General features: G+C 41.5%; 26 protein-coding genes. 20 read left to right on the forward strand and 6 right to left on the reverse strand.

What is annotated here, in order from left to right:
• Window positions 1-64 precede the first annotated feature (64 nt).
• Together lgt and I6E24_RS04170 are read right to left on the reverse strand one after the other, a co-directional pair.
• Window positions 65-889 (reverse strand): prolipoprotein diacylglyceryl transferase, encoded by an 825-nt coding sequence (lgt, locus tag I6E24_RS04165; protein ID WP_204402740.1) that lies wholly within the window; start codon window positions 887-889, stop codon window positions 65-67.
• A gap of 106 nt (window positions 890-995) precedes the next feature.
• Window positions 996-1,895, reverse strand: coding sequence for a diaminopimelate dehydrogenase (locus I6E24_RS04170; RefSeq protein WP_204402624.1), 900 nt, complete (start codon window positions 1,893-1,895; stop codon window positions 996-998).
• A gap of 204 nt (window positions 1,896-2,099) precedes the next feature.
• On the opposite strand from I6E24_RS04170, the gene ruvA reads away from it, so the two are divergent.
• Entirely contained in the window at window positions 2,100-2,699 is a 600-nt protein-coding gene (gene ruvA / locus I6E24_RS04175) for a Holliday junction branch migration protein RuvA (RefSeq protein ID WP_204394386.1), read from the forward strand.
• 7 nt (window positions 2,700-2,706) lie between these two features.
• On the opposite strand, the gene glmS is transcribed toward ruvA, so the two are convergent.
• Window positions 2,707-4,551: a glutamine--fructose-6-phosphate transaminase (isomerizing) gene (gene glmS / locus I6E24_RS04180; RefSeq protein WP_235326529.1), complete on the reverse strand. Its 1,845-nt coding sequence runs from the start codon at window positions 4,549-4,551 to the stop codon at window positions 2,707-2,709.
• 310 nt (window positions 4,552-4,861) lie between these two features.
• Between glmS and gltB the strand changes: the two genes are divergently transcribed.
• From gltB to I6E24_RS04275, 19 genes are all read left to right on the forward strand, one after another.
• Complete coding sequence (gene gltB, locus I6E24_RS04185; RefSeq protein ID WP_235326500.1) at window positions 4,862-9,376, forward strand: glutamate synthase large subunit; 4,515 nt, start codon at window positions 4,862-4,864, stop codon at window positions 9,374-9,376.
• Window positions 9,377-9,419: 43 nt separating this feature from the next.
• A complete protein-coding gene (locus tag I6E24_RS04190) occupies window positions 9,420-10,757 on the forward strand; it encodes a glutamate synthase subunit beta (RefSeq protein WP_235326502.1) in 1,338 nt (445 codons plus the stop codon).
• Between the two features lie 20 nt (window positions 10,758-10,777).
• Window positions 10,778-12,466 (forward strand): asparagine synthase B, encoded by a 1,689-nt coding sequence (gene asnB, locus I6E24_RS04195; RefSeq protein WP_204402619.1) that lies wholly within the window; start codon window positions 10,778-10,780, stop codon window positions 12,464-12,466.
• 72 nt (window positions 12,467-12,538) lie between these two features.
• The gene (dapF, locus tag I6E24_RS04200) at window positions 12,539-13,342 is read left to right on the forward strand and encodes a diaminopimelate epimerase (RefSeq protein WP_235326504.1); all 804 of its coding nucleotides are present in this window, start codon (window positions 12,539-12,541) and stop codon (window positions 13,340-13,342) included.
• 21 nt (window positions 13,343-13,363) lie between these two features.
• Window positions 13,364-14,593 (forward strand): LL-diaminopimelate aminotransferase, encoded by a 1,230-nt coding sequence (locus tag I6E24_RS04205; RefSeq protein WP_235326506.1) that lies wholly within the window; start codon window positions 13,364-13,366, stop codon window positions 14,591-14,593.
• A gap of 515 nt (window positions 14,594-15,108) precedes the next feature.
• Window positions 15,109-18,159: a SusC/RagA family TonB-linked outer membrane protein gene (locus tag I6E24_RS04210; protein ID WP_394800357.1), complete on the forward strand. Its 3,051-nt coding sequence runs from the start codon at window positions 15,109-15,111 to the stop codon at window positions 18,157-18,159.
• 49 nt (window positions 18,160-18,208) lie between these two features.
• A complete protein-coding gene (locus I6E24_RS04215) occupies window positions 18,209-19,942 on the forward strand; it encodes a RagB/SusD family nutrient uptake outer membrane protein (protein ID WP_154043379.1) in 1,734 nt (577 codons plus the stop codon).
• Window positions 19,943-19,967: 25 nt separating this feature from the next.
• On the forward strand, window positions 19,968-21,368 hold the full coding sequence (locus I6E24_RS04220) for a DUF4960 domain-containing protein (protein ID WP_154043378.1): 1,401 nt from the start codon (window positions 19,968-19,970) through the stop codon (window positions 21,366-21,368).
• Between the two features lie 16 nt (window positions 21,369-21,384).
• Window positions 21,385-22,962 carry a glycoside hydrolase family 32 protein gene (locus I6E24_RS04225; RefSeq protein WP_235326510.1) on the forward strand — a complete coding sequence of 526 codons (1,578 nt, stop codon included), beginning with the start codon at window positions 21,385-21,387 and terminating at the stop codon, window positions 22,960-22,962.
• Between the two features lie 133 nt (window positions 22,963-23,095).
• Window positions 23,096-25,027 (forward strand): glycoside hydrolase family 32 protein, encoded by a 1,932-nt coding sequence (locus I6E24_RS04230; protein ID WP_154043376.1) that lies wholly within the window; start codon window positions 23,096-23,098, stop codon window positions 25,025-25,027.
• A gap of 39 nt (window positions 25,028-25,066) precedes the next feature.
• Window positions 25,067-26,854, forward strand: coding sequence for a GH32 C-terminal domain-containing protein (locus I6E24_RS04235; protein WP_235326512.1), 1,788 nt, complete (start codon window positions 25,067-25,069; stop codon window positions 26,852-26,854).
• A 1-nt stretch (window position 26,855) separates the two neighbouring features.
• Complete coding sequence (locus tag I6E24_RS04240) at window positions 26,856-28,010, forward strand: MFS transporter (protein ID WP_204508633.1); 1,155 nt, start codon at window positions 26,856-26,858, stop codon at window positions 28,008-28,010.
• A 6-nt stretch (window positions 28,011-28,016) separates the two neighbouring features.
• A complete protein-coding gene (locus I6E24_RS04245) occupies window positions 28,017-28,895 on the forward strand; it encodes a carbohydrate kinase family protein (protein WP_235326514.1) in 879 nt (292 codons plus the stop codon).
• Window positions 28,896-29,097: 202 nt separating this feature from the next.
• Window positions 29,098-31,443: a TonB-dependent receptor gene (locus tag I6E24_RS04250; protein ID WP_235326516.1), complete on the forward strand. Its 2,346-nt coding sequence runs from the start codon at window positions 29,098-29,100 to the stop codon at window positions 31,441-31,443.
• Between the two features lie 36 nt (window positions 31,444-31,479).
• Window positions 31,480-33,348, forward strand: a complete 1,869-nt coding sequence (locus I6E24_RS04255) for a GH32 C-terminal domain-containing protein (RefSeq protein ID WP_235326518.1) — start codon at window positions 31,480-31,482, stop codon at window positions 33,346-33,348.
• A gap of 5 nt (window positions 33,349-33,353) precedes the next feature.
• Window positions 33,354-34,517, forward strand: coding sequence for an MFS transporter (locus I6E24_RS04260; RefSeq protein ID WP_235326520.1), 1,164 nt, complete (start codon window positions 33,354-33,356; stop codon window positions 34,515-34,517).
• 100 nt (window positions 34,518-34,617) lie between these two features.
• Window positions 34,618-35,496, forward strand: a complete 879-nt coding sequence (locus I6E24_RS04265) for a carbohydrate kinase family protein (RefSeq protein WP_235326522.1) — start codon at window positions 34,618-34,620, stop codon at window positions 35,494-35,496.
• Between the two features lie 141 nt (window positions 35,497-35,637).
• Window positions 35,638-35,952 carry a hypothetical protein gene (locus I6E24_RS04270; RefSeq protein WP_154043368.1) on the forward strand — a complete coding sequence of 105 codons (315 nt, stop codon included), beginning with the start codon at window positions 35,638-35,640 and terminating at the stop codon, window positions 35,950-35,952.
• Between the two features lie 2 nt (window positions 35,953-35,954).
• Window positions 35,955-36,230 (forward strand): Txe/YoeB family addiction module toxin, encoded by a 276-nt coding sequence (locus I6E24_RS04275; protein WP_204394670.1) that lies wholly within the window; start codon window positions 35,955-35,957, stop codon window positions 36,228-36,230.
• Between the two features lie 47 nt (window positions 36,231-36,277).
• Here the strand turns inward: I6E24_RS04275 and I6E24_RS04280 are convergent, their stop codons facing one another.
• The 3 genes from I6E24_RS04280 to I6E24_RS04290 form a co-directional block, all read right to left on the reverse strand.
• Window positions 36,278-39,034 (reverse strand): hybrid sensor histidine kinase/response regulator transcription factor, encoded by a 2,757-nt coding sequence (locus I6E24_RS04280; RefSeq protein WP_235326523.1) that lies wholly within the window; start codon window positions 39,032-39,034, stop codon window positions 36,278-36,280.
• 226 nt (window positions 39,035-39,260) lie between these two features.
• Complete coding sequence (locus I6E24_RS04285) at window positions 39,261-40,340, reverse strand: hypothetical protein (RefSeq protein WP_235326525.1); 1,080 nt, start codon at window positions 40,338-40,340, stop codon at window positions 39,261-39,263.
• A 182-nt stretch (window positions 40,341-40,522) separates the two neighbouring features.
• Window positions 40,523-42,088, reverse strand: coding sequence for an ATP-binding protein (locus I6E24_RS04290; RefSeq protein ID WP_235326527.1), 1,566 nt, complete (start codon window positions 42,086-42,088; stop codon window positions 40,523-40,525).
• Window positions 42,089-42,106: the final 18 nt, after the last annotated feature.

The following is a 42,106-nucleotide window of genomic DNA, read 5'->3' on the forward strand; positions in this document are numbered from 1 at the left end:
CAAAAATAGGAACCAATCCCCTTTATAAAGAAATAGGTTCCTGTTTTTTTTGTGTTCAAATTATTCAGAATGCTTCTTTACGCTTTCCGCTTGTAATAATCAGATATATACCGAGTAGAATGAGCGGTACACTGAGCCACTGACCGATATTTAGTGTCATGCCTACTTCTTCTGCCACTTGCGGATTCTTGATGAATTCAAGTCCGAGACGTGCTCCGAAGAATATCAGAAGCGAAACTCCTGTTATGAGTCCGATTCGTTTCTGAAGACCGAACTTGTGATATGCCAGCCATGAGAATATAAAGGCTACCGCACAATACAGCATTTCGTATATCTGTGTAGGATGGCATGCTTGTGCCACTCCGTTCTGGTTGTAGAGCTCTTGCCATTCGCGTGAACGTACAAATTCAAATCCCCATGGAAGGTCGGTTGGATAGCCGAATATTTCGGAGTTCATCAGATTGCCGAAACGGATACATGCACAGACCACTGCTACTGCTGGTATCAGGCGGTCGAACAACCACCATACGCTTTTGTGAGTGACTTTCTTTGAATACCATATAAGGGCAAGTATCAATGCGAATACTCCTCCATGACTTGCCAGACCGCCTTTCCATATTTTGAATATCTCGGCTGGATGGGCTCCATAGTAATCCCATTCGTAGAAAAGACAGTGACCTAATCGCGCTCCTATTACGGCACTTACTATACAATAGACAAACAGCTTGTCAGCCCAGTCGTCAGGATGACCTTCTTTCTTGAACAGGCGTGAGCCCATTTCGTATGCCAGGATAAATCCCAAGCCCCACATTAGTCCGTACCATCTCAGTTCTATGGAACCAAGACGTAGAAGTATGGGATCGACGTCCCAAACGATGCTTCCTAAAATCATGTTTCTGAGTTTTTTGATTTATATGTGCAAAGGAAATAAAAAAATCTCTCTCCCAAAACGAATAGGGAAAGAGATTTTATGGAAAGATTGATAAATAGTCTGATTATACCAGATGAGCGATAAGTTCTTCGCGGTCGCCTTCAAGAAGGTCGATTACCGGAACTTCAATCATTGTGTAGCATCCTGGCTGCTGGCGCATAGAAGCACGTGCTACGCAAACCAAAACCTGAGCTGTAAGAGCTGGGTTGTTGATTTTCATGTCGAATTCGAACAGCTGGTTGTGTGTCTTACCGGAAACACCTTTGCGTACAAGGTTTACACCGTGACCAACATCGTTAAGCGCGTCAACGCATGGAACCTGTATTACGTGTGTCTCGTCGTTTACGAAATATGCGTCCGACTTGATGGCTGCTTCTACTGTCTTGAAATCCGCACCTTCCTCAAGTTCTACATATACCATACGGCGGTGGATACCTGTACCTACAGGGATAGTCATTGACAGCGCGTCTTTAACACCTGCGATGGCGCGTACAGCTACAGAGTGTCCCATGCTGCGGCCCGGACCGAAGTTAGTGTATGTGATACCTTTTGGAGCGATAGCTTCAAGAAGTGTACGTACTACAGAGTCGCTTCCCGGGTCCCATCCTGCAGCGATGATTGAAACTGCGTTGTGTGCTTTTGCTGTTTCGCCCAATGTGCGGCGCAAAGATGTGATCTGTGTGTGTATGTCGAAACTGTCAACTGTATTGATACCCAATGCAAGGATTTCCTTTGCGTACTGCTCTACGCTGCGTGTAGGAGTTGCAAGAATTGCTACGTCAACGTCTTCAAGTTCTTTGATGTCTTTTACAACTTTATATGGTGCAAGTTCTGCTGGTTTGTTGGCATCACCGTTACGGCGAACTACACCTGCAATCTCAAAATCAGAAGCAGCTTCAAGTGCTTCGATTGTAAACTTTCCAATGTTTCCGTAACCTACTACGGCAGCTCTAATCTTTTTCATAATTTTATTGGTGTTTAATTGTTTATTCTTTTCTGTTTTGTTACAAGAAATATATCCTGTATTTTTGACGCTGCAAAAATAAAAAATTAGAATTGTTCTAAAGAGAAAAAGGAGGACGTTTTTTGAAATATTTCGAGAGTAACTTACAATTTATAACTTTGTTATGCTTATTTTTGCCGTTAAATTATAATTTATAATCAAAATATGATTGAATATATAAAAGGAAAACTTGATGATGTTACACCTACCATGGCGGTAGTGGACTGTAACGGAGTGGGATACGGTGTGAATATTTCGCTGAATACATTTTCTGCCATACAGGGAAAGGGAGATGTAAAACTTTATATATACGAAGCTATAAGGGAAGATGCTTATGTGCTTTACGGTTTTGCAACCAAACAGGAAAGGGAACTTTTCCTTATGCTGATAACTGTGTCGGGAATTGGCGGTAATACGGCAAGAATGATTTTATCGGCTTTAAGTCCTTCCGAGTTATGCAATGTGATAAGCTCTGGAAATGAAAAGCTGCTGAAGATGGTAAAGGGTATCGGTCTGAAGACTGCACAGCGTATAATAGTGGAACTGAAGGACAAGATACAAAATATAGGTGTAGAAAGCACCGGAAATGTTTCTACACCTATATCTGCTGCCAATAATGAAATATATGAAGAGGCAGTTGCTGCTTTGACTATGTTGGGATTTGCACAGGCACCGTCGCAGAAGGTTGTCGGACAGATTCTTCATGAAGAACCGGATGCTCCTGTACAGAAAGTCATCAAGATTGCCCTTACAAGACTAAGGTGACGGTGGATTATTCCACAGTCACTGATTTTGCAAGATTTCGTGGACGGTCGACATCCAGTCCTCTGCATACTGCTATATGGTATGCCATGAGTTGTAGCGGAATGGATGTTACCAGAGCGTCCAGACACTCAGGTACCGCAGGCACAGGGATACTGAAATCGGCAAGCGAGCTGATTACCGTGTCGCCTTCTGTAACAATGGCAACTACTCTTCCGCCACGTGCCTTTATTTCCTGAATGTTGCTCAGAACCTTGTCGTAGAGAGGTGAGTTGGTCGCGATGACCACTACCGGCATTTCTGCATCAATCAGCGCAATAGGTCCATGCTTCATTTCTGCTGCCGGATATCCTTCGGCATGGATATATGAGATTTCCTTAAGCTTCAGTGCGCCTTCCAGTGCTATCGGGAACGAATAACCGCGTCCTAAATAAATGAAATTGCGTGCGTATGTAAACATTCTTGACAGACTGGCTATATAGTCATTCTGTTTTAGTACCTGACGCATCTTATCCGGTATATCATTTAGTGAAGATACTATTTCTTTGTATTCATCCGGTGAAATAGTTCCCATTTCCTGTGCCAGAGACAGTGCAAACATCAGAAGTACGGTAACCTGACCGGTGAAAGCTTTTGTCGATGCCACACCGATTTCTGGCCCTACGTGTATATAAGAACCGGAGTCGGTTGCACGTGCAATGGATGAACCAACCACGTTGCATATTCCATAAACAAATGCTCCGCTGTTATGGGCAAGTTCAATTGCGGCAAGTGTGTCTGCTGTTTCGCCGCTTTGCGAAATAGCCATTACTACGTCGTCCGGCAAAATGACAGGATTACGGTAACGGAATTCCGAAGCGTATTCCACTTCTACTGGTATGCGGCACATTGTTTCAATGAGTTGTTTTCCTATCAGTCCTGCATGCCATGATGTTCCGCATGCCACGATTATGAAGCGTCGTGCTTTTATGAACTTTTCCCTATGTTCTTTTACGGCCGAAAGCAATATTGACATTGTTTCCGGGTTAAGACGGCCACGCATACAGTCGGCTATACATTCAGGCTGGTCGAATATTTCCTTTATCATGAAATGAGGATAGCCGCCTTTTTGCAGCTGTCCGATGTTCAATGCGATAGTCTGTGCCTCATGCGAACATTCCACATTGTCAAGGTCGACAATTTTGACAGGTTCGCCATTTTTGAGAACAGCAATTTCGCCATCAGACAGATATATCACCTTATTAGTATATTCCACTATAGGGGTGGCATCCGATGCAAGGAAGTATTCATCTTCGCCAATACCAACCACCAAAGGACTGCTCTTTCTGGCTGCAATGATTGTTTCAGGGTGATTCCTGTCTATTACGGCTATGGCGTATGCTCCTATTACCTCTTTTAGTGCCAACTGAACAGATGTCAGAAGGTCCAGATTTCCTTCTGTCTGGATATAATCGATAAGCTGTACCAATACTTCCGTGTCAGTACTGCTTTTGAAAACATATCCTTTATCTATAAGCTTCTGTTTGAGGAGGGCATAATTTTCGATAATGCCGTTGTGTACTAAAGCCAGACGACCGCTCATTGAAGTATGAGGGTGAGAATTTACCGTACTTGGTTCTCCATGAGTAGCCCAACGTGTATGTGCAATACCGGTTGAAGCTGACGTGTCTTTTCCTGCTACGCTCTGTTCCAGATCTGCTACTTTTCCCACTGATTTATAAACTTTCAGGTCTCCAGGAGTATTTATGAGTGCCACTCCGGCACTGTCGTATCCCCTATACTCCAATTTTCGGAGACCTTCTACAAGCACAGGCCATGCCTGACGCTTGCCAATGTATCCTACGATTCCACACATATTTATATACTTGTTTCCATTCATTACAAAAATAAGTATTTCCTGCTAAAAGAATATGTTTTATAATATATATAATTTGTTTTGTTTATACCCTTACTTATAAATTGAAATGTAAATTTTGTATTTACGTTATAATCTGATATTAATTATGCTTAAATTATAACTGTTTTGTAACCGATTTGAGACGCCTATTATCTTTTTTTAAAGAAACTGAGGCTGAAAGTAATCACAAAAAACATAAATATATATTTTTGCGGTACAAAATAATACATACAAACGAGATTTTAGTACATAAAGAAACCAAAACACAATGAAAGAGAATCATTTTATCAGAGAAAACGCTCCTCAGGGATTGTATAGTCCGGCAAATGAGCATGACGCTTGTGGTGTAGGAATGATAGTCAACCTACACGGCGCAAAGTCGCATGAACTGATAGACTCTGCCTTGAAGGTGTTGGAGAACATGAAGCACCGTGGAGCAGAAGGAGCCGACAGCAAGACGGGTGATGGTGCAGGTATCATGATTCAGATACCGCATGAATTTATTCTTCTACAGGGTATTCCGGTTCCGGAAAAAGGTAAATATGGCACGGGTCTTGTGTTTATGCCTAAGGACAAAGATGTCCAGCAAGACATAATGAGTGTGATGATAGAGGAAATTGAAAGGGAAGGCATGACACTGATGCATGTTCGTACAGTCCCTGTAAATTCAGATATTTTAGGTAAGGACGCGCAAGCTACAGAACCTGACGTGAAGCAGATTTTCGTAACAGCCGGAGCAGATGAACCGGAATTGGAGAAGAAGCTGTATATCATCAGGAAAAAGATAGAGAATAGAATACAACACAAAGACTTCTATATAGTGTCACTTTCCAGTAAGAATATGGTGTATAAGGGTATGCTTACTTCTACACAACTTCGTGAATATTATGCAGACCTTACACAGCCATACTTTACCAGTGCGCTGGCTTTGGTACATTCACGCTTCAGTACGAATACGTTTCCTACATGGAGTCTGGCACAGCCTTTCCGTATGATGGCTCATAACGGTGAGATTAACACAATACGTGGTAATCGTGCTTGGATGGAAGCCAGAGAAAGTGTTCTTTCGTCTGAAAAATTGGGTGATATATCAAAGATACGTCCGATAATTCAGCCTGGAATGAGCGACAGTGCTTCAATGGACAATGTCCTTGAATTTTTCGTTATGTCCGGACTTAGTCTGCCTCATGCGCTGGCGATGATGGTGCCTGAGTCTATAAATGAGAAGAACCCTATCAGCCAGAAGCTTAAAGACTTCTATGAATATCATTCCATACTTATGGAACCGTGGGACGGTCCTGCCGCACTGCTTTTCAGCGATGGAAGATATGCCGGAGGAATGCTTGACAGAAACGGATTGCGTCCTGCCAGATGGCTGGTTACGAAGAACGGAACAATGGTAGTTGCCAGCGAGACAGGTACTATTGGTTTCAATCCTGATGAAATAGAGGCTAAAGGAAGATTGCAGCCTGGAAAGATATTATTGATAGATACACAGGAAGGTAAAATATATTACGATAAAGAAGTAAAAGAAGATTTGGCATCGGCTTTGCCTTATACAGAATGGTTGGCAGCCAACAGAATAGAACTTGATACTTTGCGTAGTGGACGTAAGGTGGAAAACTCTGTGAAAGATGCAGGAAGAAAACTCCGTATCTTCGGATATACCCGCGAAGACATTGAGCGTACTCTTACTCCGATGTGTGCGGCCGGAGCAGAACCTACAGCATCTATGGGTAATGACACTCCTTTGGCGGTATTGAGTGAAAAGCCTCAGTCGGTGTTCAATTATTTCCGTCAGCAGTTCGCACAGGTAACCAATCCGGCTATCGACCCTATTCGCGAAGAGTTGGTTATGTCGCTCACAGAATATATCGGTGCCGTTGGAAATAACATTCTCAGTCCTAGTGCGGGACACTGCAAGATGGTGCGTCTGCCGCATCCTGTTCTTACAAATACACAGCTTGATATTCTTTGCAATATCAGATACAAGGGGTTCAGCACTGTCAAGCTGAAAATGGTATTCAAGGCTTCGGATGGTGAGGACGGACTTCGCCGGGCGATAGAAAGTCTGTGCAAGAGTGCGGAAGAAGCAGTTGATGCCGGTGCAAACTATATTGTGCTTTCGGACAGGGATGTAGATGCCGAATATGCTCCTGTGCCGTCGCTTGTAGCTGTAAGCGCGGTTCATCATCATTTGATTTCGGTACAGAAACGTGTACAGACAGCGTTGATAGTGGAAAGTGGCGAAGCGCGCGAGGTGATGCATGCAGCATTGCTCCTGGGATATGGAGCGAGTGCCATCTGTCCGTATATGGCCTTTGCAGTGATAGACGGACTGGTGAAGAAAGGTGACGTGCAGCTTGATTACGCTACTGCCGAGAAGAATTATATAAAGGCTCTCTGCAAAGGATTATATAAGGTGATGAGTAAGATGGGTATCAGTACTATACGTTCATACCGTGGAGCTAAGCTGTTTGAGGCTGTAGGTTTGAATTCCGAGGTTATGAGAAGATATTTCGGTACTGACGTGTCTACAATAGGTGGAGCAAGTATCGGCGATATAGCTCATGACTACCTCAGATTCCATCGTTCGGGTGTCGCTATATCTGAAGATGAGGCAGGAGGATTGCTTGATCATATCGGTCTGTTCTCATTCAGAAAAGACGGTGAGCAGCACGCATGGAATCCTGATACAATAAGTCTGTTGCAGCTTGCTACACGCACGGGCAGTTATAAAAAGTTCAAGGAATTTACTGCCAAGTCCGATAAAAAGGAAAATCCTATTTTTCTTCGCGACTTTTTCGGTTTCCGCAGAAATCCTATCAGCATAGATCAGGTAGAGCCTGTAGAAGAAATTGTTAAACATTTTGTTACCGGTGCGATGTCGTTCGGTGCAATCAGCAAGGAAGCTCATGAGGCTCTTGCATTGGCAATGAACAGTCTTGGAACGAGAAGTAATACTGGTGAAGGTGGTGAGGACAGCAGCCGATTCTCTGATATCTATCATGCTGAAGACGGGGATATCAGTCTGTGCAGCAAGACCAAGCAGATTGCTTCGGGACGTTTCGGTGTGACAACTGAATATCTGGTGAATGCCGAGGAAATTCAGATTAAGGTGGCACAGGGAGCTAAGCCTGGTGAAGGTGGACAGCTGCCAGGATTCAAGGTAGATGAAGTGATTGCGCGTACACGTCATTCAATTCCGGGTATATCTCTTATCTCGCCTCCACCTCATCACGATATATATTCTATAGAAGACCTTGCACAGTTGATTTACGACCTTAAGAACGTCAATCCGCGTGCGGCAATAAGCGTTAAGCTGGTGGCTGAAAGTGGTGTTGGTACCATCGCTGCCGGTGTGGCAAAGGCTAAGGCCGATTTGATTGTGATTTCGGGAGCTGAAGGTGGTACAGGTGCTTCTCCTGCTTCATCTATGAGATATGCGGGTATTTCGCCGGAAATTGGTCTTAGTGAGACTCAGCAGACTCTGGTTCTTAACGGACTGAGAGGACAGGTACGTTTGCAGACCGACGGACAGCTGAAAACCGGACGCGACATTATCAGCATGGCGCTGCTGGGAGCAGAGGAATTTGCTTTTGGTACTGCGGTTCTGATAGTATTGGGATGTGTGATGATGAGAAAATGTCATACCAACCTGTGCCCTGTGGGTGTGGCTACTCAGGATGAAAAGTTGCGTGAACATTTCCGCGGACACTATAAATATGTTGTCAACTATTGCCGCTTCCTGGCCGAGGAAGTAAGAGAATATCTGGCTGAAATGGGATTCACCAGACTGGAGGATATAGTGGGACGTACAGACCTTATCGAAATTGAAGCTTCTGACAAGAAAGGAAAGATGGCAGGACTGGATTTCAGCAGAATCCTGTATATGGTGGACGGCAGTGCGGATATACATCACACTGCAGACAAGCCTCTGGATCTGCTTGGCATAAAGGACAGAGCCATGATAGCCGCAGCAAAAGACGCGTTGGAAGGTGGCAAGCCTGTGGAATTGGAATATACTATTTCGAATACAGACCGCTCGGCAGGCGCAATGCTTTCGGGCGAAGTGGCAAGAAGATACGGTCATGCCGGATTGCCGGACGGCACTATCAACGTGAAGTTCAAAGGTTCGGCAGGACAGAGCTTCGGAGCGTTCCTTACTTCTGGTGTGACTTTCCGTCTGGAAGGTGAGGCCAACGACTATGTGGGAAAAGGTCTGAGCGGCGGACGTATCTGCCTGTTGCCTCCGTCAGGTTCGCTGTTCGATGCTTCGAAGAATACTATTGCGGGTAATACCCTGATGTATGGTGCCACTAAAGGTGAGGTTTATATCAACGGACGTGTGGGCGAGAGATTTGCGGTGAGAAACTCGGGTGCTATAGCCGTAGTGGAAGGAGTTGGCGACCACTGCTGTGAATATATGACAGGTGGACGTGTGGTTGTACTTGGCGATACAGGAAGAAACTTTGCTGCCGGTATGAGTGGTGGTATAGCGTATGTGTGGGATCCTGAGCATAATTTCGACTATTTCTGCAATATGGAGATGGTGGAACTTAATCTTCTTGATGACTCTGCATCACGCAAGGAGTTGAAGGAGCTTATCGAACGTCACTGGAGATTTACCGGTTCGAAACTGGCCCGCACTCTGCTTGACGAATGGCCGAGTCATATAGATGAATTCATTCAGGTGACACCGATAGAATACAAACGCGTTCTGGCTGAGGAACAGATGAAGAAACTGCAGCAGAAGATTGCGGAGGTACAGAGAGACTATTAATCCTCAGCTCTTAATTTTTAATTATTAATTATTAATTGCCATCATGGGAAATCCAAAAGCATTTCTAAATATACCTCGACAAGAGGCCGGCTACCGTCCAGTTCACGAACGAGTTGCCGATTATAGTGAAGTGGAACAGACACTCAACACTAGCGAACGTAAATTGCAGGCCAGCCGTTGCATGGACTGTGGAGTACCATTCTGCCATTGGGCATGCCCACTGGGCAATCGTCCTCCTGAGTTTCAGGATGCACTGTGCAAGGGCGACTGGCGCAAGGCATACGAGATATTGAGCGCTACAAACGACTTTCCTGAATTTACAGGCCGTATTTGTCCTGCTCTGTGTGAGAAATCGTGTGTACTGAAGCTCAGTATCGATTCACCTGTAACTATCCGCGAGGACGAGGCTGCCGTTATTGAGGCGGCATTCCGCGAAGGATATATCGCGCCGAAGAAATATGAAAGAAACGGAAAAAAAGTGGCTGTAATTGGTTCGGGACCTGCCGGACTGGCGGCTGCAAACCAATTGAACAAACGTGGATATGAAGTTACGGTGTTCGAACGTGACGAAATGGCGGGCGGTCTGCTCCGATATGGAATACCGAACTTTAAGCTTGGAAAGAACATCATAGACCGCCGTATCCGGATAATGGAGGCGGAAGGTATCGTCTTCAAGACAAATTCAGAGATTGACCTTACAAAATTGCCTGAAGGTTTCGATGCATACGCCGTATGTACAGGAACTCCACAGGCCAGAGATCTGGCAATACCCGGACGCGAACTCTCCGGTATTCATTTTGCCATGGAGATGCTGGCTCAGCAGAACAGAGTGCTTGCCGGACAGGAAATTGCGGAGAAGGAGAGAATCTCTGCCCGCGGAAAGCATGTACTGGTTATCGGTGGTGGTGATACTGGTAGCGACTGTATCGGTACTTCACACCGTCAGGGGGCTCTAAGTGTGACTCAGATTGAAATCATGCCTAAACCTCCTGTAGGACATAATCCTGCTACTCCTTGGCCACAGTGGCCCGTTGTGCTGAAAACAAGTTCAAGCCACGAGGAAGGCTGTACACGCCGCTGGTGTCTGAACTCGAATAAGTTTGTAGGCAAAAACGGAAAGGTGACAGCTGTGGAAGTGGAAGAAGTGGAATGGATTCCGGCAGCAGATGGCGGACGTCCTACAATGAAACCTACCGGCAAGAAAGATACTATCAAAGCAGATTTGGTTCTGTTGGCAATGGGATTCTTGAAACCACAGATGCCGGAACTTCCTAAGAATGCGGTTGTAGCCGGTGATGCCGCTACAGGTCCGTCGCTCGTAGTGAAGTGTATTGCTGCCGGACGAAAGGCGGCTGCAGAGATAGATAAGATGTTTGTCTAACAACTAACAACTTAAGAATTATGTGTGGTATAGCATGTATCTTCAATATAAAACAGCAATCGCCTGAGCTGAGACAGAAAGCTCTCGCTATGGCGAAACGCATACGCCACCGCGGACCGGACTGGAGCGGAATATATTGCGGTGGTTCGGCCATTCTGGCACACGAACGTCTGTCGATAGTCGATCCTCAGAGTGGAGGACAGCCATTGTTCTCGCCGGACAGAAAACAGATTCTGGCTGTGAATGGTGAAATCTACAATCATCGCGACATACGTGCCGATTTTGCCGGAAAGTATGAGTTCCAGACCGGAAGTGACTGCGAGGTTATCCTTGCACTGTATCGCGAGTATGGAGTGGATTTTATAGAGAAACTGAGCGGTATCTTCGCCTTCGCGCTTTATGACGAAGAACGTGATGAGTTTCTTATAGCGCGCGACCCTATAGGCGTGATACCTCTCTATATAGGACGTGATGCAGACGGTAAAGTGTATTGCGCAAGTGAATTGAAAGCTCTGGAAGGAATGTGCGACGAATATGAGCCATTCCTGCCGGGACATTATTACTGGAGCCGTGAAGGCAAGATGCAGAAATGGTATAAACGCGACTGGACAGAATATGAGGCCGTTAAGGACAGATATTGCGAATCTGAAAATTCTTATCAGTCACAGGTGGACGATGTCCGCACTGCCCTTGAGGACGCGGTGAAAAGACAGCTGATGAGTGACGTCCCATACGGTGTATTGCTTTCGGGCGGACTTGACTCGTCTGTTATCTCTGCCGTAGCGAAACAGTTTGCCGACAAACGTGTGGAAACTGACGGAAAACAGGACGCATGGTGGCCACAGCTTCATTCATTTGCTGTAGGACTTAAGGGAGCACCCGACCTGGAGAAGGCCCGTCTTGTGGCAGAACATATCGGAACAGTGCATCACGAAATAAACTATACCATTCAGGAAGGTCTAGACGCTATCCGCGATGTGATTTATTATATCGAGACTTACGATGTCACAACAGTGCGTGCGTCCACTCCAATGTATCTTCTGGCAAGAGTCATCAAGTCGATGGGTATAAAGATGGTGTTGAGCGGCGAAGGTGCCGACGAGGTGTTCGGAGGATATCTGTATTTCCACAAAGCGCCGGATGCGCGTGCGTTCCATGAAGAGACAGTCCGCAAACTTTCAAAACTACACCTTTATGACTGTCTGCGTGCCAACAAGTCACTTTCTGCATGGGGAGTGGAAGGAAGAGTTCCTTTCCTAGACAAAGAGTTCCTTGATGTGGCAATGCGTCTGAATCCGGCTGTCAAGATGTGTCCGGGTAAAGAGATAGAAAAGAAGGTAGTACGCGACGCGTTCTCATCACTTCTCCCTCAGGAAGTAGCATGGCGACAGAAGGAACAGTTCTCCGACGGTGTGGGCTATTCATGGATTGATACTCTGAAGGCAATAACTTCCGAAGCAGTATCAGACGAACAGATGGCACACGCGGCAGAGCGTTTCCCTATCAATCCGCCTCAGAATAAAGAAGAATATTATTATCGCAGCATATTCGAGGAACATTTCCCAAGCGAGTCTGCAGCAAAATCAGTTCCGAGTGTTCCTAGTGTAGCCTGCTCTACAGCCGAAGCTTTGGCATGGGACGCATCATTCAAGGGAATGAACGACCCTAGCGGACGCGCTGTGGCTGGAGTACACGAAGCAGCGTATTGATTTTTAGTTTTTAATTAACTACGTAAACCATTGGTTTTTAATTATTAACTATTAATTATTAATTATCAAAAGATGAACATCAGATTTACAAAAATGCATGGTGCCGGCAATGATTATATCTATGTCAACACCATTCAATATCCGATAGATAATCCGGAAGAAGTGGCTGTGGAGTGGAGCAGATATCACACCGGAATTGGTAGCGACGGACTTGTGCTGATTGGGGCATCGCAGATAGCGGATTTCAGCATGCGCATATTCAATGCGGACGGTTCGGAAGCCATGATGTGCGGTAATGCAAGCCGCTGCATAGGCAAATATCTGTACGAGGAAGGACTGACTGCAAAGACAGAAGTGACGCTGGAAACCCTTTCAGGAATCAAGATTCTGAGACTCCATCTCTCGAAAGATAATCATGTGGATGCCGTAACAGTCGATATGAATGTTCCTGAAGTTAAAGGAAAAGTTCAGTTAGGCGACGGCTATGGCTATAAGGAAGGAATCTCCGTATCAATGGGAAACCCACATCTTGTGATATTTGTTGATAAAATATCTGAGGTAGATATCAACACTGTAGGGCCGGCTCTGGAGAAGCATCCTTTGTTTCCTGATCGCGTGAATGTGGAATTTGCACAAATCCTTTCAAATGGCGATATACGCATGAGAGTATGGGAACGCGGTTCCGGAATTACAATGGCATGCGGCACAGGAGCATGTGCTACGGCTGTGGCTGCGGCATATACCGGCAGGTGTGGCAGAGAATCATCAGTTATAATGGATGGTGGAACACTTAAGATTAAATGGGACGAAACAGACGGACATGTATATATGACCGGACCGGCTGTAAAAGTCTTTGATGGAGAGATAGTTCTCTAACAACTAACAACTACAAAAAAAATGGCACAAATAAACGATAATTTTTTAAAACTGCCAGGCAGTTATCTTTTTTCGGACATAGCACGAAAGGTCAGCAGTTTCAAGGTTGCAAACCCGGATATCGATCTTATCCGACTTGGGATAGGCGATGTCACACGTCCGCTTCCCGAAGCATGTATCAAGGCTATGCACCGTGCCGCTGATGAACTGGCTTCATCGGCAACATTCCACGGATATGGTCCGGAGCAGGGTTATGACTTCCTGATAGAAGCTATAATCAAAAACGATTTCGAACCACTCGGAATAAAACTTTCCAATCATGAAGTGTTCGTCAACGACGGAGCAAAGAGTGATACCGGAAATATAGGCGACATTTTCAGTCGTGAGAATAGTATTGCCGTTACCGACCCTATATATCCTGTCTATATCGACAGTAATGTTATGGCCGGCAGGGCAGGAGTACTGGGCAGTGACGGATGCTGGAGTGACATTACATATATGCCTTGTAACGAGGAAAACAATTTTGTTCCGTCTCTTCCGGGAAAACGTACAGATATCATATATCTGTGCTATCCGAATAATCCTACCGGTACAACACTTACCAGAGACGAGTTAAAGCAATGGGTTGACTATGCCCTTGCAAATGATTCGATAATATTTTTCGATGCGGCATACGAGGCGTTCATTCGCGAGGAGAATGTTCCGCATTCAATATATGAGATAGAAGGAGCCAGACAGTGTGCTATAGAATTCAGAAGCTTTTCTAAGACTGCCGGGTTTACAGGAGTACGTTGCGGATATACCGTAATTCCTGACGAGGTTACAGCCACTGCTGCCGACGGAACGAAAGTCCAGCTCAACAAATTGTGGCTGAGACGTCAGTGTACAAAGTTCAATGGCACCAGCTATATCACACAGCGTGCTGCCGAAGCGATTTATTCGCCTGAGGGCAAGGAACAGGTAAAAGCCAATATAGACTATTATCTGGAAAACGCACGTATAATGCGCGAAGGCCTGAAGAAATCCGGAATGACAGTTTTTGGAGGAATAAATTCTCCGTATTTATGGCTCAAGACTCCTGAAGGAACCGGATCGTGGAAATTCTTTGATACTTTGCTTGAGAAAGCCCATGTAGTAGGAACACCGGGTGTAGGCTTCGGTCCGTCTGGTGAAGGTTTCCTTCGTCTCACAGCATTCGGAAAACGTGAGGACTGTATAGAGGCTATGCAACGTATTGAGAAATATATATAAACATTCCACTTAATGTTCTTCTCTTGATGGGAGAACGTCAATTACAATCTGTTTTGGTTTTATATGTATTTAGTAGGAGGCGGGACTGCAGCGATGTAGTTCCGCTTTTTTCATATACGGATTGCTCCTGTTTCATACTTTTATATATTTTCCTGTTTCATCCTTATTCGTACCGATAAAAAAACGTGGGCAAATTTAAAATAAAACGTGGGCAAGTTTTAACTCGAATGTGGGCAAGTTTTAGTTCGAATGTGGGTACGTTCTCGGATTGAATGTCCCCGTGTCATCTGACGCATTGATTTGCGTTGCAAAAAATGTTTCATCTTGATGCAAAAATGTTGCATGAAACATTTATTATTGCGTATGAAACATTTGTTGCAAGCTTCTTTGTTATACCATTATATATTTGCAACAGAATTTTAAGAACAATTATTAATAATCTAATTAATTTAATGCGTATGGAAAGCATAAAGAGAAAATTTCTTATTGCGCTCTTCTTGTTTATATGCATAGTCATGCATGCGCAAGATTTGGTAGTTCAGGGAACGGTCATTTCTGCCGTTGATAATTTCCCTGTAATTGGAGCAACTGTAGTGGAGAATGGTAATAATACCAATGGTACTATTACTGATTTTGACGGTAAATTTACGTTGAATGTTGCTTCCGGAAGTTCAATCACTGTTTCTTTTGTCGGTTTCAAGACAGTTACTCTTAAAGCTGAAAGCATGATGAGCATTGTGCTTAATGAAGATTCAGAGGTACTTGAAGAAGTTGTGGTAACGGGTTATACCACTCAACGTAAGGCAGACCTTACCGGTGCTGTTTCTGTTGTCAGTATGGACGAAATCTCAAAACAGAACGAAAACAATCCCATGAAAGCTCTTCAGGGAAGAGTTCCTGGTATGAATATTACAGCTGACGGTAACCCAAGTGGTTCAACAACAATCCGTATCCGTGGTATCGGAACTTTGAACAACAATGACCCTTTATACATTATTGATGGTGTGCCTACAAAGGGTGGTATGCATGAGTTGAATGGTAACGATATTGAGTCTATTCAGGTGTTGAAAGATGCCGCTTCTGCTTCAATCTATGGTTCGCGTGCAGCAAACGGTGTTATCATCGTAACAACAAAGAAAGGTAAGGAAGGTCAGATTAAAGTTAATTTCGACGCTTCGGTATCTGCTTCTATGTACACAAACAAGATGGAAGTCCTCAATGCCAGAGAATATGGTCAGGCCATGTGGCAAGCTTATGTAAACGATGGTCAGGATCCGAATACAAATGCTTTGGGATATTCTTATAATTGGGGATACGACCAGAATGGTATTCCTGTATTGCATGGAATCACCATGTCACGTTTCTTGGATTCTGCCAATACTGTTCCTTCTGCTGATACAGATTGGTTTGACGAAATCAGCCGTACCGGTGTAATACAGCAATACAATCTTTCTGTAAGCAATGGTTCTGAGAAAGGCTCGTCTTATTTCTCTTTAGGATACTATAAGAACAATGGTATTATAAAGACTTCTGATTTCGAACGCTTTTCAGCTCGTATGAATTCAGATTATAACTTGATTGAAAACATCCTTACTATAGGAGAGCATTTTACTGTCAACAGAACTTCTGAAGTAGTAGCACCTGGTGGTTTCTTGCAGAATGTGTTGCAGGCCAATCCGTCTTTGCCTGTATATACTACCGAAGGAGAATATGCAGGTCCGGTAGGTGGTTATCCCGACCGTGAAAATCCGGTAGCTCGCCTTGAGAGAAATTCTGATACAAAATATTATTATTGGAGAATGTTTGGTGATGCATACATCAACCTTAATCTATTCAAAGGATTTAATGTTCGTTCTACTTTTGGTATCGATTATTCTCAGAAACAGCAGAGAATATTCACATATCCTATCACTGAAGGTAACGTGGCCAATGACAAGAATGCTGTTGAGGCAAAACAGGAACACTGGATGAGATGGATGTGGAATGCCGTTGCTACTTATAACTTCGAAAAAGGCAAGCACAGAGGTGATGCTATGATTGGTGTTGAGTTGAATAACGAAGACAATACATGGTTCTCTGGTTATAAAGAAGATTTCTCAATTCTGAATCCTGATTTCATGTGGCCTGATGCCGGAGTAGGTACAGCACAGGCTTACGGTTCTGGTGATGGTTATTCATTGGTATCATTCTTTGGTAAATTCAACTATACATACGATGACAAATATCTGGCTTCATTGACAGTGCGTAGGGATGGTTCTTCAAGATTCGGTAAGAATAATCGTTTTGCAACTTTCCCTTCTGTATCTTTGGGATGGCGTATGAGTCAGGAAGAATTCATGAAAGATATTGAATGGCTTGATGACCTTAAAGTGAGAGCATCTTGGGGACAGACTGGTAACCAGGAAATTTCTAATACTGCACGTTATACTCTTTATGTTCCTAACTATGGTGTTACAGAATCTGGAGGACAGAGCTACGGTACTTCTTATGATATTGAAGGTACAAACGGCGGAAAGACTCTTCAGTCAGGATTCAAACGTAATCAGTTGGGTAATGATGATATAAAATGGGAAACTACTACTCAGACTAATATCGGTATTGACTTCTCATTATTCAATCAGCAGGTATATGGATCTTTGGACTGGTTCTATAAGAAAACTACTGATATCCTTGTTCAGATGGCGGGTATCGCTTCTATGGGAGAAGGTACTACTCAGTGGATTAATGCCGGAGAAATGGAAAATAAAGGTTTCGAATTCAATATAGGTCATAGAAAAACATTCGACAACGGATTCAAATATGATTTCAATGCTAATATCTCTACTTATAGAAACAAAATTACTGCTTTGCCTATCACTGTAGCAGCTAACGGTACATTCGGTGGTAACGGTGTAGAAAGTGTCATCGGTCATGCAAATGGTTCGCAAGTGGGTTATGTGGCAGACGGAATATTCAAATCACAGGAAGAAGTTGATAATCATGCAGTACAGGAAGGCGCCGGAGTAGGACGTATCCGCTGGCGTGACTTGGACGGTAACGGTGTAATCAATGAAAAAGACCAGCAGTGGATCTATGATCCGACACCTGCATTCAGCTACGGTTTGAATATGTACTTCGAATATAAGGATTTTGATTTCACAATGTTCTGGCAGGGTGTACAGGGTGTTGATATCATCAGTGACCTGAAGAAGGAAACAGACTTGTGGAGCGGTTTGAATATCGGTTTCCTGAATAAGGGTAAACGTCTTCTTGATGCATGGACTCCATATAATTCTTCATCAGATATTCCTGCATTGACAAGAAGTGACGTTAATAATGAAAAGAGAGTATCAACATACTTCGTTGAAAACGGTTCTTTCCTTAAATTAAGAAATATACAATTAGGTTATAACTTGCCAAAATCAATATCTCAGAAGTTTAAGGTAGACAGATTGAGATTGTACCTTAGTGCACAGAATGTGCTTACTATCACAAGCAAGGAATTTACAGGTGTAGATCCGGAAAACCCTAACTACGGTTACCCTATCCCTATGAACTTGACATTCGGTATCAACGTTGGTTTCTGATTCTGAGGAATAATTTTTATAAAACATAATAATTTACAAACATACACTTATGAAAACATATATAAATATATTCATTATAAGTTTAATGTTACTATCATCAGGTTGCTCTGATTTCCTTGACCGTCACACCCCTCAAGGTACGATAGATAATGAACAGCTTAATAACCCAGAATATGTAGACAATCTGGTGATTTCTGCATACGCTATATGGATTTCAGCCGAGGATATAAATTCATCATTCTCAATGTGGAACTATGATGTTCGTTCAGACGACGCTTATAAAGGCGGAAACGGTACAGAGGATGGTGACGTGTTCCATAACCTTGAAGTTTCACAGGGTATTATGACTACTGCATGGAACATCAGCGATATGTGGCAAAGACTTTATAACTGTATCTCTCGTTCAAATGCCGCATTGCAGTTGCTCGATCAGATGGATGAAAACACTTATCCTCTCAAACAGCAGAGAATAGCGGAAATGAGGTTCTTGCGCGGACACGGACATTTCCTCTTGAAACAGCTTTTCAAGAAGATTGTAATTGCTAACGATGAAAATCTTTCTCCTGAGGAATATAATAATCTGTCTAATACTGTTTATACTAATGATGAAGGCTGGCAGCAGATAGCTAACGATTTCCAGTTTGCATACGAAAATCTTCCTGATACTCAAGCAGATAAAGGAAGACCTACAAGAGGTGCAGCAGCTGCTTATCTTGCAAAGACTTATCTGTATAAGGCATACAGACAGGATAATCCGGAAACAAATGAAGTTACAAGCATTAATGCTGAGGACCTGAAAAAGGTCGTGGAATATACTGAGGCTTCAATCATGAATGCAGGTGGTTATGACTTGGAAAGTGATTTCCATAATAATTTCCGTCCAGAACCTCAGTATGAGAACGGCAAGGAATCTTTGTGGGCAATGCAGTATTCTATCAATGATGGTACTACAAACGGTAACTGTAACTGGTCTACAGGTCTTATTGTACCTAATATTCCTGGCGTAACTGATGGAGGTTGTGATTTTTACAAACCAAGTCAGAATTTGGTAAATGCTTTCAAGACAGACAATAACGGTCATCCGCTGTTTGATAATTTCAACGATGATGATTATGACATGAGTGTAGACAATGCGGACCCTCGTCTGTTCCTTACTGTAGGTATACCAGGACTTCCTTATGAGTTTAATCCTGAATTTATGATGGATAAATCATCAACATGGAGCAGAAGTAATGGACTTTACGGTTACTATGTAACACTTAAACAGAATGTTGATCCAGAAAGTGAATATCTGGTAAAAGGTTCTTGGTGGGGAACTCCTATGAACCACATAGTATTGAGATATGCAGATGTATTGCTTATGAGAGCCGAGGCTTTAATCCAGCTTAATGACGGAAGAATTCAGGAAGCTATTGATCTGATTAATCGTGTAAGAAATAGAGCTAAGGCTTCCACTGCGATGATAGCTAATTATCCTTCTGAGTACGGAGTGAAGTATGATGTAGAACCATATTATGGTACATTCACACAGGAAGAGGCTTTGGAGAGACTTAAATTTGAGCGTCGTGTTGAATTGGCCATGGAGTCTGATAGATTTTTCGACCTGGTTCGTTGGGGTGAAGCTGAAAGAGTTCTTAACGCATATTATGCAGCGGAAGCAGAGGTTTGTACAATATATTCAAATGCTCATTTTACTAAAAACAAGAATGAGTATCTTCCTATACCTTTTGCTCAGATAAGTGCCAGCAACGGTATTTATGATCAGAATTGCGGAGGTTGGTAATAAATATTTTAAAAAGAGAATGATTATGAAAACATATATAAATAAACTGTATCTATTGTCCTTGGCATTGTTCATGATTGTTGTGTCTGGGTGCGATAATAATGAGAATAAAAGTCTTTCATTGGATGGAGACACATTTATCAATAAAATTGTTCTTGACGACCAGTATGAAGGGGTTATAGACAATAAGAACGCCAGTATAACCATAGGTGTTCCTTATGCATACGATACAGAAGCTATGACTGTCAGTCAGTTGGAATTGTCGGAAGGAGCAGAAGCTACAATAAAGACTGGTGATATAGTGAATTTCTCTTTTTCACAAAGCGTACGTGTTGTTAATGGGGATGCTTTTTTTGATTATACAATAAATGTAAAGCATGATGAGGCAAAAATATTATCATTTAAGCTGAATGGATATATTGGAGTTATAAATCATGAAACAAATGTTATAACAGTAAGAATTCCTACTTCCGAAAATATTTCTTCCCTTACTGCAAATATTGAGATGAATGAAGGAACTGTAATTGTTTCCCCGGAAAACTACAGCAATTTGGACTATTCCTCTCCTGTGGAATTTGTGGTTGAGAACAACACAGCTAGAACTACTTATACGGTTTCTGTAATACAATCAGATGCTGCAGAAGTCCTTTATGTAGGTTTGGCAGAGAATGTTGAATCTTTAAATTCTGAAGAAAAAGAGGCTGCAAACTGGATGCTTTTAAATGTTCCTTCCTCACAGTATGTTTCGTTTGATGATATTGCTAAAGGAGTTGTAGATTTAAGTTCATGTAAAGTTATGTGGTGGCATCTTCATATTGACGGCGGAATAGACAATATGGATAAATTTGATCAGAATGCAGCTTCTTCACTGACTGCCATACAGAAAATAAAGGATTTCTACGAAGCTGGCGGTAGTTTGTTGCTGACTAGGTTTGCTTCCTATTATGCCGTAAAATTAGGTGCTACATTAGATGGAAATAATCCTAATAATTGCTGGGGACAGGTTGAAGAAAGTGGTGAAATAACTTCCGGACCTTGGAGTTTCTTCATTCAAGGTAATACGGAACATGCTCTTTATCAGAATCTTGTAATGAATTCTGGAGAAAGTGATAAAGTGTATACTTGTGATGCAGGATATAGAATAACTAACAGTACCGCACAATGGCACATTGGTTCCGATTGGGGTGGTTATCCTACAGAAGCTGATTGGGAAATTCTACACGGAGCAAAAGCTATTGGAAATGGAGGTGACGGTGCTGTTGTTGCTTGGGAATATCTTCCAAATAATGGTAGAGGCGGTATCGTATGTATAGGCTCAGGATGTTATGACTGGTATTCTTATGGAGTTGATGCTTCGGGCGATAGATATCACGGTAATGTGGCTAAATTAACAGAAAATGCAATCAATTATTTAAAGGGTGAATAATCAAATCTAAAAGGTTATGAAAAATATGATATATGCTTTACTATTGGCTTCTATGGCAATGTCATTTGCAAGCTGTGACGATGAATCTCCAGTCCTTACACAAAAGGACTGGAATGGTACAACAAATTACTTCTCTTCAACCGATGAGAAAACTTTCGGAACGTACTATCAGCCTTATGTAGGTTATGTAGGTGACCCGATGCCTTTCTACGATCCGGTTGCGGGAGACTTCAAAATTCTGTATCTTCAGGATTTTCGTCCTAATCCTGAATATACTTATCATCCAATATGGGCTGTTTCGACATCTGATATGTCTTCTTATACATCAATGGGTGAATTAATACCATACGGCTCAAGAACAGATGCTGATGCAGCAATAGGTACTGGTTCAACTATTTATAATGAAGGAAATAAGCAGTATTATACTTTTTATACAGGTCATACATCTGCACAAGAAGTTATAATGCTTGCTACATCATCTGATTTTAAGACATGGATCAAAGATAAGACTTTTTATCTTCAGGGGGGACAATATGGATATGATGTAAAAAACTTCCGTGATCCTTTTGTGTTTAAAGGTGATGACGGAAAGTATCACATGATAGTATCAACAATGAAAAACGGTAAAGGGTCTTTAGTTGAGTTTTTGTCTGAAGATTTGATAAATTGGCAGGATAACGGAGTTTTCATGACTATGATGTGGGACAGATTCTATGAATGTCCGGATATCTTCAAAATGGGTGATTGGTGGTACATGATATATTCTGAGAAACACTCTGCTATAAGAAGAGTACAATATTTCAAAGGACGTACTCTTGATGAATTAAAGAATTCTACACTTAATGACAATGCTGTTTGGCCTGATGCTCATGAAGGCTTTCTTGATTCAAGAGGGTTTTATGCAGGGAAAACAGCTTCTAATGGTACTGAAAGGTATATTTGGGGATGGTGTCCCACTAGAGAGGGTAATAATAACACAGCTGTAGGTGCTGCACCTGCGGAACCGCAGTGGGCAGGGGCTTTGGTTGCTCATAAACTGATCCAACATGAGGATGGAACCATTACACTTGGTGCTATTGACGGTATATCTGATAAATATGCTAAAACATCAGAAATTAAAGTTATGGCTCAATCAGAAGAAGGTGTTCAGATTAATAATGAAACATATTCATTATCCTCTGGCGGTTATGTATTGTTTAACAGACTTAATGTACACAACAAGATAACATTTAAGGTTTCGGTCTCTGATGCCTCAGACAAGTTCGGATTTTCTTTATGCCGTGGTACTGATTCAGACAAATTCTACAGCATGGTTATAAATCCGGAAGGAGAAAGTAAGAAAAAACTGAATTTTGAGGAAGAAGGAAATTTGGGAATGGGATTTATAGCTGGTGCAGACAGCTATACGTTCGAATCACCTGCCGACAATACATATAATGTTACAGTCTTTACGGATAATTCAGTGTGTGTAGTATATATCAATGATGTTCTGGCATATACTAACAGAGTATATGGCATACAGAAAAATTGTTGGTCTATCAACTGTTATGATGGAAATATTTCTGTCAGTGATTTGAAAGTAATGTATTATTAAATAGACTATAATTAATTATTGCTGTTCGTTCCGTGCTGTTTATCTTTATTATGTTTAGGTTTTTTTTAGATAAACAGCCGCAGACGGCAGTTGTAGCTTGTTTCAAAGTCTAAAACTTATTAATCTAAAGGACATGAGAATAATATTTGCACTATTGGCTTTTTCGCTTTTTTCTTCAGTCTCATATTCTCAGTATAATGAAAGTTACAGGTCTGTTTATCATTTTGCTCCCAAGAAAGGTGGAATTGGTGACCCGTGCGGATTGATTTATAATAAAGGAAAGTTTAATTTGTTTTGGTGGGGTAGAGCTTACACTGAAGATTTTACGACTTATAATGAAACTGCTTCCAGAGCAGTAGTAGGCGATGACAACAGTTTTATGTATTACACCGGCTCCTGTGTAGTCGACAAGAACAATACAGCGTCGTTTGGCAAAGACAAGGTGATTGCTGTCTATACCATGGCAAATAAGAAAAATAAAATCCAGTCGCAGGGACTTTCAGTAGAAGGTGATGACGGATTGATGCATTATTATGAAGGCAATCCTGTGCTTGATATAAATTATGAGGATTTTCGCGATCCTACGGTCTTCTGGTATGAGCCGGAGCAGAAATGGGTAATGGTGATAGCTTTGCCTATAGAGAGAAAAATCAGATTCTATTCTTCAGCAGATTTGAAGCAGTGGGATTGGATGAGTGATTTCGGACAGTTGGGGTCGTGCGAGAATATATGGGAATGTCCTGATATCTATGAGTTGCCTTTGGATGGAGATTCCAGCAATAGGAAATGGGTACTGATGACATCTGTTGGTCCTAATAAAGGACAGTATTTTATTGGTACTTTCAACGGTAAATCTTTCGAGTTGGACGAAGATTGCAGAGAATTTCTGCTTGAAGGTAAAGGACTCAAAGGTGATGTCTTTGCAGATTTCGATGCGAATGACTATGGAGATTGGAAATACAAAGGTGAGGCATTCTGGATGTCGCCCCGCAGAAATAACACTTCTGCTCATCTTGGCTCGGGTATGGCTTCGTCATACGGTGGAGGTGATAGAATGAAAGGAACATTGCTTTCTCCGGAGTTTGTAATATCATCGACGGCAATTAACTTTCTTATTGCCGGCGGAAATCATCCCGGAAAGACATGTATTGATTTGCTTGTCAATGATTCTGTAGTAAGAACAGCTACCGGCGGCAATTCTTCATATCTGAAATGGAATGGATGGAATGTTTCAGACTATATTGGAAGTAAGGCCAGAATAAGGATAAATGACGATTATGACGGCGAGGATTTCGGTTTTATCAGTGTTGACCATATAATGTTCTCTGACGAGCTGATGACTAACAATATGGAGCATGCCTTATGGGTGGACGAAGGAAGTGACTTCTATGCTGCCAGAGCTTTTAAAGATTATGACGGTACACTTGATGAAACTGTATGGATGGGGTGGATGAATAATTGGGATTATGCCAGGGGCGAAATACCTGCCTCCAGAGGCTTTGGATTTTGGTCTATTCCGCGCACTATATCTTTAAAGACATATCCTGATGGAGTACGCATGGTTCAGAAACCGTTTGACAAACTGAAGAAACTGCGTACAAATAAAAAAGAATACAGTGGAGTAGTCCGAAAAGGCAGTATGGCAATACCGTCTTTCGTTCCTGAACAGAATGTATACGAGATGGATGTGACATTTACTCTCACTGAGCCCGATGTGATAGGTCTGAATCTTTGTACAGGCGACGGTCGCAGCCTTCCTGTAAGATATGACTCAAGGGTTTCATTATTGACTGTCGACAGAACCAGCTGTACTTCGGAGGATATCCCGAGATTCAGTCGTAAGATGAACGGACATATTCCGCTTGCCGACGGCAAACTCAGACTGCATATTTTTGTAGATAAGTCTAGTGTAGAGATTTTTGCCGGTGACGGAAAATTGGTTTTCTCTTTACTGACTTTCCCCGGTGATAATCAGACAGGAGTAGAATTATACTCCGAGAATGGAAATACTGCTAAAGTCAGTCTTAAGGCCTGGAATATAAAAAGTGTATGGAATAAACAGTAAATTTGTGAATTAACTATTATTAGAATAAATATGAATAGCATGAAAATCACAGCCCTTTGCGTGTCGCTTGCATTCTCTTTGGGGATACAGGACGCGAATTCAGCAATCAGGGTTAAAAATCTTGGTAACGAAAATAATTTCGTTTACATCAGTCCGGAGAAAAAGTTTCTGCTGATTCCGGTGGAAGACTCTGCACCGGAAGGAGAGATAGATTTTGTATATCAGAACAGCAGCCTGACAGAATACGTTCAGAAGGTGCGTCTATCTCGTGGCAAGACTGATTATTATGTACCGGTTGACTTGTCACAATTCGACAAGGACAGTCTTATTATGATAGTCAGGGGTGTTCCTTCGAACTCTGTTTGTTGGAATGATATAAAAGAGTCAGACGATATGTCGATTAGTGTAGAGAAATTCCGCCCTTCATATCATCATACCCCAGCATACGGATGGATGAATGACCCTAACGGAATGTTCTACAAGGATGGAGTCTATCATCTGTATTTCCAGTACAACCCTTACGGATCAATGTGGGGAAACATGCATTGGGGACATTCTACTTCTACTGACCTGGTGAACTGGAAAAATGAAGGTGTTGCAATTGCTCCCGATGCCATAGGAACAATTTTCAGCGGCTCGTGTGTGGTTGACCATAACAATACATCTGGCTTCGGCGAAGGCGCTGTGGTGGCATTCTATACTTCAGCAAAACAAACTCCATGGGGTGACTGCCAGACACAGAGTATGGCTTATAGTCTTGACAATGGTAAGACATTTATTAAATATGAGAATAATCCTATTTTGACATCTTCAGAAAAAGATTTCCGCGATCCGAAAGTGTTCTGGTATGCACCAAAAGAACATTGGGTTATGATGCTTGCTGTAGGTCAGCACATGGAAATTTATTCGTCAAAGAATCTGAAGGACTGGACTAAGGAAAGTGAGTTTGGTGAAGGTTATGGATGTCATGGAGGAGTATGGGAATGTCCGGATCTGGTGGAACTCCCGGTAGAAGGTACTAAGGAAAAGAAATGGGTGCTTATATGCAATATCAATCCCGGAGGTCCTTTCGGCGGCTCGGCTACACAGTATTTTGTAGGCGATTTTGACGGCAGCACTTTTACAAACAATTATCCTGAAGAAACCAAATGGATGGATTACGGTAAGGACCATTATGCTACAGTGACATGGAACAATGCTCCTGACGGAAGATGTATAGCCATTGGTTGGATGAGTAACTGGCAGTATGCAAATAATGTTCCGACACTCCAGTACCGCAGCGCAAATACCATAGCCCGCGATTTGTCTCTTTTCAAACAGAATGGAAGCATATTCCTGAAATCGGAGCCTTGTAAGGAAATGGTTGAAGCAAGAAAAGATGGCAGACAGATAAAGGCAGTAAATGTAGCCAAAGCTGAAACAATATCACTGTCACCACAGAGTGGTAACGGAGCTTACGAAGTAGAACTCTCAATCAATCCGGGCAAATCAAAAGAAGTATCATTCACTCTTTCAAACGGAAAAGGAGAGAAAGTCCTGATAACATATGATACGGTGAAAAAAACTTTAGCAATGGACCGTTCGAAGAGTGGTGAAGTATCTTTCAGTAAAGATTTCCCTGCAGTGACAGAAATGCCTGTAAGCAAATCCAAGGAATTGAAGCTTCGTCTGTTTGTCGACAAGTCCAGTGTAGAGGCTTTTGTCAATAATGGAGAATTCGTTATGACAAACTGTGTGTTCCCGTCAGCACCATACGATATGATTACATTTGAAAGTGACGGCAATAGGTATAAGGTTAAAAATATAAATATATATCAGATAAAGTAATATGGCTACAGTAAAACTAAATAAATTAATTCCCGTGATGCTTTGTTTCTTCGCCATGGGTTTTGTCGACCTGGTGGGAATAGCATCCAATTATGTGAAGGCAGATCTTGGCTTGAGTGATTCTCAGGCCAACATCTTCCCTTCCTTGGTATTCTTCTGGTTTCTTATATTCTCGGTGCCGACCGGAATTCTGATGAACCGTATAGGCCGTAAGAAAACAGTACTGTTAAGCCTTGTTGTAACATTTGCTTCATTACTTCTGCCAATATTCGGCGACAGTTACATGCTGATGCTCTGTTCATTCTCCTTGTTGGGTATAGGAAATGCCCTTATGCAGACATCATTGAATCCGCTGTTAAGCAACATTATAAGTGGAGATAAACTTGCCAGTTCCTTGACATTCGGACAGTTCGTAAAAGCCATAGCTTCATTCCTGGCCCCTTACATAGCCATGTGGGGAGCCACTCAGGCAATGCCAAGTTTCGGCTTGGGATGGCGTGTGCTTTTCCCCATCTATATGATAATAGCCGTAATAGCTGTTCTCTGGCTTTCTGCTACACCAATAGAAGAAGAACGTCCTGACAAGGCATCCGGTTTTGCCGATTGTCTTAAACTTCTTGGTTCACCTTTTATTCTGCTTTGTTTTGTCGGCATAATGTGTCATGTCGGAATCGATGTAGGAACTAATACCACTGCTCCTAAGATATTGATGGAACGCCTGGGTATGAGTCTTGATGAGGCATCTTTTGCCACCAGCCTTTATTTCATCTTCCGTACCATCGGTTGTTTTTCGGGTTCAATAATCCTTCAGAAGGTTTCTGCACGTTCTTTTTTCCTGATAAGTGTCCTCTGTATGCTTGCTGCCATGGTTGGACTGCTGACTTCTGATGCCGATTCAGTGATATATACTTCCATAGCATTGATAGGTTTCGGCAATTCAAATGTCTTCTCAATAATCTTCTCCCAGGCTTTGCTATCAATGCCTGAAAAGAAGAACGAGATATCAGGTCTGATGATAATGGGTCTTTTCGGTGGAACAGTATTCCCTTTGTTTATGGGATTTGCCTCTGATGCAGCCGGTCAGGACGGAGCGGTAGCTGTAATGGCAGTAGGAGTGATTTATTTATTGATTTATACCATGAAACTTAAAAAATAACACATTATGAATGATTTAGTAGTAGGAATGGGTGAAGCACTATGGGATGTGCTTCCTGAAGGAAAGAAATTGGGTGGTGCCCCTGCAAACTTTGCATACCATATATCACAGTTCGGTCTTAACAGCCGTGTAGTAAGTGCCGTAGGCGATGACAAACTTGGCACCGAAATACTTGAAAACTTCCGTGAAAAGAAACTTTTCGGAATAGTAGAGACAGTACCTTATCCTACAGGAACCGTTCAGGTGGAACTCGATGCCGAAGGTGTTCCCTGTTATGACATAAAGGAAGGCGTTGCATGGGATAATATACCGTTTACTCCGGGACTTGAAGATCTTGCCCGTCATACGCGTGCGGTATGTTTCGGTTCTTTGGCGCAGCGTAGCGTCGTGTCTCGTGAGACTATCAACCGTTTCCTTGACGCTATGCCCGAAGGAGATGAAATATTGAAGATATTCGATATCAATCTTCGTCAGGGCTTTTATACCAAGGAAATCCTTTGCCATTCATTCAGTAAGTGTAATATACTTAAGATAAATGATGAAGAGCTCGTTACAGTGAGCCGTATGTTCGGATATCCCGGTATTGACCTTCAGGACAAATGCTGGATCCTCCTTGCAAAATATAACTTGAAGATGCTGATACTGACTTGCGGAGTGAACGGCAGTTATGTATTTACTCCGGGCAGTGTTTCATTTGTAGAGACACCGAAAGTAGTCGTAGCCGACACAGTAGGTGCCGGGGACTCGTTTACCGCTACATTTGTAGCTTCCATTCTTAAAGGAAAGTCAGTACGTGAGGCTCATGAGCTTGCTGTAAAAGTGTCAGCATACGTATGTACACAGAATGGTGCAATGCCTGTACTGCCAGATGTATATCTGGACTAAGAAGTTAAGAGCATTTTATTGTTTAATAGGGTTTTATGTCTTAAAATTAGAAAGATTAGTATCTTCCTAAAAATGTTTCATGTACATATACAAATGTTGCATGAAACATTTTTTATTTTGTATGAAACATTTGTTATAAATCTTTGTTTTACTTCTTCATACATTTGCAAAAAACATAAACTACTAGAACAATGTGAATGCTATGAAGGCAGAACAGAAACAACTATTGATGAGAATGAATTCGGCAGTACTATTACTTGCCATTGCATGTGCAACTTCTTATGCACAGGAGAAAAATGAAAACAGTGACAGCAAAAAGGAAGAAGCTAACAGAAACGTTATGCTTAATGCCGCAAGTGCTAACGGTCCTCGTGAAATCCAGATTGGTCTTCCTTCGGCTGATGTGAACGTTCTTGAAAACGGTATTCCCGTTACTTATGCTACAAACCCTCACAGTGTGAACTCTCTTTGGCGTGCTGATGCCAGTCTTAGCCATGTGGGATTGCTTAAAATCTCAGAAACAGCTGTGACTACAGGTAACATCGGTTATGCCGTAAACTCTTTTACTCAGCTTGGTCAGGATAAATTCAACGGTACTTTAAATTATAAGACCAATCACTTCGGAATGCAGGAAGTTTCGCTTAACCTTAACGGCGGACTTGGTAAAGGTTGGTTATACAGCGCCAGCATGTATCAGGACTTCGATCCGGGAACATTCGATATTAAGGCAACTCCGTTCCAGGACCGTACACAGATATATAAATTTGCAATCACAAAGAAATATAATAATAACAGAGGTGCTTTCACTGCACTTTATAATTTCTCAAAGAGCCATCCGGTATATACATTTGCCACTCAGTCTGCTCCATTCGTATATGTAGGCGACGGTAGTGTACGTGAATTCGGCGATTTTACTCTCGGTACTACATCATATCTTCCTATGGATAATGAAATGGTGTATCGTGACATGCGTACAGGAGAAGTGAAAAAGACTAACTTATACGATGCTACAGAAAATATCGGTCATGTAGTGACATTGATGAACGACTATTCATGGGATAACGGCTTGAACTGGAAGACAGTGATGAAGTATGACCATTCTACCGGTTCGCTGGTATATCAGTCACCGATGTCACTTGACAAAAACGAAGCAGGTATCAATTATCAGTACGAAGCAGCCGACGGAAGCATGCAGCCTTATACAGGCGAATATGTACAGAGCCGAATGTCATGTCTGAACCGTGGATTTATCGATTCATTCATGTTTACTACAGAGCTTTCCAAAAAGTTGAACAATGGTACATGGAGATTAGGTCTTAACGAATGGTATTACGATGTAGATTATAGCTCAAGTACAACAATGTACGATCAGTCTGTCCCTTCAGACGGCAGCTATCCTGTAAGACTGTACAATACAGATTATGCTTCATATGCTAGCCGCACATACGCAGGCAATGGTTATTATTACGACCTGAACAAGAATGCTTCGGAGTATTACAACGGATATGAAAACAAACTTGCACTTTACTTTACTCATGACTGGGATATCACAGATTTCCTGAATGTTTACTACGGTGCACGTCTTGAATATCAGGCATTGCGTGGTGAGAATGCAGCTGTAAAAGATGCAAATGGTAATTATGTAGGACGCTTCGCAAATTATAATCTTGGTGCAACAGCTCCTGACGGTGTTACAAAAATTGCTGCAACTCCTATGAGCTATGACTGGTTGAACTATGCTCTTACTGCAGCTGCAACATATAAGTTGACAAAACAGTTCGGTTTCACAGGTGACTTCACTTACATCACACAGCATCCGAAGATTGAGAATTTCGCTCCGGCTACATTGCCTAACGTTGACAAAATTTCTGTACCTCTGGGACGTGCCGGAATATATTACAACAATGAATGGTTGAGTTTGACATCACTCTTCTCATATATTTCAAAGACAAACAATAACTCAACTTTGAATCTTCAGCACAAAACAGATGCAGGACAGACTGAAATCATGGCTGCTCCTCTGACATACGATATCAAGACTTTGGGATGGACAACTGACGTTGTAGCACGTCCGTTCAAGGGATTTGATCTTCACTTCCTGTTCACATATCAGAAGCCGACTTACAAGAAGTATGAAACTTCAGTTACATTCTCAGATAATTATGTAGGAAGTATCAATGCAACAGGAAATATCGTTGCTGAAATTCCACAGGTGATTGTTGAAATTGACCCAAGTTATATGATTACAAAAGACTTGAAAATCTGGACAAGCTTCCGTTATTTCAGCAAGACATATGCAAATATCAATGATGCATATTATTTCAACGGTCGTTGGGAAACATTCGGTGGTTTGAACTGGCAGGTTAACAAAAAATTGGCTCTTGGATGTACTGTCGTCAACTTCCTTAACCAGACAGGAGCAAAAGGTAGTATAGCAGGTGCTGAACTTATCGAAAAAGAAGATGCAGGACAGTATGCAGGACATGTAATGGCAGGTAGCTATATCCGTCCGTTCACTGTAGAATTTACTGCAAGCTTGAAATTCTGAGAAAAGAAAAAATAAACTAACAAAAAATATTCAACCATGAAAAAGATTATCAATCATCTGGCAGTGGCTATGGCAGCTGTTTCCTTTACTGCATGTCAGCCACAGAAGAGTGGTCTTACCTTTGAACATCAGGGTGATACTCTAACAATAGTACATATTACAAATCCTTCAAAATATCTTATCCTTCCTATTCAGGAATCTTGTAATGAGGGTAAAGTGAAACTTGATACAGGTAGTCCTGCAGATATGGCAATGGACGTTCGTCTGGCTGTTGACAGCGTAGAATATTACGTACCTTTCGCATTACCACAGGGAGTAAAGGAAGCAGTTGTTACTATCGGATGTGTAGCTGCCAATGCGGTATGCTGGGATAATATCTCTCTTGCTGATACATTCGATATATCGAATACTGATTATTACCGTCCTGAATATCATCACACTCCGCTTTATGGATGGATGAACGATGCTAACGGACTTGTTTACAAGGATGGCGAATATCATCTTTATTTCCAGTACAACCCTTACGGTTCAAAGTGGGGAAATATGCACTGGGGACACTCTGTAAGTAAAGATCTCGTACACTGGCAACATCTAGACCCGGCTATCGCACGCGATACATTGGGACATATCTTCTCAGGAAGTACAGTTATAGACAAGAATAACAGCGCAGGCTACGGCAAAGATGCCATGATAGCATTCTATACATCTGCCAGTGACGAACACGGACAGATACAGTGCATGGCATATAGCAACGACAACGGACGTACATATACAAAATACGAGAATAATCCTATCCTTACACCGTTTGACGGACTGAAGGATTTCCGTGATCCTAAAGTGTTCTGGTACGAACCGGCACAGAAATGGTATATGATAGTTTCTGCAGACAAGAACATGCGTTTCTATTCTTCTACAGATCTTAAGCAGTGGGAATACCTCAGCCAGTTTGGCGAAGGTTACGGTGTACAGCCTAACCAGTTTGAATGTCCAGACTTTATCCAGCTTCCTGTTGACGGCAACAAGGACAACATGAAATGGGTTATGATAGTAAACATCAATCCGGGATGTCCTTTCGGTGGTAGCGCTACTGAATATTTCATCGGTGATTTCGACGGAAAAGAATTCAAATGCGATACAGACAAGAGCGTAACTAAATGGCTTGATTTCGGAAAAGACCATTATGCTACAGTTTGTTTCTCAAATACAGGCGACCGTATAATTGCAGTTCCATGGATGAGCAACTGGCAGTACGCCAACGTAACTCCTATACGCCAATATCGTGGAGCTAATGCATTGCCAAGAGAACTTTCTCTTTATACCAAGAACGGCGAAATATATATGGCTGCAAATGTAGTGAAAGAAACTGAAGCTCTTCGCAAGTCAACACGCAATATAGAAAGTCTTTCTGTAGAAGGTGAAACTGTAATAGACAGTATAACTGACGGATTGAACAGCGGTGTTGAATTGGAAATGGATATCGTTCCGGGTAAGGCTCAGACAGTAGGTTTCGACATAATGAATGCCAAAGGTGAGAAGACAAAAATCTATCTTGATCTGAAATCCAGTCGTGCTGTGATGGATCGTACTGAAAGCGGTTTGATCGCTTTTGGTGAGAAAGCCGAACCACACTTCAAGGAAAATCATGACCGCCGCAAGACAGAATCTATAAACTATATCAATGATTTCGCTTTGGGAACATGGGCACCACTTTCATTGTGTGAAGGTAAGTCATATCATCTTAACGTTTTCGTTGACAAATGTTCTGTAGAACTTTTCGTTGACGGAGGACGTATAGCAATGACAAATCTTGTATTCCCGACAGAAGTATATAATTCTCTTCGTTTCTATACAGAGGGTGGTAAGGCAGAGGTTAAGAACTTGAGTATTCATAAATTAGGATTATAATAGTTATGAATACCACTTCACAAAATAACCTTTCCCGACTAATCCCTGTGATGCTCTGCTTTTTCGCCATGGGCTTTGTTGACCTGGTGGGAATAGCATCCAATTATGTGAAGGCAGACCTTGGCTTGAGTGATTCTCAAGCCAATATCTTCCCTTCCTTGGTATTCTTCTGGTTTCTGATATTTTCAGTGCCAACGGGAATTTTGATGAACCGTATAGGCCGCAAGAAAACAGTACTGTTGAGTCTTGTAGTGACATTCGCTTCATTGCTCCTGCCTATATTCGGTGACAGCTATATGCTAATGCTCTGTTCATTCTCTTTGTTAGGCATAGGAAATGCCCTTATGCAGACATCATTGAATCCGCTGTTAAGTAATATCATAAGCGGTGACAAGTTGGCCAGTTCTTTGACTTTCGGACAGTTTGTCAAGGCAATAGCTTCATTCCTGGCACCATACATCGCCATGTGGGGAGCTACTCAGGCCATGCCTACATTTGGTCTTGGCTGGAGAATTCTCTTCCCAATATACATGATAATAGCTGTTATAGCCGTACTTTGGCTAGGTGCTACTCCTATAGAAGAAGAACGTCCCGACAAGGCATCCGGTTTTGCCGATTGTTTTAAACTTCTAGGTTCTCCTTTCATCCTGCTTTGTTTTGTCGGTATAATGTGTCATGTAGGTATAGATGTCGGAACCAATACCACAGCTCCAAAGATATTGATGGAACGTCTTGGCATGAGCCTTGATGAGGCTTCTTTTGCGACCAGCCTTTATTTCATCTTCAGGACCATCGGCTGTTTCTCCGGTTCTATTATTCTTCAGAAAGTTTCAGCCCGTTCGTTTTTCCTTATAAGTGTACTCTGTATGCTTGCTGCAATGGTAGGACTGTTGACTTCAGATGCAGATTCAGTGATATACACATCCATCGCATTGATAGGTTTCGGTAATTCAAATGTATTCTCGATAATATTCTCTCAGGCTCTTCTTTCAATGCCAGAAAAGAAAAACGAGATATCAGGTTTGATGATAATGGGCCTTTTCGGTGGAACAGTATTCCCATTGCTTATGGGATTTGCTTCCGATGCAGCCGGTCAGGACGGAGCAGTAGCAGTAATGGCAGTAGGAGTTATCTACTTGCTATTCTACACCATGAAATTGAAAAAATGAGTAGTGCTCATTAATTAGCTTTGTCGCCCGTCGGTTCTTGATTAACTACGTTGACCGTCGGTTCTTAATTTTTAATTCTTAATTGACTTAATTGAATATCATGAACGATATAGTAGTAGGAATGGGTGAAGCGCTATGGGATGTGCTTCCGGAAGGAAAGAAATTGGGTGGTGCCCCTGCAAATTTTGCATACCATATTTCACAATTCGGCCTTAACAGCCGAGTAGTAAGTGCCGTAGGTGATGACAAACTTGGTGCAGAAATACTTGAAAGCTTCCGTGAAAAGAAGCTTTACGGAATAGTAGGGACAGTTCCTTATCCTACAGGAACCGTACAGGTAGAACTTGATGCCGAAGGTGTTCCTTGTTATGACATAAAGGAAGGTGTTGCATGGGACAATATCCCGTTTACTCCTGCCCTTGAAGATTTGGCCCGTCATACCCGTGCCGTATGTTTCGGCTCTTTGGCACAGCGCAGTGTCGTGTCTCGTGAGACAATCAACCGTTTTATAGACGCTATGCCTGATGGTGATGATATATTGAAGATATTTGATATCAATCTTCGTCAGGGTTTTTATACAAAGGAAATACTTTGCAATTCATTCCGTAAGTGCAATATACTGAAGATAAATGATGAGGAACTGGTGACTGTTAGCCGTATGTTCGGTTATCCTGGTATCGACCTTCAGGACAAATGCTGGATTCTCCTGGCCAAGTATAACTTGAAGATGCTTATATTGACTTGTGGGGTGAACGGCAGTTATGTATTTACTCCAGGCAGTATTTCTTTCGTGGAGACTCCAAAGGTTGTCGTTGCCGATACTGTTGGAGCAGGTGATTCTTTTACCGCTACATTCGTAGCTTCCATTCTTAAAGGAAAGTCAGTACGTGAGGCTCACGAGCTTGCAGTAAAAGTCTCTGCATACGTATGTACACAGAATGGTGCAATGCCAGTGTTGCCGGATGTGTATCTGGACTAATATGTAACAAATATATAAGTTGGCAAGTTGACGAGGTTCTGGTCTCGTCAACTTGCTTTTTTTATATATTTAGGATTAAATAATATAATGTATATGATGTATATCATGTATATTATATATATTTGCAGAAAATATATGATTATGGTAACAGTTGCTTTACAAAAGAAAAGAAAGAATATAGACTTACCTGTAGAAACATTACAGAAACTTTCCATAATGGCTGCATCACAAGGAAAAAGCCTAAAGGCATATATTGAGAATATTCTTGTAGCAAAAGCCGATACATTACAATTAGAGGTACAGAATCCCAGCCCGAGTGATGATGAATTTTTCTCCTATCCTGAAAATCTGAATGAAACGGTTGAAAGAGTAAATGAGTATAAGAGGGGAAAAACAAAATCAAAGGTGGTACTGAAATCTGTTGATGATATAAATAATTTCATAAATAACCTTTGATAATGTATATCGTTGAAATCAGTGATAGGGCTGCAGATGATATAGCCTTATTAAAGAAAAGTGGAAATACTTCAGCTATAACTAAAATCCGAAAACTTCTTGTTGAGCTGCAAGAACATCCTACATCAGGCACAGGTCAGATTGAGGCCTTGAAAGGAAATCTTTCCGGTTTTTGGAGCAGAAGAATTGATAAATACAATCGTTTGATTTATACCATTGAAGAAGAAATTGTTACTGTTGTGGTAGTTTCCGCAAAAGGTCATTATGGTATGAAATAGAATTTAATTGACGAACTGATTAGTCAGCTCGTCAATAAAAAATATTATTATTTTTTCTTTAATACATCCGTAGGATTCTCCCCAAAGAACTCTTTATAGCATTTTGTGAAGTATGATGGCGATGAAAATCCCACTTCGTATGCTATTTCCGATATACTTTTTTCGCTTGAAGTCTTTATTATAGCATTTGCCTTGTTAAGCCTTGCTATCCTTAACAACTCGTTAGGTGTATATCCTGTCAATGCTTTAGCCTTTCTGTACAGCTGAACGCGGCTGAATCCTATCTGTTCTCCCATTTCCTCTACACTGAAATCAGTATTACCGATATTTTCTTCAATCAAGTGGCGCAGCTTTTCCACAAAACCTTTGTCTGCATCTGCCAGAGGAGTAGCATTGGTCAATGTCTTGTCTCCGAAGAAATCCTTAAGCCTTTTGCGGTTATCTATAAGATTATGTAGTCTGGCCATCAGAAGTTCAGAACTGAATGGCTTGGAGATGTATGAGTCCGCACCACATTCATATCCTTTTATCTTCTGTTCGTCCATTGAGTATGCCGTGAGCATCATTACAGGAATGTGTGATGTGCGTGGCTCAGCCTTCAGACGGCGACAACATTCCATACCGTCCATTACCGGCATCATCACATCGCAGATTATTATGTCTGGCACTCCGGCAATAGCAAGTTTCAATCCTTCTTCGCCATTACCAGCTTCCATTACAGAATATTCACCCTCCAGTAACGATTTCACGTAGTCCCTGACATCCTGATTGTCGTCAATAACAAGCACTATTCCTTTCGATACATCTTTCTTGCCTGCATTATTATTTTCTGCCTTAAGACTTTCCTGATCTGCCATGACTACGGCACCTTCTTTAAGGTTGTTAAGCAGAGCTTTACGATCAACACTTCCCGTTACGGTTCCATCCTGTTTTACAGGAATACAGATAGTGAATACAGTACCACTACCTTCAGTGCTTTCCACATTAATCTCGCCATGATGCATTTCGACAAATGCTTTAACAAGTGCAAGACCTATTCCAGAACCGGCATGATGTACGTCTATCTGGTAGAAACTCTCGAAAATGTGTTTTACGTGTTCTGCAGGCATACCTGCGCCTGTGTCAGTAAATCTCATTGTAATCTTATCATCAGTTCCCCTGCGTAAGCAGATGCTTATATAGCCATTTTCCGGTGTAAATTTGAAAGCATTCGACAACAGGTTATAAGTTATTCTTTCCATCATCTCCGCGTCAGCTATAATGTTATAATCGCCTTCTTCAGCTTTGAATCTGAACGTGATGTGTTTTCTGTAGCTTAATGTGCGAAATGCCTCAGCCCATTCTTTCATATAATCCACTATGTTGAATTCTGAAAGATGCATTTCCAGTTTTCCGTTTTCAAATTTGCGGAAGTCCATTATTTGGTTTATAAGTCTGAGAAGAACGGTAACGTTCTTGTTTATGATGTTGAGCAGGAATTTTTCATCTTCTTTTATATTCTTGCTTTCCATAAGTCGCTTCACGGGATCGGCTATCAGTGTGAGAGGCGTGCGGAAATCGTGCGACACATTCGTAAAGAAAGACAGCTTGGCTTTGGTAGCCTCTTCCAGCTTTTTTGAAAGGTCAATAAGCTTATCCCTTTGTTCCTCCAATTGCTGTTTCTGCCCGGCCAGTTCGGCATTAAGCCTTATTTTGGTCCAATATGCCCTGACTACAAAGAATAGCAATACTGTAAGCAGAATGGCTATTACTATACATGCATACAGAAACATCTTTTGTGATGAATATCTTATAAGGTAAGTATCAAGTTTTTCATTTAGTATTTTAATCTTGCCGTCCAAAGTCTTTATATGCGCCGTCTGCATCTGCATAATCCTGGCGTTTCCGGCGTTTACAAGTGCTGACGACAACAGATTTTCCCTTTCAAATTGTTTTTTCTCCAAAATGTTCATAGCCACCTGAATAGCTTTGTCCCCACCTGTAGGATATATAAATGTAGCGTCAAGAATTTTGTCTGTCACCAGCTCAACCCCAAGTTTTTCGCCAGCCAGAGCGTCCACTCCAACAAACAACATTTCTTTTTCACGTCCTTTCTTTCTGGCTGCTTCGTAGGCACCGGCAGCCATCGGGTCATTTTGTGCAAATACCAGATCGATATCTTTGTATATTGAAAGAATTGAATCAAACTTGTTTTCTGCATTTGTTTTCAGCCATGCGGCGTCAGCCGTAGCAATTATCTCGATAGAAGGAAAATTCTTCAGAACATCGTTCATCCCTTTGTGCCTTTCCAGGGCTGGAGTGGAGCCTTTTAGTCCGGTCAGTTCAACTATTCTGCCTTTTCCGTTAAGTCTGTTAGCTATGTATGTTCCTACCTGTTCTCCCATCAGATAATTATCACCTCCCACAAATGCCGTATATTTGTCGGAAGCTATTTTCCTATCCACCAATACTACAGGAATACCACCTTTGTAAGCCTTTTCCACTACAGGGGTAATGGCTTTTGCTTCGTTGGGTGATACAATAAGCAGATCAACTCCTTCTGAAATGAATTCTTCTATATCTTCTATCTGTTCTTTGCTATTGTCTTTTACAGTCTTTATTTCAATTTTCAGATTAGGGTAGAAGAGTGCTTCACGCTTTAACTCATCGTTCATTCTGTTTCTCCATTCATCATCGCTACATTGCGATACACCGATAATGAAATCATGTTCGGATTTAGAACATGATGAAATAAATAATAACAGAAAAAACGAAAGGGTTATACAGACATTGCCTGCGATATGTTTGATTCTGCTGTGTTTCATCTTATTGGGTTAGGTATATTGGTATTTATTCTACTGTCTATTATGCAAAAGTAATCAATAAATACAATATTTACAAATGTCGTATAGGGGGCTGTATCTCTTCTATAGGTGAGTAAAAATAACGCTTAGTGAACATGTATGATTTTCAAAACTACATTCAAGCAGTATGCATACAATGTTTGCTAAGCGTAAATACAATGTGAGATACAATATCTATTTCACTTTTTTATACATATTCCGAGAGTTTATTAATTCCGATATTCAGTTCTTTAGCAATATCTTCATCGGATAGCCCTTGTTTCCTTAAGAGGCTTATCATATTTCCTAGCATTTTATTTTTAGAAATTAGTTCTTGGCTCTTGCTCTCAAGTTCTTGGCTCTTGCTCTCAAGTTCTTGGCTCTTGCTCTCAAGTTCTTGGCTCTTGCTTTCAAGTTCTTGGCTCTTGCTTTCAAGTTCTTGGCTCTTGCTTTCAAGTTCTTGGCTCTTGCTTTCAAGTTCCTGGCTTTTGCTCTCAAGTTCCTTGTTCTTAAGCTCCAGCTCCTTATTCTTCATCATTATCGTAGTATCACGTGATTCTATTTCCGAAAGAATTTCATCCTCTACATCCATATCCCTTCTTACATCCGGTTCGACAGCTGCCTTTATCAGCCTGTCAACCACAAGCTGTTCCTCTATTTCCAGTCCTCTTTCATCTATTTCCATGATATGTTCATTATCCTTAAGACGATAAGTTTGGTCGAAAACCTGAAGTAATCTTTCAAGCCTGTTCCTAACCTTCCCCTTCAAATACGGTATTTGAATTATTATACTGTCGTGTGTAAGGCTCTCTATAAACGGGTCAGGAACACCGTTCTCTATCGGGTTTGAATTATAGTCCAGATACTTTCTGCGTACATACACCACAGGCTCCTGCAGATCTCCCAACTTATGCCCCAGAATATAAATCGACACTATAGGAAGACCATAACCTTTAGGGTTTACATCCTTGTCCGGTACATTCTTTTTATCAATGTACTGGCTTCCCAAATACTGCCTGAAACGCAATGTCTCAGTCACCAGCCACGTCTTTTGCAATTCTATCAGAATAAGCTGCTGCGTGCCGTCTTCATTCTTTATTGTGGCGGCAAAGTCAATTCTCATCATCGAGATTTTCCTTTGTGTCACACCCGTATATTCATGAGGACGCATTTCAAGATGTATGATTTCCTTCTGAAGCAAAGCGGAAAGCATAATCTTTGCCACCCTGTCATCCTCCATCATATATTTGAACACCGAATCATATATAGGATTTGCTATCAGTACCATAAGTAACTCCTTTCTTTATATTTGAGACTGCGTAAAGATACACTTTTTTCGTGAAAACACAAAACCGTAAAAATACCAATGTCAAAAAGAAACTTCTATTGTTACAAACCGGTTTTGACAATAAATTAGGAGCCGTGGAGGATAAGTGAATTGATAAAAGGAACGCGAAACTTTACTATGCATTACTCAAACTTCCAGTCAGAAATTGTACCTGTCTCTGAAGAAAAACTTGCTCCTATTTTGAAAATTTTACGTCCATCCAAAATATATTCACGAGCATAACCTTTATTTTCAATCTGCTCAATGGCCTCAACTGCCGTACCGTCAAGTTTAAATTCAAATATATATATGTACTTCGGAGTTTCTACTATACAATCTACTCGCCCTTGGCTCTGTTGTTTTTCAGTATAAACTGTATAAACACTTATCAGTTTCATAATAAGATAAAAGGTATAGTGAAAATATCTCTCCTTTTCCCTTTCATTATCTTTTCTTCTCATGGAATAAGGAATGCTCGAAAGAAACGAAGTGAACAATGGTTCCAACTTCTCTATATCCCCGGCGCGCATAGCATCAAGAACGTCAAAAACCCATCCTGTAATTCTTTCACCTGGTTGAAGATAAGAAGTTGCAATCATAGTAATAAAACCATTTTTAACTTCATTGTTCGGGAAGTCTAAAAGGAAGCGGTTCCCAAACTCTTCATATCCTTTTATCGTAAGGTATCCACTCTGGTAAATCATTGGCAAAGGCATTTCCACATCAGCCTTATAATCAATAAATTCTTCCTGACGATAATACTTTCCAGTTAATTCATTTATATTTTCATTAAAATGGTTCATTAATCTGATTAGATACGTAGGCGTTCCTGTCTTGAACCAGTAGTCTTCTATGCTTTTACTATCAAGAGCATTCAACAGGCTGAAAGGATTATAGATGTCTGTCATCTTCTTGCTGAAATGATAGCCGTCATATTGCCTTTTCATTTCTGCAAGCATAAAATTATAATCACAGTTATATATTTCTGCCATCTCTTCAACTGGCTCCTGAAAATATGTTTCAAGTTCTTTTTGTGTAATGCCACACAATGTTTCGTATCTGGCATCCATACTGATATCCTTAGGCTGGTTGAATCCACTGAATACACTTACCTGAGAGAATTTGGTAACACCTGTAAGAAGCACAAACTGAAGATGCGAATCTGCACCTTTGAATACAGAATAGAAAGCTTTTAGTATATTCCGATGACGGTCTTCAAGGAATGCATCAACGTCAAGGACATCAAGAATCGGTTTGTCATACTCGTCTATGAGGACAACGGAACGTAATCCTGTTTGCTCATGAGCGGCACGAAGTACTTCTACAAAACGGTCACCTATTCCAAGCAAACCACTTCTGTCAGGTAATCCATACTTAAGCTCCCACTCGGTAACATAAAAATTAAGCTTCTGTTCTAAAGTTTCTTTCTCAGTAAAATTTGTACTGTTGAAGTCCACATGGAATACAGGATAAACATTCCAGTCCTTTTCCAACGAAGCAATCTTAAGCCCATTGAAAAGCTCTTTTCTTCCCAGGTAGTAATTCTTAAGAGTAGATACAAGAAGACTTTTGCCGAATCTCCTTGGGCGACTCAGAAAATATATTTTTCCTTCATGTACCAGATTAAAAATCAAATCAGTCTTATCCACATAAACATAACCGTCTTCGATAATCTGTTCAAAACTCTGTATTCCTATAGGATATTTCATAAGCCTAATACTTTATCG

This window comes from Bacteroides caecigallinarum (genome assembly GCF_021530995.1).
GTDB lineage: Bacteria > Bacteroidota > Bacteroidia > Bacteroidales > Bacteroidaceae > Phocaeicola > Phocaeicola faecigallinarum.

Coding starts and splice junctions, on each gene's coding strand:
- I6E24_RS04170 (WP_204402624.1), bottom strand. CDS start 1,895: ATGAAAAAGATTAGAGCTGCCGTAGTAGGTTACGGAAACATTGGAAAG.
- ruvA (WP_204394386.1), top strand. CDS start 2,100: ATGATTGAATATATAAAAGGAAAACTTGATGATGTTACACCTACCATG.
- glmS (WP_235326529.1), bottom strand. CDS start 4,551: ATGTGTGGAATCGTAGGATACATTGGCAAGCGTCAGGCATGGCCTGTG.
- gltB (WP_235326500.1), top strand. CDS start 4,862: ATGAAAGAGAATCATTTTATCAGAGAAAACGCTCCTCAGGGATTGTAT.
- I6E24_RS04190 (WP_235326502.1), top strand. CDS start 9,420: ATGGGAAATCCAAAAGCATTTCTAAATATACCTCGACAAGAGGCCGGC.
- asnB (WP_204402619.1), top strand. CDS start 10,778: ATGTGTGGTATAGCATGTATCTTCAATATAAAACAGCAATCGCCTGAG.
- dapF (WP_235326504.1), top strand. CDS start 12,539: ATGAACATCAGATTTACAAAAATGCATGGTGCCGGCAATGATTATATC.
- I6E24_RS04205 (WP_235326506.1), top strand. CDS start 13,364: ATGGCACAAATAAACGATAATTTTTTAAAACTGCCAGGCAGTTATCTT.
- I6E24_RS04210 (WP_394800357.1), top strand. CDS start 15,109: ATGCATGCGCAAGATTTGGTAGTTCAGGGAACGGTCATTTCTGCCGTT.
- I6E24_RS04215 (WP_154043379.1), top strand. CDS start 18,209: ATGAAAACATATATAAATATATTCATTATAAGTTTAATGTTACTATCA.
- I6E24_RS04220 (WP_154043378.1), top strand. CDS start 19,968: ATGAAAACATATATAAATAAACTGTATCTATTGTCCTTGGCATTGTTC.
- I6E24_RS04225 (WP_235326510.1), top strand. CDS start 21,385: ATGAAAAATATGATATATGCTTTACTATTGGCTTCTATGGCAATGTCA.
- I6E24_RS04230 (WP_154043376.1), top strand. CDS start 23,096: ATGAGAATAATATTTGCACTATTGGCTTTTTCGCTTTTTTCTTCAGTC.
- I6E24_RS04235 (WP_235326512.1), top strand. CDS start 25,067: ATGAAAATCACAGCCCTTTGCGTGTCGCTTGCATTCTCTTTGGGGATA.
- I6E24_RS04240 (WP_204508633.1), top strand. CDS start 26,856: ATGGCTACAGTAAAACTAAATAAATTAATTCCCGTGATGCTTTGTTTC.
- I6E24_RS04245 (WP_235326514.1), top strand. CDS start 28,017: ATGAATGATTTAGTAGTAGGAATGGGTGAAGCACTATGGGATGTGCTT.
- I6E24_RS04250 (WP_235326516.1), top strand. CDS start 29,098: ATGAAGGCAGAACAGAAACAACTATTGATGAGAATGAATTCGGCAGTA.
- I6E24_RS04255 (WP_235326518.1), top strand. CDS start 31,480: ATGAAAAAGATTATCAATCATCTGGCAGTGGCTATGGCAGCTGTTTCC.
- I6E24_RS04260 (WP_235326520.1), top strand. CDS start 33,354: ATGAATACCACTTCACAAAATAACCTTTCCCGACTAATCCCTGTGATG.
- I6E24_RS04265 (WP_235326522.1), top strand. CDS start 34,618: ATGAACGATATAGTAGTAGGAATGGGTGAAGCGCTATGGGATGTGCTT.
- I6E24_RS04270 (WP_154043368.1), top strand. CDS start 35,638: ATGGTAACAGTTGCTTTACAAAAGAAAAGAAAGAATATAGACTTACCT.
- I6E24_RS04275 (WP_204394670.1), top strand. CDS start 35,955: ATGTATATCGTTGAAATCAGTGATAGGGCTGCAGATGATATAGCCTTA.
- I6E24_RS04280 (WP_235326523.1), bottom strand. CDS start 39,034: ATGAAACACAGCAGAATCAAACATATCGCAGGCAATGTCTGTATAACC.
- I6E24_RS04285 (WP_235326525.1), bottom strand. CDS start 40,340: ATGGTACTGATAGCAAATCCTATATATGATTCGGTGTTCAAATATATG.
- I6E24_RS04290 (WP_235326527.1), bottom strand. CDS start 42,088: ATGAAATATCCTATAGGAATACAGAGTTTTGAACAGATTATCGAAGAC.